Genomic DNA, 57,671 nt, shown 5'->3' with positions numbered 1-57,671 from the left:
CAGCAGGGTCGTGGAGATGTTCGCCGCCGGCCCGGCACCGAAACCGAAGATCCTGGCCGCCGTGAGCCCCGCCGCGACGTTCATCACCAGGGTCACCGCCGCGGCGATGAGTACGGGCCAGAGCACGGTCGGCAGATCGCCCGGGTTGATCGACAGGCCGAAGGCGAAGAAGAAGATCGCGCCGAACGCGTCCCGCAGCGGGTGGACGAGCTTGCGGATCCGGGGCCCCGAGGTGGTGCCGCCGAGCATCAGACCGACCATGAACGCGCCGATGGCGTCCGCGACCCCGAACCACTCGGAGACACCGGCCACGAGGACCGCCGCGCCGAGGAAGGAGATGACGAGCAGCTCGTCGTCCCTGGTGTTCATGAGCCGTCCGACGACCTTCGTGCCGAACCGGGCCGCGAGCGCCAGCAGCAGCAGGAAGCCGAACGCCTTCGCACCGTCCATCACGGCGGCCGAGGCGCTGTCCGCACCGGACAGGATGGGCTGGAGCGCGGCGAGATAGAGGGCCAGGAAGATGTCCTCGACCACGATGATGCCGAGGATCGGTTTGGTCTCCGGGTTACCGATCCGGCCCATGTCGACCAGGACCTTGGTGACGATCGCGGACGAGGAGATACCGAGCACACCGGCGAGCACCAGCGCCTCCGACGTCCCCCAGCCGAGCGCGAAGCCGAAGCCGAGACCGGCGCCCACGTTCAGCGCGAGATACGCGCCGCCGGCGAGGGCCATCTTCCGGCCGCCCGCCTTGAGGTCGTCCAGATGGAATTCCAGACCGAGATAGAAGAGCAGCAGCACCAGCCCGAGGGCGGAGAGCATCTCCAGCTCGTGCGGGTCTTTGACCAGCACGATGCCGGGGGTGTGCGGGCCGAGCAGGATCCCGGCGAGGATGAACAGGGGAATGGTGGGCAGCTCGATACGGCTGCCCAGACGGGCGAGTACGGCGGCGGCGAGGAAGGCGCCGCCCATGGCTATGAGGGTCTCTGCGTGTCCGATGGGATCGTTCCTCCGTCAAGTCAAAGAAGCGTCAAGGAATCGTCAGTAATTAGTTTACCAAACGGTTTACTGAGCAACTTTGACCTGGGACGGGGGAGGCATGGAGCGGGAGGGAGCGCGACGGGCCGGCGCGGCCGGTTACCGAGAAGACCGCGCCTCGCGCCTGAACGCCCACCGCATCTCGGGCTCGGTGACACCGCGCAGGAGTCGTCGTACCGGAGGTGTGCACAGCAGCGTCACCGCGGCGGCGGCCGTGACGGTCAGCGCGACCTTCCCGGCGGGACCGGCCAGCCAGGGGTACGCGTCGAAGAGGCCGCCGTACACCGCTCCCTTGACCAGGAACCCGTGCAGCAGATACCCGCAGATCGTGCCCGCGCCCAGGGCCGTGAACCAGGTCCTCCGGCGGGGCACCCACGCCAGGAAACCGGCCGTCAGCAGCAGTGAGCAGCCGAAGAGCGCGAACGTCATCACGGGCCCGGCCCACCACGGGGCGTCCAGCTGCTGGGCGCTGGTATTGTGGTAGAGCCAGCCGGGCGGCATCCGGGTGGCCGCCCAGTACGAGAAGACCAGCGCGCCCGCGAACAGCGGCACCGCCAGCAGCCGGACCTCGCGCCGCCGCACCAGCTGGAAGTGTTCGGGCTTGAGCAGCAGTCCCAGGACGAAGTAGGGCGCGAACTGGAGTACGCGCTGGAGGCCGAGGTCCTCGCCGATGCCCGGGGTGAGCGAGGCCAGCGAGGCGACGCCGAGCGCCACCGTCATCGGGTGCCGCAGCGCGCGCCAGAGCGGGGTGGTCAGCCGCCAGACGAACAACGCGGCCAGGAACCAGGTGAGATACCAGGGGTCGAGCAGGCTGATGGGCAGGTCCGGGCTGTCGTCCGTGTACCGCTTGAAGAGCGAGTACGCCACCTCGAAGACCACGTAGGGCACCGCGACCCCGGTCACCAGGCGCCTGATCTGCTGCGGGCTCGCTGTGAAACCCCGGGAGAAGTAGCCGGAGACGAGGATGAAGGCCGGCATGTGGAAGGCGTAGACGAGCAGATAGAGCGCGCGCGTCGCCCGGCTGCCGTCCATGACCGGTTCCCAGAAGTGCGCCACCGCCACGAGCACGATCGCCAGGTACTTGGCGTTGTCGAAGAACGGGTCCCGCCTGGGGGACGTCGCGTGCGGATCCGCGGCCGGACCGGCGGCCCGCTGCCCGGTCGGCACCGGCGTGTCGGCCACCGCGGACGATCTGCTTCCGGCGGCGGGATCCACCTCCGCGGCCGGGAAGGAGCGGGCGAGCGGGGACGTCTCATAACTATGCGGCGCCTGGAACATTTGAGGCACCCTAGCGGCGCTCAAACCCCTTCGTAAAACCTCCTCGTCAGGTGACCCATTCGAATCTGAAACCGACGACAACCGGGCGATATGCCCTGGTTAAACAGCATTAATTCGGGCATATCGTCGGGATTTATCGCGCAGGGTCGACCCCGTCCGACGCGTCCGTCGGCCGCTCATTCGAAAGGAAGGGAATGGGTTGTGAATGACGTGTGCGCATGGGGAGGTGATTGATGCGAATTCACGTCCACGCGCTGTTCACGCGCGGACGGCCCGCGCGCGCCGCGGTCGCGCGTAACCCGGCGCGCCGGGAGCGCGATTGGCGAGATCGTGATGTCGCTGATTCGTCACCGGCCAACATCCGTGCGGAGGTTGATGGCACGATGGTCGGAGCGGGGGTGTGGCGTGCGCGCTTCCCGGGGCTGGGCCAGGCGACCGACCGAGGGTGTGATCAGTGTGGCCATTTCGCTGTCTGTGGTGGTTCTGTTGGCGGTCATCCTTGTGGTGCTCTTCCGCAGCGGCTCGCTCAAGGGAGGCCCCGCGATAGTCGCGATCCTGTTCGGCTTCTTCCTCGCCTCCACCAACATCGCTCCGTCGGTGAACAGGTTCCTCAACTCGATAGCCGAGACGGTCAACCAGATCCGCTTCTAGCGTTCCGTCGCCGCCGGGAGCGGCCGGCCGTCGGCAGCGGTCGGCGCGGGCGCGGAAACGAACGGAAACGAGCAGAGCCGGTCTCCGTGTCCTACGGAAACCGGCTCCGACCCGTATGTTCCTGCTCAAGAGCGGGCGACGGGAATCGAACCCGCGTAGCTAGTTTGGAAGACTAGGGCTCTACCATTGAGCTACGCCCGCACATGTCGTGCCGCAGGTCATGCGGCCTCGGCACGGACCACATCGTAGCGGGTCCGGGGCGCTCGCCGCACACCGGTAAAGCGGCGGTCAAAGCACCAGTCAAAGCGGTCGGCCGCATGCTCACGGGCATGTACCCTACGTGTCGCACCGACGGGGTGTGGCGCAGCTTGGTAGCGCGTCCGCTTTGGGAGCGGAAGGTCGTCGGTTCGAATCCGGCCACCCCGACCATTTCCACGATCGCCTCGCAAGATCACATTGGGGGCTCTACCCGCTTGCGGTTACTATGCAAGCTGCGTGCCCGTGTGTCTGAAGAGTCTCTGAGGAACCGGGCCGATCCGCTGGATCGCGCCGCACCGCGGCGGACCGGCAGAACCCAAGAATCAGCCACCAAGGAGACCGAACCGTGAAGAGCGCCGTGGAGACCCTGAACCCGACTCGGGTTCGGCTCACTGTCGAGGTGCCCTTCGAGGAGCTCAAGGACAGCCTCGACGCGGCGTACAAGAAGATCAACCAGCAGGTCACGGTGAAGGGCTTCCGCAAGGGCAAGATCCCGGCCCGGGTCATCGACCAGCGGTTCGGGCGTGGTGCTGTGCTGGAGGAGGCCGTCAACGACGCCCTCCCGAAGTTCTACACCGACGCGGTCAACGAGGGTGAGCTCAACGTCCTCGGCCAGCCCGAGGTCGACATCACCGAGCTCAAGGACGGCGAGCTGCTGGCCTTCACCGCCGAGGTGGACATCCGCCCGGTCATCGAGATCCCGGACTACTCCGGTATCGAGGTCACCGTCGACTCCATCGAAGTCAGCGACGAGGACGTCGAGAAGTCGCTGGAGCAGCTGCGCGACCGCTTCGCGTCCACCAACCCGGTCGAGCGCGCCGCCGCCGAGGGCGACGTCGTGACGATCGACCTGGAGGCCAAGGTCGACGGCGAGGTCCTGCCCGACGGTGTGGCCACCGGCGTGCAGTACACCATCGGCTCCGGCGAGCTGCTCGACGGCATCGACGAGGCCGTCACCGGCCTGGAGGCCGGCGGCGAGGCCACCTTCACCTCCGAGCTGAAGGGCGGCGCCGCCGAGGGCAAGACCGCCGAGGTCGCCGTCAAGGTCACCCAGGTCGCCGCCCGTGAGGTGCCCGAGCTGGACGACGAGTTCGCGCAGATGGCGAGCGAGTTCGACACGCTCGACGAGCTGAAGGCGGACAGCCGCAAGCGCCTGGAGAGCAGCAAGCAGTACGACCAGGCCACCCAGGCCCAGGAGCGCGTCCTCGACGAGCTGCTGAAGCTGGCCGAGGTGCCGATCCCCGAGAAGCTGCTCGCGGAGGAGATCAACACCCGCAAGCACAACCTGGAGCACCACCAGCTCGGTCAGATGGGCCTCGACCTCGCGAAGTACCTGGAGATCCAGGGCAAGACCGAGGAAGAGTTCGACGCCGAGACCAAGGAGCAGGCGGAGAAGGGCATCAAGACCCAGTTCATCCTCGATGAGCTGGTCAACAAGGAGAAGCTGAACGTCAACCAGGAGGAGCTCACCGAGCACCTCATGCGGCGCGCGCAGTCCTCCGGCATGTCCCCCGACCAGTTCGCCCAGGCGGTCGTCGAGGGTGGCCAGGTGCCGATGCTGGTCGGCGAGGTCGCCCGCGGCAAGGCGCTCGCGGTGGTCGTCGAGGCCGCCAAGGTGATCGACACGAACGGTGAGATCGTCGACCTGGACGACGAGGACGACGACGAGGCCGCCGAGGCGGTCGAGGCCGCCGACTCCACCGAGGCCGCCGCGGCGGACACCAAGGCCGAGGACAAGGCTGAGGAGAAGGCCGAGGAGAAGGCCGACAAGAACGAGGCCTGACCGTCTCGCTCCGAACGTCAGGACGGGCCCCGGACGCATCACGCGACCGGGGCCCGTCCCGTCCGCCCCGGAGCCCTGCGGGACCCGCTGGGCGCCGACGGTGCCGGGGGTGGCACGGGGGGCCGGGAGAGGACCGACAGGCCCGCTCAGGGCCGTACGGAGCCTCAACTGCCTTGCGCTCCCAGCGAACAGCCACGGAAGCAGGATGGCCCGCGCCGACCAGCGCGTTAGGGTCCATGAATACGAGGGCAGGAGAGTCTCCCGTCCCCGGTACGAAGACGCTGAGACGGCCGCAGCCGTCAGAGACGAGCAGGTGTATACGTGACGAATCTGATGCCTTACGCCGCCGGTGAGCCGTCCCTCGGTGGTGGCCTCGGCGACCAGGTCTACAGCCGGCTGCTCGGAGAGCGGATCATCTTCCTCGGCCAGCAGGTCGACGACGACATCGCCAACAAGATCACGGCGCAGCTCCTCCTCCTCGCGGCCGAGCCCGAGAAGGACATCTTCCTCTACATCAACAGCCCCGGTGGCTCGGTGACAGCCGGTATGGCCGTCTACGACACCATGCAGTACATCCCGAACGACGTGGTCACCATCGGTATGGGCCTCGCCGCTTCGATGGGTCAGTTCCTGCTGACCGGCGGTACCGCGGGCAAGCGCTTCGCGCTGCCGCACACCGACATCCTCATGCACCAGGGCTCCGCGGGCCTCGGCGGCACCGCCTCCGACATCAAGATCCAGGCCGAGCAGCTGCTCCGCACGAAGAAGCGCATGGCCGAGATCACCGCGCGCCACACCGGCCAGACGGAAGAGGCGATCATCCGCGACGGTGACCGCGACCGCTGGTTCACCGCCGAGGAGGCCAAGGCCTACGGCATCATCGACGAGATCATCTCCGCTGCTTCGGGTGTTCCGGGCGGCGGCGGTACCGGGGCCTGAGATCACCAGCCCCGACCAGCCGGCCCAGCCCACCGAACGCCACAGGATGGTGAACACCCATATGAACAACTACTCCGCGAGCGGCCTCTACACCGGCCCGCAGGTGGACAACCGTTACGTCGTCCCGCGCTTCGTGGAGCGCACCTCGCAGGGCGTGCGCGAGTACGACCCGTACGCGAAGCTCTTCGAGGAGCGCGTGATCTTCCTCGGGGTGCAGATCGACGACGCCTCCGCCAACGACGTCATGGCGCAGCTGCTCTGCCTGGAGTCGATGGACCCGGACCGCGACATCTCGATCTACATCAACAGCCCCGGCGGCTCGATGACGGCGCTCACCGCCATCTACGACACGATGCAGTTCGTGAAGCCGGACATCCAGACCGTGTGCATGGGCCAGGCCGCCTCCGCCGCCGCCGTGCTGCTCGCCGCCGGCACCGCCGGCAAGCGACTGGCGCTGCCGAACGCGCGCGTGCTCATCCACCAGCCGTCCAGCCAGACCGGCCGGGAGCAGCTCTCCGACCTGGAGATCGCGGCCAACGAGATCCTGCGGATGCGCGCCCAGCTCGAAGAGATGCTGGCGAAGCACTCGACGACGCCGATCGAGAAGGTCCGCGACGACATCGAGCGCGACAAGATCCTGACCGCCGAGGACGCGCTCGCGTACGGCCTGGTCGACCAGATCGTGTCGACCCGCAAGACCACGGCCGCTGCGGCCGCCTGACACACCCGGCGCCCTTGGCGCGGTCCCACGACCACGTGAACCGCGCCAAGGGGGGCCCGAACGGGGGCCCGGGCAAGGTACCGTCGGATATGAGGCACAGGAGCCGCTGAACCAGGCTGCTCCCAGGCGAAGGGGAAGCACCTCGTGGCACGCATCGGTGATGGCGGCGACCTGCTCAAGTGCTCGTTCTGCGGGAAGAGCCAGAAGCAGGTGAAGAAGCTCATCGCAGGTCCCGGTGTGTACATCTGCGACGAGTGCATCGACCTCTGCAACGAGATCATCGAGGAGGAGCTCGCGGAGACCTCCGAGGTGCGGTGGGAGGAACTGCCGAAGCCTCGCGAGATCTACGAGTTCCTGGAGGGGTACGTCGTCGGGCAGGAGCCCGCGAAGAAGGCCCTCTCCGTGGCGGTCTACAACCACTACAAGCGTGTTCAGGCCGGCGAGAACGGCGGGGTGTCCGGGCGCGAGGACGCGATCGAACTCGCCAAGTCCAACATCCTCCTGCTGGGCCCGACCGGCTCCGGCAAGACCCTCCTCGCCCAGACGCTGGCGCGCATGCTGAACGTGCCGTTCGCGATCGCCGACGCCACCGCGCTCACCGAGGCCGGGTATGTGGGCGAGGACGTCGAGAACATCCTGCTGAAGCTGATCCAGGCGGCCGACTACGACGTCAAGAAGGCCGAGACAGGGATCATCTACATCGACGAGATCGACAAGGTCGCCCGCAAGAGCGAGAACCCGTCGATCACCCGCGATGTCTCCGGCGAGGGCGTCCAGCAGGCCCTGCTGAAGATCCTGGAGGGCACCACCGCCTCCGTACCGCCCCAGGGCGGCCGGAAGCACCCGCACCAGGAGTTCATCCAGATCGACACGACGAACGTGCTCTTCATCGTGGGCGGCGCCTTCGCCGGCCTGGAGAAGATCATCGAGTCGCGCGCGGGAGCGAAGGGCATCGGCTTCGGCGCGACGATCCGCTCGAAGCGCGAGATCGAGGCGAGCGACCAGTTCCAGGAGGTCATGCCGGAGGACCTGGTGAAGTTCGGGATGATCCCGGAGTTCATCGGCCGCCTGCCGGTCCTCACCTCCGTCCACAACCTGGACCGCGAGGCGCTCCTCCAGATCCTCGTCGAGCCGCGCAACGCGCTGGTGAAGCAGTACCAGCGGCTCTTCGAACTCGACGGTGTGGAGCTGGACTTCGACCGTCCGTCCCTGGAGGCCATCGCCGACCAGGCGATCCTGCGCGGCACGGGCGCGCGCGGTCTGCGCGCCATCCTCGAAGAGGTGCTCCAGTCGGTGATGTACGAGGTGCCGTCCCGCAAGGACGTCGCCCGGGTCGTCATCACGGCGGAGGTCGTCCGCGACAACGTGAACCCGACGCTGGTCCCGCGCGAGCCGCGCATCGTGAAGAACGACGGCCGTCACGAGAAGTCCGCGTAGCGGTCACGCCGAGACGTACGCGACAGACAGGGGCGCCCGGCCGGTCCAGCCGGCCGGGCGCCCCTGTGCCGTACGCGCGGGAGCCCGTTACTTGATCTCGACGCGGACCTCGTCGCGCAGCTTCGCGGCCTGCGCGGCGGCCTCGTCCAGGGACAGGCTGCTCTTGCCGGTGACACCGGCCGCGGCGTCGGTCGATATGACATAGCCCATGGTGCTGTGGTCGCCCCAGACGCACATCGGCATCGTGTAGCTGCCGGGACCGGAGCCGGCACCGGCGGCCTGTCCCAAGGTGAACTTGGCTTCCTGGCACTTCATGACGCCGTTGTCGAAGCCGTCCGGCGTGAACTCCCGCGCCTCGCCGATGAATTCGAGGCTCGGGCCGCCGCTCTCCGCCTTGTCGGCGTTCTTCCGCGACTCGGTGAACATCGCGTCGACCACCTTCTCGGGGTCTTCGATCTCGCCGTAGACGCCGCTGAAGTCGATCACCTTCTGTGTGGGGCCCGCGCCCGTGGAGTAGCTGCCGGCCACTTCCCGGGGGTTGCTGATCCCCCACTTCTCGGCTTCCTTGACGTCGCTCTTGGTCAAGCTGCCGCCGCTGGAACCGGTGTCCCCGGCCTTCTTGTACTCGCCGCCGAGCACCGACGCCGGCATCGCCAGCTTGTACTTCTTGCCGTCGTCCGGGACCGAGCCGCCGCCCACCAGGAAGTACGCGCCGCCCGCGATCACCGCGAGCGCCAGCACGGACGCGCCGACTATGAGGCCCGTCTTCTTCTGGGGGGCCTGGCCCGGCGGAGGCGGGTACTGGCCGCCGCCATAGGGAGGCTGCTGTCCGTACGGGGACTGCTGACCGTAAGGGGGCTGCTGGGGCGGCTGGCCGTACGGTCCTGGCTGCTGCGGGTAGCCGTATCCCTGCGGCGGCTGAGGGGGGACACCCTGCGGGGGCTGCTGCGGGTAACCGTAACCGGGCCCCGGCGGCCCCTGCGGCGGCTGCTGGCCGTAAGGGCCTGGCTGGCCGTACGGTCCGGGCTGCTGAGGCTGCCCGCCGTACGGTCCCGGCTGGTGGTAACTCATGCGCTGTCCCCTGTTAGTCGCTTATGCGTTCCGAACATCCTGGCGGACGGGACAGTGACCGAGGCCACCCGGGGCCGCACCGTTACCGAACTATCCCGTTTCAGTACGGGGCGGTGACACCTCTAAACTGTGCCCGTGACCGAGAACACTCAGCAGCAGCCAGCCAGCAACCCCGAACTGCCGACCCAGTACGTTCCGGCCGAGGTGGAGGGGAAGCTGTACGAGCGCTGGGTAGAGCGCGGTTACTTCGAGGCCGACGAGAAGAGCGAGAAGCCCCCGTTCACCGTCGTCATCCCGCCGCCGAACGTCACCGGCAGCCTCCACCTCGGGCACGCCTTCGAACACACGCTCATCGACGCCGTCACCCGCCGCAAGCGCATGCAGGGTTACGAGACGCTGTGGCAGCCCGGCATGGACCACGCGGGCATCGCCACCCAGAACGTCGTCGAGCGCGAGCTCGCCAAGGAGGGCAAGTCCCGGCACGACCTGGGGCGCGAGGCGTTCGTCGAGCGCGTCTGGAAGTGGAAGGGCGAGTCCGGCGGGCAGATCTCCGGACAGATGCGCCGGCTCGGCGACGGCGTCGCCTGGTCGCGCGAGCGGTTCACCATGGACGAGGGGCTGTCCAAGGCCGTCCAGACGATCTTCAAGAAGCTCTACGACGACGAGCTGATCTACCGCGCCGAGCGCATCATCAACTGGTGTCCGCGCTGTCTCACGGCGATCTCCGACATCGAGGTGGAGTACCAGGACGACGACGGCGAGCTGGTCTCGCTGAAGTACGGCGAGGGCGAGGACTCCGTCGTCGTCGCGACCACCCGCGCCGAGACGATGCTCGGCGACACGGCCGTCGCCGTCCACCCCGACGACGAGCGGTACGCGCATCTCGTCGGCAAGCGCATCAAGCTGCCGCTCACCGACCGTACGATCCCGGTCGTCGCGGACACCCATGTCGACCCGGAGTTCGGTACGGGCGCCGTCAAGGTGACGCCCGCGCACGACCCGAACGACTTCGAGATCGGCCGGCGGCACGATCTGCCGAACATCACGGTCATGGACGAGCGCGCCGTGATCACCGTCCCCGGCCCCTTCGAGGGACTCGACCGGATGGAGGCGCGCAGCGCCATCGTCGCCGCGCTGCGCGCCGAGGGCCGTATCGTCGCCGAGAAGCGCCCGTACACGCACTCCGTCGGACACTGCTCGCGCTGCAAGACGACCATCGAGCCGCGCCTCTCGCTCCAGTGGTGGGTCAAGGTCGGACCGCTGGCCAAGGCCGCCGGTGACGCCGTCCGCGACGACCGCGTCACGATCCACCCGAAGGAGATGGAGTCCCGCTACTTCGGCTGGGTCGACAACCTCCACGACTGGTGCATCTCCCGGCAGCTGTGGTGGGGCCACCGCATCCCCGTCTGGTACGGGCCCAACGGCGAGACCGTCTGCGTCGGTCCCGACGACGAGGCGCCGACCGGCGAGGGCTGGACGCAGGACACGGACGTCCTGGACACGTGGTTCTCGTCCGGGCTGTGGCCGTTCTCCACGCTGGGCTGGCCCGAACAGACCCCGAGCGTCGAGAAGTTCTATCCGAACTCGATCATGATCACCGGCTACGACATCCTCTTCTTCTGGGTCGCCCGGATGATGATGTTCGGTCTCTACGCGATGGACGGCACACCGCCGTTCAGCACGATCGTGCTGCACGGCATGGTCCGTGACCAGTTCGGCAAGAAGATGTCGAAGTCCTTCGGCAACGCGGTCAACCCGCTGGACTGGATGGACAGGTACGGCTCCGACGCGGTCCGGTTCACCCTCGCCCGCGGCGCCAACCCGGGCATCGACGTGCCGATCGGCGAGGACTGGGTCCAGGGCTCCCGGAACTTCGCCAACAAGGTCTGGAACGCCACGCGCTTCGCGATGATGAACGGCGCGACCGTCGAGGGCCCGCTGCCCGACGCGGCCGACATGTCCGCCACCGACCGGTGGATCCTGTCGCGGCTGAACGCCGTGGTCGCGGAGGTCGACGCGTACTACGAGGACTACCAGTTCGCGAAGTTGTCGGACTCCCTCTTCCACTTCGCCTGGGACGAGGTCTTCGACTGGTACGTGGAGCTGTCCAAGACCACGTTCATCGACGGCGGCGCGGCGGCGAAGGTCTCCGGCCGGGTCCTCGGCGAGGTCCTCGACGTCACCCTGCGCCTGCTGCACCCGATCGTCCCGTTCGTCACCGAGACGCTCTGGACCACGCTCACCGGCAAGGAGTCGGTCGTCGTCGCCGACTGGCCGGCCGACAGCGGGTTCCGCGACGTGGCGGCCGAGCGGGAGATCGAGCACCTCCAGCAGGTGATCACCGAGGTCCGCCGGTTCCGCTCCGACCAGGGGCTCCAGCCCGGCCAGAAGGTCCCGGCGCGGCTGGATCTCACGGGTACGCCGCTGGCCGCGCACGAGGCGGCCATCCGGCAGCTGCTGCGCCTCCAGCCGGAGGGCGAGGGCTTCCACGCCACCGCGACGCTGCCGGTCGAGGGGGCGACGGTCGCGCTCGACCTGTCGGGCACGATCGACATCGAGGCGGAGCGCAAGCGTCTGACGAAGGACCTCGGCGCGGCGGAGAAGGAGAAGGCGCAGGCGACGGCGAAGCTCGGCAACGAGGCGTTCCTCGCCAAGGCCCCCGACAACGTGGTCGACAAGATCCGCGGCCGGCTCACCAAGGCGGAGACGGACATCGAGCGGCTGACCGCACAGCTGGCGGGCCTGCCCCAGGGCTGACCCGGGCACCCGCCACCCGCTCAGCGAGGCCCCCGGCCACCCGGCCGGGGGCCTCGCCGTCGTTCCGGGCCGGGGCGCGGGGCGACCGGTGTCGGTGGCGCTCCGTAGACTGGTCGCGTGAGCGAGCACCGTCCTTCCGACCAGCCCGGCGAGTACGACGAATTCGATGAGATCGTCGACGCCGCGACCGACCGAGACCCCGACCTCGCGGTGATCGAGGCCGGGAGCCGCACACTGCGCGCCCAGGCAGGGCCCGCGCAGGGTGACGGCGTTCCGGCACGCCCCGAGGACCCGGAGGTGGACAAGGCGCTGCGCGCCGTCGAGCAGGAGCTGGCGGGCCGCTGGGGCGAGACGAAACTCGACCCGTCGGTCGCCAGGATCAAGGGTCTGATGGATGTGCTGGGCGATCCCCAGAGCGCCTATCCGTCGGTCCACATCACCGGCACCAACGGCAAGACCTCCACGGCCCGCATGATCGAGGCGCTGCTCGGCGCGTTCGATCTGCGTACCGGCCGGTATACGAGCCCGCACGTCCAGTCCGTCACCGAGCGGATCAGTCTGGACGGCGCCCCGATCTCCGCCGAGCGGTTCATCGAGACGTACGAGGACATCAAGCCGTACGTCGAGATGGTCGACGGCGCGCAGGAGCACCGGCTCTCCTTCTTCGAGGTGCTGACCGGCATGGCCTACGCCGCCTTCGCGGACGCGCCGGTGGACGTCGCCGTGGTCGAGGTCGGCATGGGCGGCACCTGGGACGCGACGAACGTCATCGACGCCTCCGTCGCCGTCGTCATGCCGATCGATCTGGACCACACGGACCGGCTCGGCTCCACCCCCGGCGAGATCGCCGTGGAGAAGTCCGGGATCATCAAGCCGGGCGCGACGGTCATCCTGGCGCAGCAGCCGGTGGACGCCGCGCAGGTGATGCTGAAGAAGGCCGTCGACGCGGACGCGACGGTCGCCCGCGCGGGCATGGAGTTCGGCGTGGTCGCCCGCGAGATCGCGGTCGGCGGCCAGCTGTTGACCCTGCGCGGGCTCGGCGGTGAGTACGAGCAGATCTTCCTCCCGCTGTACGGCGCGCATCAGGCGCAGAACGCGTCGGTGGCGCTCGCCGCCGTCGAGGCGTTCTTCGGGATCGGCGCGCAGCACGCCCGCCGCCTCGACATGGACACGGTCCGCAAGGCGTTCGCCGCGGTCTCCTCGCCCGGCCGGCTGGAGGTCGTACGGCGCTCGCCGACGGTCGTGCTGGACGCGGCGCACAACCCGGCCGGGGCCCGCGCCGCGGCCGAGGCCCTCACCGAGTCGTTCGGCTTCAGCAGGCTGATCGGTGTGGTGGGTTCCAGCGACGACAAGGATGTCCGCGGCGTGCTGGAGGCCCTGGAGCCGATCTGCACGGAGATCGTCGTCACGCAGAACTCCAGCTTCCGGGCGATGGGCGTGGACGAGCTGGCGGCCGTCGCCGTCGAGGTCTTCGGGGAGGACCGGGTCCAGGTCGAGCCGCGGCTCGACGACGCGCTGGAGGCGGCGATCACGCTCGCCGAGGAGGAGTCCGAGTTCGCGGGCGCCGGGGTCCTGGTCACCGGTTCGGTGATCACGGTCGGCGAGGCCCGGCTGCTGCTGAGGAGGCGCTGAATCCCATGCGTACGCTCTGTGCGTCCACACTGATCGGTGAGTTCTTCGTGATCGGCTTCGCCGGTCTCGTCGCCATGAAGTCCGACGATCTGACGGTGGGGACGGTCTGGACGGTCTGCGGCATCGCGATGCTGCTGTCCGTGCTGCTCTGCGGGATGATCACCCGCCCCGGCGGCGTCCAGCTCGGCTGGGCGCTCCAGGTCGCGCTGGTCGCCAGCGGTTTCGTGGTGCCCGCGATGTTCGTCCTCGGCGTGATCTTCGCGGCCCTCTGGGGGGCCTCGGTCCACTTCGGGCGGGAGATCGACGCGGCGAAGGCACGCTGGGCCGAGCAGGCATCGGCAGAGGCTGACGCTGTGTGATCGATGGTGTGGTATGCCCTGTAGCCTCTGAGGGCCCGCATCCCGTAGTAGAAGGAGCCCGCACAGTGAGCCAGCGCACGCTTGTCCTGCTCAAGCCCGATGCCGTACGCCGCGGCCTGGTCGGCGAGATCGTCGGCCGTATCGAGCGCAAGGCCGGCTGGACCATCAGCGCCATGGAGCTGCGCACGCTCGACCAGGACACGCTGGAGCAGCACTACGGCGAGCACAAGGGGAAGCCCTTCTACGAGCCGCTGGTCGAGTTCATGGCCTCAGGACCGGTCGTCGCTCTGGTCGTCGACGGCGAGCGGGTCATCGAGGGCGTCCGCGCGCTCGCCGGTCCGACTGACCCGATCGCCGCAGCGCCGGGGTCCATCCGGGGGGACTTCGGAACCATCGTCCGGGAGAACCTGATCCACGCTTCGGACTCCGAGGAGTCCGCCATTCGGGAACTTAAAATCTTCTTCCCTGGTCTTTCCTGACCACGTGTCAGCCAAACGGCGCTGATGCCCTGGGGCGACCGAAGGAATTCGGTCGCCTTTGGGCATATCTAAGCCACTTTCGGGAACGCATCGGACCGACACTTCGTCACCCTTACTGAGGTGGGCCACCGCGCCGTCGTCCTTGCGTCGGCACTACGATGGAAACCTCCAAGCCACAGCACCCACCTCGCCATCCTGAAAAGCCATCAACGCTTGGGAAGGCCAGACGCATCCTCATGGGGAACAACATGTCGTTCATCGGCCGTGACATGGCTGTCGACCTCGGGACCGCCAACACGCTGGTGTACGTCAGAGGCCGGGGGATCGTACTCAACGAGCCGTCCGTCGTCGCCATCAACACCAACACCGGCGGTATTCTCGCGGTCGGCGCCGAGGCTAAGAAGATGATCGGCCGGACACCGGGCAACATCGTTGCCGTCCGGCCACTGAAGGACGGTGTTATCGCCGACTTCGAAATCACCGAGCGCATGCTGCGCTACTTCATCCTGAAGATCCACAAACGCCGCTATCTGGCGCGTCCGCGGGTCGTCGTCTGTGTGCCCTCCGGTATCACGGGCGTTGAGCGCCGCGCCGTCATCGAGGCGTCCACCCAGGCGGGTGCGCGCCAGGTCCACATCATCGAGGAGCCGATGGCCGCGGCCATCGGCTCGGGGCTCCCCGTCCACGAGGCCACCGGCAACATGGTCGTGGACATCGGCGGCGGTACGACCGAGGTCGCCGTGATCTCGCTCGGCGGAATCGTCACAGCACAGTCCATCCGCGTCGCCGGTGACGAGCTGGACAACGCGATCATCCAGCACATCAAGAAGGAGTACTCACTTCTCCTGGGCGAGCGGACCGCCGAGAGCATCAAGATCACCATCGGTTCCGCGTACGACCTCGACAAGGACGAGCACACCGAGATCCGCGGGCGCGACCTGGTCTCCGGACTGCCGAAGACCGTGGTCATCTCCGCCGCCGAGGTGCGCAAGGCCATCGAGGAGCCGGTCAACGCGATCGTCGACGCGGTCAAGACCACGCTCGACAAGTGCCCGCCCGAGCTGTCCGGCGATGTGATGGACCGGGGGATCGTGCTCACCGGCGGCGGCGCCCTGCTGCGCGGTCTCGACGAGAGGCTGCGTCGCGAGACGGGGATGCCGATCCACATCGCCGAGGATCCGCTGGATTCCGTGGCACTCGGATCCGGCAAGTGTGTCGAGGAGTTCGAGGCGCTCCAGCAGGTGCTGGACGCCCAGCCCCGCCGGTGACGGAAGAGTCCCCGTCCCCCTGGCCCCCGGGTCCAGGGGGACCCCCGGCAGGGGTCCCGGCCTCCCGCGCGGCGGATCGTTGATATACCCGCAGAATCATTCCTACGAGGAAGGCACGGCCGCCGCACGTGAGGGACACACGAGAGAGCCGTTTGCTCCTGGTGCTGCTGATCGCCATCGCGTTCGCACTGATCACGGTGGATATCCGCGGTGGCGAGGATTCCCCGGTCGACGGCGCGCGGCACGCCGCCGCGACGGTCTTCGGCCCGGTGGAGAACGGTGTCGCGTCCGCGGTCAATCCGGTGGGCAATGCCATAGGAGCGGTACGGGATTCCGGTGCGCGGCACAATCGCATCGCCGTGCTCCAGAAACAGAACACCGAGCTGAAACAGCGGCTCGGCAGTGACGACCGCAATCGCAGCCGGGTACGCGAACTGGACAAGATGCTCGCGAAGGCCGGCGCCGGTCAGTACGGAATCAAGGGCGCCGAGGTCATCGCCATAGGAGCGGCCCAGGGATTCTCCTGGACGGTCACCATCGATATCGGTGCCAAAGACGGCATCAGGCGCGATATGACCGTGCTCAATGGTGACGGACTCGTCGGGCGGGTCACGACCGTCGGCCCGGACACCGCGACCGTACTGCTCGCCAATGACCCGGACTTCACCGTCGGTACCCGGATGGAGGGCAACGACGAACTGGGCTTCGCCACCGGCCAGGGCGACCGCCCGCTCTCCGTCCAACTGCTCAACGGCAAGGCCAAGATCAAGAAGGGCGACCGGCTGGTCACCTTCGGGTCCAGCAAGGACCGGCCGTTCGTGCCCGGCGTCCCGGTCGGCGAGGTGGTCCGGGTCGACCCGTCCGGCGGCGATCTGACCCGGACCCTGTACGTACGCCCCTTCGTCGGGTTCACGAAGCTCGACCTCGTCGGTGTCGTCGTCGTGGCTCCCCGGCAGGATCCGCGCGACACGGTGCTGCCGCCCAAGTCGCGGCCCACCCCGACGCCCACCGTCACCGTCACGGTCACCCCGTCGCCCAACGGCGAGACGGAGGCGAACGGCGAGGCGGACACCGGCAATCCGGATCCCAACGCCAGCAGCAACGCCGATCCGGTTCCCAATGCCGACGCCCAAGCAGACGACCAGGAGTAGGGCTGATCCCCATGCGCTTCAACCGGATTCTGCTCTCGGCCACGCTGGTCGTGGTCGCCCTCGTCATCCAGGTGTCCGTACTCGCCAGACTCCAGCTCCCCGGCGCCGTCCCCGATCTGATCCTCCTCGTCGTCCTCGCCCTGGCCTTCGTGTACGGCCATGTGGGCGGCGCGCTCATCGGCTTCGGCGCCGGACTGCTGTCCGACCTGGCGCCGCCCGCCGACCACGCGGCCGGCCGCTACGCCCTGGTGCTCTGCGTGATCGGCTATCTGGCCGGACTCGCCCGCCCCGAGAAGGGCCAGATGCGATCGGCGTTCGCGCCGATGGCCGTGGTCGTCGCCGCGGCGCTCGGCTCGACCCTGCTGTACGCCGGGGTCGGCGCGCTCGTCGGGGACACCGCGGCCCGCCATGTCGGTCTGGCCGGCCTGCTGTTCACCGCCGCGGTCTACGATCTGCTGCTGGCGCCGTTCACCGTTCCGCTGATCATGTTCCTGGCCAGACGCGCCGAGAACGATCCGCTCGCCGAGACCCAGAGCAGCGGCGGCGCCGATGTCGCGGCCGGCTGGTCCTCCACCGGCACCGGTCTGCGGATCGGCAGCCAGCGTGGCGTCCTGCGGCTCAGGGCCGCCCGTAACCGCGCCGCGCGGGCCGGACGTATCAAGGGGGTCAAGCGACTGTGACACCGCATCACCCGGTGGCCGTCGCGCGGACGCCCGCGCGTACGGCCGGCCGCGCACCGTCCGCCCGTACCGTCCGTGGGGGATCGCAGTGAGCAATATTCCGGAGACCGGGCGGACACCGCGGGTCCAGATCCGGCTCGTCATCATTCAAGTCCTCGTCTTCTCGCTTCTCCTCACCCTCGGCGGCCGGCTCTGGTACCTCCAGGTCCGCAACGGCCAGGAGTACACGGACGAGGCCAAGAACAACCACGTACAGCAGGTCGTCCAGCCGGCCGTCCGCGGCTCGATCCTCGACTCCCGCGGAATTCCGCTCGCCGACAACGAGACCCGGCTCGTCGTCTCCACCAGCCGTACCGAGCTGATGAAGATGCCGGACAAGGGCGTGGCCGTCCTGACCCGGCTCGCCGACGTCCTCGACATGAAGCCCAAGGACGTCATGGACAAGGTCAGGCTCTGCGACTCGAAGACCCCCAAGCCCTGCTGGAACGGTTCGCCCTATCAGCCGATCCCGGTCACCGACGAGGCCACCACCCAGCAGGCCCTCCAGATCCGTGAGCGCGCCGAGGACTTCCCCGGCGTCACCGCCGAGCCCACCGCCGTACGCCGCTACGCCGCGCCGGGGCTCGCCAACACCGCTCAGGTACTCGGTTATCTCTCGCCCGTCACCGACGAGGAGATCACCAAGGCCCAGAACAGCGAGTCGCCGTACCTCCGCTCCGACCAGGTCGGCAGGTCCGGCCTGGAGCGCACCTACGACAAGCAGCTGCGCGGCAAGGCGGGAGTCACCCGGTACGAGGTCGACAACCTCGGCCGTGTCATCGGGCAGGCGCGCAACGACGAGGCCGAGCCCGGCGCTCATGTCGTCACCTCGATAGACGCGCGTGTGCAGGCCGTCACCGAGTACGAGCTGAACGAGGCGATGAAGGCCGCGCGCAAGGAGATGGACCGCAACACCGGCGTGCACTACAAGGCGGACTCCGGCGCCGCGGTGGTCATGGAGGCGAAGACCGGCCGGGTCGTCGCGATGGCCTCCCTGCCGACGTACGACCCCAACTCCTGGGTCGGCGGCATCTCCGCCAAGGAGTACGCCAGGCTCACCGGAAAGAAGTCCAACTTCCCGCTGCTGAACCGGGCCATCCAGGGCCAGGCCGCCCCCGGCTCCATCTTCAAGGTCATCTCATCGACCGCCGCGGTCAACGCCGGATACAAGTTCAACGGCAACTACCCCTGCCCCAGTTCGTACAGCGTCGGCGGCCAGGTCTTCCAGAACTTCGAGTCCAGGGGCTACGGCAGCATCACCCTCGGCAAGGCCCTCGAAGTCTCCTGCGACACCGTCTTCTACGGCATCGCGCACAAGGAGTGGCAGAAAGACGGCGGCATGAAGCCGAAGCACCCCAACGACTGGTTCTACAAGACGGCCCACCAGTTCGGCCTCGGCAAGGAGACCGGTATCGATCTCCCCAACGAGGTCACCGGACGCGTCCCGGACCGTCAGTGGAAGCAGAGCTTCTGGGAGGCCAACAAGGTCAGTTGGTGCAAGCAGGGCAAAAAGGACGGAACATACGTCGAGAAGATCGCCTACGAGGGCTGCCTCGAAGGAAACCGGATGCGCGCCGGTGACTCCGTCAACTACTCGATCGGCCAGGGCGACACGCTCGTCACCCCGATCCAGATGGCCACCATCTACTCGGCCATCGCCAACGGCGGCACCCTCTACAACCCCGCGGTCGGCAAGGCGATCGTCAGCGCCGACGGCAAGCAGATCGAGGAGATCGCGCCCACGTCGCACGGCAAGCTGCCGACGCGGGGGAAGACACTGGAGCAGATCAACGAAGCTCTCGCGGCGGTCACGACCACCGGCTCCGCCGCCTGGCGATTCGGCGGCTGGCCGCAGGACAAGATCCCGATGCACGCCAAGACGGGTACGGCCGAGGTCTACGGCAAGCAGACGACCTCGTGGTTCGCCTCGTACACCGAGGACTACACGATCGTCATGACGATCTCCCAGGGTGGTACCGGCTCCGGGGCCTCGGGGCCCGCCGTACGAAAGATCTACGAGGCGATGTACGGGCTGAACGCCAAGGGCGACCAGGACCTCGGCAAGGCGCTGATGCCCGAGCCGCGCAAGGCACTGCCGGCGATCCAGCCGGACGGTTCGATCGACGCGCCGAAGATCAGGCCGTACGAGCCGGAGAAGGCGGACCCGGACGAGCAGACGCTGGCGGGCCCGCCCGACGACCCCGACGACTCCGACACGCCGATCGGGAGGGACTGAGCGATGGCCGGCACAAGTGGCTTCTCGGTCTCCGGATACGGTCCGGAGCGCGGGACCTGGGCCAGACTCGTGGCCCGTGACTCGATGGCGCGCCGGCTCGACTGGCCGCTGATGTTCTCGGCGCTGGCCCTGTCGCTGATCGGCTCGCTGCTGGTGTGGTCGGCGACCCGTAACCGCACCCAGCTGAACCAGGGCGATCCGTACTACTTCCTCGTGCGCCATCTGCTCAACACCGGCATCGGGTTCGCCCTGATGGTCGGCACGATCTGGCTCGGACACCGCACCCTGCGCGGGGCGGTGCCGGCGCTCTACGGGCTCTCGGTCGTCCTGGTCCTGCTGGTCCTCACCCCGCTCGGCGCGACCATCAACGGCGCCCACGCCTGGATCGTGATCGGCGGCGGCTTCACCCTCCAGCCCTCCGAGTTCGTGAAGGTCACGATCATCCTGGGCATGGCCGTGATGCTGGCGGCCCGGGTGGACGCCGGGGATCAGATCCATCCGGACCATCGCACGGTCGCGAAGTCCCTCGTCCTCGCGGTCGTCCCGATGGCCATCGTCATGCTGATGCCGGACCTCGGCTCGGTGATGGTCATGGCCGTCATCGTGCTCGGCGTACTGCTCGCCTCCGGCGCCTCCAACCGCTGGATCATCGGCCTGGTGGGCGCGGGAGTGGCGGGCGCCATCACGGTCGCGGCGCTCGGCGTGCTCGACGAGTACCAGATCAACCGCTTCGCGGCCTTCGCCAACCCGGAGCTGGACCCGGCGGGCGTCGGCTACAACACCAACCAGGCGCGGATCGCCATCGGTTCCGGCGGCCTCACCGGCACCGGGCTCTTCCACGGCTCCCAGACCACCGGCCAGTTCGTGCCCGAGCAGCAGACCGACTTCGTCTTCACGGTCGCGGGCGAGGAACTGGGCTTCGTCGGCGCGGGGCTGATACTGCTGCTGCTCGGCGTGGTCCTGTGGCGCGCCTGCCGGATCGCCCGGGAGACGACCGAGCTGTACGGCACGATCGTCGCCGCGGGGATCATCGCCTGGTTCGCGTTCCAGTCCTTCGAGAACATCGGGATGACGCTCGGGATCATGCCGGTGGCGGGTCTGCCGCTGCCGTTCGTGTCCTACGGCGGTACCGCCATGTTCGCGGCGTGGATCGCCGTCGGACTGCTCCAGTCGATCCGGGCGCAGCGGCCGATAACGGCGTGAGCCATGTCCTCGAAAGGTCCCAGGGGCTGCCCAAGGGCGACCCCTGGGACTAAATTCGGTACATGGCGGACACAAAGCGAGAGATCGAGCGCAAATACGAGCTTCCCGCGCCCTCCGACGGCGATGAGTCCTCCGGACTGCCGGATCTCACCGGGGTCAAGGGAGTCGCGACCGTCCGCGCCAGAGGCGTGGTGGAACTGGACGCCGTCTACTACGACACCGCGGATCTGCGCCTCACCGGGGACCACGTCACACTGCGGCGCCGCACGGGCGGCGGTGACGAGGGCTGGCATCTGAAGTTCCCGGTCTCCGCCGGTGTCCGCGACGAGATCAGGGCACCGCTCGCCGACACCCTTCCGGACGAACTCGCCGCGCTGGTCCGCTCGCGCGTGCGCGGCGCCGGGCTCAGCCCCCTCGTACGGCTCACGACCTCGCGCGACATCCTCCAGCTGCTCGACGCCGAGGGCACGCTGCTCGCCGAGGCGAGCGTGGACGCCGTACGCGCGCGACGCCTCGCCGGGGGCGCCGGCGGAAAGGACGGCGGGACCGCCTCCTGGACCGAGGTCGAGGTGGAACTGGGCGACGACGCCGATCCCGCGATCCTCGACGCGGTGGAGAAGAAGCTCCGCAAGGCCGGACTGCGCCCGGCGTCCGCCGCGTCGAAGCTCGGCAGGGCACTGGCCGAGACGGCAACCGACGGTGGGACGGCGCCCGACGAGCCGGGCAGGGCCGGCACACGGGCGGCGAAGGGCGGGCAGCGCAGCGCAGGGGACCACATCCTGGCCTATCTGCGCGACCAGGCCGACGCGATCATCGCCCAGGACCCGGCCGTACGCCGCGACCTGCCGGACTCCGTGCACCAGCTGCGCGTCGCCACCCGCCGGATGCGCTCCGCCTTCCGTACGTACCGGAAGATCCTCGACCGGACCGTCACCGACCCGGTGGCCGAGGAGCTCAAGTGGGTCGCGGCGGAGCTGGGCGTCGACCGCGACCACGAGGTCCTCGACGAGCGGCTGAGCGCCCGGATCGACGCGCTGCCCGTGACACTGCTCCTCGGGCCGGTGCGCGCCCGGCTCCGGACCTGGGACGCCGCCCAGCGGGCCGGGTCCCGGAGCAGGACCGTCGCCGTACTCGACAGCGAGCGGTATCTGACCCTGCTGGAGACGCTCGACGGACTGTTCACCTCGCCGCCGCTGCGGCCGGACGCCGCGCAGCCCGCCGGCAAGGCGCTGCCCCGGGCGATCCTCAAGAACTACGAGCGGCTGGCCGGCCGGGTCGGGCACGCGCTGGCGCTCGCCCCCGGCGAGGAGCGCGACCTGGCGATGCACGACGCCCGCAAGGCCGCCAAGCGCGCCCGCTACGCCGCCGAGGCGGCCCACCCCGCCCTGGGCAAGCCGGCCAAGCGCTTCGCCAAGCGCATGAAGGCCCTCCAGACCGCGCTCGGCGACCACCAGGACAGCGTGGTGGCCCGTGAGGCCCTCCGCGATCTCGCGGTCAGGGCCCACGCGGCGGGCGAGTCCGCGTTCACCTGGGGCCTGCTGTACGGCCAGGAGGAGGCCCGGGGCGAGCGCCGTGAGCAGGAGGTGCCGGGCCTGTGGGAGGAGGCGTCGGACCCCCGGCTGCGGGCGGATCTGACGGGCTGACCACCGGGGTAGGCTGAATGGTCACCCCTGTCAGTCCACGAAAGATCGCCGTGATGTCTGCAGAATCGGTCTTCCCGCAGCTCGAAGCCCTGCTCCCGCATGTGCAGAAGCCGATCCAATACGTCGGTGGTGAACTCAACTCCACGGTCAAGCCGTGGGACTCCACCGACGTCCGCTGGGCGCTGATGTACCCGGACGCCTACGAGGTCGGGCTGCCCAACCAGGGCGTCATGATCCTTTACGAGGTACTGAACGAGCGCGAGGGCGTGCTCGCCGAGCGTACGTACAGCGTCTGGCCGGATCTCGAAGAGCTGATGCGCGAGCACAACGTCCCGCAGTTCACGGTGGACAGCCACCGGCCGGTCGGTGCCTTCGACGTCTTCGGCCTGAGCTTCTCCACCGAGCTGGGCTACACGAACATGCTCACCGCCCTGGACCTCGCGGGCATCCCGCTGGCGGCGAGGGACCGTACCGTCGACCACCCCATCGTGCTCGCCGGCGGCCACGCCGCCTTCAACCCCGAGCCGATCGCGGAGTTCATCGACTGCGCGGTCATCGGCGACGGCGAGCAGGCCGTACTGGAGATCACCGAGATCATCCGGGCCTGGAAGGCGGAGGGCCGCCCCGGCGGGCGCGAGGAGGTCCTCTTCCGGCTCGCGAAGACCGGCGGGGTGTACGTCCCCGGCTTCTACGACGTCGAGTACCTCCCGGACGGCCGCATCGCGCGCGTCGTACCGAACAAGTCCGGTGTGCCGTGGCGGGTGTCCAAGCACACCGTGATGGACCTCGACGAGTGGCCGTACCCGAAGCAGCCGCTCGTCCCGCTCGCCGAGACCGTTCACGAGCGGATGTCCGTGGAGATCTTCCGCGGCTGCACGCGCGGCTGCCGGTTCTGCCAGGCGGGCATGATCACCCGCCCGGTGCGCGAGCGCAGCATCACCGGGGTCGGCGAGATGGTCGAGAAGGGGCTGAAGGCGACCGGCTTCGAGGAGGTCGGTCTGCTCTCGCTCTCCTCCGCCGACCACAGCGAGATCGGCGACATCGCCAAGGGGCTCGCGGACCGCTACGAGGAGGACAAGATCGGCCTGTCCCTCCCGTCCACCCGCGTCGACGCGTTCAACGTCGACCTGGCCAACGAGCTGACCAGGAACGGCCGCAGGTCCGGTCTGACCTTCGCCCCCGAGGGCGGCTCCGAGCGGCTGCGCAAGGTCATCAACAAGATGGTCTCGGAGGAGGACCTGATCCGTACGGTCTCCACCGCGTACGGCAACGGCTGGCGGCAGGTGAAGCTGTACTTCATGTGCGGTCTGCCCACCGAGACCGACGAGGACGTCCTCCAGATCGGCGACATGGCGGTCAACGTCATCGCCGAGGGCCGCAAGGTGTCCGGCCAGAACGACATCCGCTGCACGGTCTCGATCGGCGGGTTCGTACCCAAGCCGCACACCCCGTTCCAGTGGGCGCCCCAGCTCAGCGCCGAGGAGACCGACGCCCGGCTGGAGAAGCTCCGCGACAAGATCCGGGGCGACAAGAAGTACGGCCGCTCCATCGGCTTCCGCTACCACGACGGCAAGCCCGGCATCGTCGAGGGCCTGCTCTCGCGCGGCGACCGGCGCATCGGCGCGGTCATCCGCGCGGTGTACGAGGACGGCGGCCGGTTCGACGGCTGGCGTGAGCACTTCTCGTACGACCGCTGGATGGCCGGCGCGGAGAAGACGCTGCCGGAGTTCGGCGTGGACGTCGCCTGGTACACGACGCGCGAGCGTACGTACGAGGAGGTCCTGCCCTGGGACCACCTGGACTCCGGTCTCGACAAGGACTGGCTCTGGGAGGACTGGCAGGACGCGCTCGACGAGACCGAGGTCGAGGACTGCCGCTGGACGCCGTGCTTCGACTGCGGGGTCTGCCCGCAGATGGACACCGAGATCCAGATCGGCCCCACGGGCAAGAAGCTGCTGCCGCTCACCGTCGTCAAGTAGCGGCGGGCGAGACGGAGTGCCGGGGCGCGCCCGGCCACGGGCAGAGCCTGTCCGTGGCCGGGTTCCGCCCCGCTCGCCCGCACAATGGGCTGATGCCGCGGTTCATCGCCCCTGACGTCAAGGTCCATTCCTCCTTCCTGGACGCCATGAAGGAGTTCGTCGAAGAGGGCGCGGACGAGCGCTCGTTGCTCCTGCACGAGATGGAGGAGTTCGGCGGGACCTGGCACCGGCCCGAGGTCTTCGCCGCGTATGTGGAGCGGCTCAACGCCGAGCCGCTGGAGGAGACCCCGCGGATCGAGGGGTGGGTGCCCAACACCACCCTCTGGTACGTCGAGGGCGAGACGTTCCTGGGACGTCTCGCCATCCGCCACCGGCTCAACCCGTTCCTGCGTGAGCTGGGCGGCCATATCGGCTACGCCGTACGCCCCACCGCGCGGCGGCAGGGCCACGCGACCGCCATGCTCGTCGCGTCCCTGCCCGTCGCCCGTGCCATCGGCCTCGCATCGGTGCTGGTCACCTGCGACACCACGAACGTTCCGTCGCGGAAGGTGATCGAGGCGGCCGGCGGGGTGCTGGAGGACCAGCGCGGCGGGAAGCTCCGCTACTGGGTCCGGACGGACGGCTGAGGCACCCGGGCCCCGCGGGCAGCGGTGCGCGGCCCCGTCCGCCCGAGGGCGGGGAACCGCGGGAGGGCCGTACGCGTACTCTGGGTAGTACAACGATCGTCCCCGGCGCGGACCCCGCACCCGAGATCTCCCCGCGAAAGCGGGACGGAACCGGGACCCGGGGCCACCCCCACGTCCGAGGGCGGCGCGTCACCGCGTACCGCCCGCACCGAGGAGAAGAACCACTGGGCAAGCGACAGCCCGAAGGCCCGCCGCCCGCACCGGCGGTGCAGCGCATGCGACTGCGCTACACCAAGCGCGGCCGCCTCCGGTTCACCAGCCACCGTGACTTCCAGCGCGCCTTCGAGCGGGCGCTGCGCCGCGCCGAGGTGCCCATGGCGTACTCGGCGGGCTTCACCCCGCATCCGAAGGTGTCGTACGCCAATGCCGCACCCACCGGCACGGGCAGCGAGGCCGAGTTCCTGGAGATCGCCCTGGTGGAGGTGTGCGACCCGGACAAGCTGCGTGAGCTGCTCGACGAGTCGCTGCCGGCCGGCCTGGACATCATCGACGCTGTCGAGGTCCGTACGACGGGGTTCGCCGACCGGCTGACCGCTTCCGTATGGGAGCTGCGGCTGGACGGCGTCGAGCCACGCGCGGCGGAAGAGGCCGTGGCCGCCTTTCTTGCGGCCGAGTCGGTCGAGGTCGAACGCCGTACGAAGAACGGTCTGCGGACCTTCGACGCACGGGCGGCCGTGGCCGGTCTTGAAGCGGTCCCCGAGGCGGGTGCGGAGGGGGCTCGGTCCCGGCCTGATAGGCCGGGGGACGGGCCCTGTGCGATACTGCGGCTGGTTGTTCGGCACGTGACACCTGCCGTGCGACCCGACGACGTCCTGTCCGGTCTCCGAGCTGTGGCCGACCTGGCGCCGCCGGTCCCCGCAGCGGTGACCAGGCTGGCGCAGGGGCTCTTCGACGAGGAGTCCGGAACGGTGACCGATCCGCTCGCGCCCGACCGCGAGGCAGTCCGGCCCGCCCCACCCAAGGCCGCCGGACCCGCCGCCGCGAAGGCGCCGGAAGGTGCGGGTACCGCGTAGGGCGGTCGTTGTAGCGCAGCCCTGGGACTCGGGAGCCACCTGGGTCGGGCGGCGCACTGACCAGAAGACTTTCGCCAGGCCGTACGTACATCGCGTAGGGAACCGGCGAGCCAGACATAACAGCTCCCGTGCGGCGCCCGCGCCCCGGACGGCGGCAATCGCGCAGCGCGCGAGCCGCGGCCGGACCGGAATCAGGCGTGGCGCCCGGGAGCGTGACGGGAGAACCGCCCGCATGCTTGAGCCCACTGAACCCGGCACCCCCGGGGACACCAACGAAGACAACAACTCGCCCAGCGACACGCTGCCGCCGCGCCGCAGGCGCCGCGCCGCGTCCCGCCCGGCGGGACCGCCCGCCGCTGCCGCGGGAACCGAGGACGCCACGAGCGTCACGGAGACCGTCGCGCAGGCGCAGGCCGCGCCGGCCGCCGAGGCCGCGGGGGCGGTCGCGAACGACGGTACGGGTGTGACGGAGGAGCCGGTGGCCGCGCCGCGTGCGCGTCGCCGGGCGACCCGTAAGACCGCCGCTCCCGCTCCTGAGGTGACCGTCGAGCCGGTGGAGACCGCCGCGACGCCCGAGGCCGTGGAGCCCGCCGTGTCGGAGCCGGAGCCGGAGCCGGTCGCCGCTCCGCGTGCGCGCCGTCGTGCGACTCGTAAGACCGCTGCCCCTGCTCCTGAGGTGACCGTCGAGGCGGCTGAGACGCCCGAGTCCGCTGTGCCGGAGCCGGAGCCGGAGCCGGTGGCCGCTCCGCGTGCGCGCCGTCGTGCCACCCGTAAGACCGCCGCTCCCGCGCCCGTCGCCGCCGAGACTCCTGAGGTCACGGTTCCCGAGGTCGCTGAGGTCACTGACGTCACGGCTCCCGAGGTCGTGGCGCGTGAGGAGAGCCCCGCCGAGGAGACCGCCCCGGCGGCCGGCCGTACGCGCCGCCGCGCCACCCGCAGGGCCACCGCCCCCGCCGGTGCGCCCGAGGCGACCGCGACCGCGAGCGCGGCGAACGACAACGGCAACGGAGCCGCGGCGGGCGAGAGCCTGCCGCAGGGCGCCGTCACGCAGATCACCGCGGACGAGACCGAGGTCGTGGCCGCCGAGAAGGCCGCCACGCGTGGCCGTACGCGCCGCCGCGCCGCCGCTCCGGAGACCACGGCGGAGGAGAAGCCCGCGCCGAAGGCCGCGCAGAGCGAGACCGAGGCGCCCGAGCGCTCGCGTCGCCGCGCCACCCGGCCCGCCGTGGCCGTCTTCCGCGCGCCCGTCTTCACCGAGCCGATGTTCCAGACCCCGGAGACGGCCGCCGCCATGGCCGCCGCCGTCCCGCCGGTGGACGACGCCGAGGACCTCGACGAGACCGAGGAAGAGACACAGACCGCGGCGGTGCCCGAGCCCGCCACCGCTCCTGAGCCCTCGGGCCGCCGCAGGCGCCGCCGTCGCGGCGAGCCCGCCGAGCCCGTGGAGGCACCCGCCCCCCGGGCCGCCGCGGAGTCGGCACAGGAGCACGCCGAGGAGCCGGCGGCCGAGCCCGACACGGAGCAGTCCGCCGAGGGCGACGACTCCGACGAGTACGAGGACCGTCCTTCGCGGCGCCGCCGCCGGGGCGGCCGTCGCCGTCGTCGCGGCGAGTCCGCGGACGCCGAGGACACCACCGACGAGCAGGACGACTCCGGGGCCCACGCCGAGGACGAGGACACGGCCGAGCACGAAGAGGCGGACGAGGACCACGACGAGTCCGAGGCCTCCTCGGGCGGCGGCTCCTCCAGCAGCCGGCGCCGCCGTCGCAGGCGCCGTCGCAGTGGTGACGGCGGTTCCGAGGCGGAGTCCGGCGGGGACGACCCGGAGCGTACGGTCGTCAAGGTCCGCGAGCCGCGCAAGAAGGAAGAGCGCGAGCCGAGCACCAGCTCCGACGAGGTGCAGTCCATCAAGGGCTCGACCCGTCTGGAGGCCAAGAAGCAGCGCCGCCGCGAGGGCCGCGAGCAGGGCCGCCGCAGGGTGCCGATCATCACCGAGGCGGAGTTCCTGGCGCGCCGTGAGGCCGTCGAGCGCGTGATGGTCGTCCGCCAGAACGGCGAGCGCACGCAGATCGGCGTTCTCGAGGACAACGTGCTCGTCGAGCACTACGTCAACAAGGAGCAGGCCACCAGCTACGTCGGCAACGTGTATCTGGGCAAGGTCCAGAACGTACTGCCGTCGATGGAGGCCGCCTTCGTCGACATCGGCAAGGGACGCAACGCCGTCCTCTACGCCGGTGAGGTCAACTTCGAGGCGCTGGGCATGGCCAACGGCCCGCGCCGGATCGAGACCGCCCTCAAGTCCGGCCAGTCGGTGCTCGTGCAGGTCACGAAGGACCCGATCGGCCACAAGGGCGCGCGTCTGACCAGCCAGGTGTCGCTGCCCGGCCGCTACCTGGTCTATGTGCCCGAGGGCTCGATGACCGGCATCAGCCGCAAGCTGCCCGACACCGAGCGGTCCCGGCTGAAGACCATCCTCAAGAAGATCGTCCCCGAGGACGCGGGCGTCATCGTCCGTACGGCCGCGGAGGGCGCCAGCGAGGACGAGCTGCGCCGCGACGTCGAGCGGCTCCAGTCGCAGTGGGAGGACATCAAGAAGAAGTCGAAGAGCGGCAACGCCCCGACGCTTCTCTACGGTGAGCCCGACATGACCGTCCGGGTCGTCCGCGACATCTTCAACGAGGACTTCTCGAAGGTCATCGTCAGCGGTGACGAGGCGTGGCAGACCATCCACGGCTATGTCGAGCATGTCGCGCCCGACCTCTCCGACCGGCTGTCGCGCTGGACGAGCGAGGTCGACGTCTTCGCGACGTACCGCATCGACGAGCAGCTGATGAAGGCGCTCGACCGCAAGGTCTGGCTGCCCAGCGGTGGCTCGCTGGTGATCGACAAGACCGAGGCCATGATCGTGGTCGACGTCAACACCGGGAAGTTCACGGGCCAGGGCGGCAACCTCGAAGAGACCGTCACCAGGAACAACCTGGAGGCGGCCGAGGAGATCGTGCGCCAGTTGCGGCTGCGCGACCTGGGCGGCATCGTCGTCATCGACTTCATCGACATGGTGCTCGAATCCAACCGGGACCTGGTGCTGCGGCGCCTGCTGGAGTGCCTGGGCCGGGACCGTACGAAGCACCAGGTCGCCGAGGTCACCTCGCTGGGTCTGGTGCAGATGACCCGTAAGCGGGTCGGCCAGGGGCTGCTGGAGTCCTTCTCCGAGACCTGTGTCCACTGCAACGGGCGCGGTGTGATCGTGCACATGGAGCAGCCCACGGCGGCCGGTGGCGGTGGCAACGGCAAGCGCTCCAAGAAGCGCGGTCGCGGCGGCGCCGCCGGTACGGAGCACGAGCACGAGCATGAGCACGTCGAGAGCGCCGAGACCGAGACAGAGGCCGAGGTAGCGGCGGAGGTGGCGGCTCCGGTCGCGCTGGCCGAGCCGCTGTCCGACACGTTCGCGCCGGACGAGGAGCTGTTCAGCAGCGTGGCGGAGGCGGAGGCGTCCGTACGCGGCCGTTCGCGCCGCCGGGCGTCCCGCAAGGCGTCCGCCCCGGCGGGTTCGCCGAGGACCGCCGAGTCGGTGCCGGAGCCGGAGGCGGCGCCTGCACAGGCGCCCGGGACCGAGGCCCCGGCCGCCGGGACGCGCGTCGAGACGCCGGCTCCGGCCGCGGCGGCGGACGTGGCTCCGGCCGCCGGGCCCGAGGCGCCCGCCGAGGAGGCGGCCCCCAAGGGGCGTACGCGCCGCCGGGCCACGCGCAAGGCGACGGCCCCGGCCGGTTCGCCGAAGGCCGCCGACGCGGAGGCCGCCGCCGAGGTGGTCCTCCCCGTGTCCGCCGAGCCCGAGACCGTGCCCGAGCCGGTCGTACCGGTGGTGGCGGAGGCGTCCGTCGCCGAAGAGGCGCCGGTCGCGGCACCGCCCAGGGCGCGCCGCAGGGCGACCCGCAAGGTCACCGCTCCGGCCGGTTCGCCCTCGGGTGCCGAGGACGCGGCGATCGTCGTGGTGGAGTCCGCCAGGGCCGAGGAGCCGGTCGCGGCCGAGGAGCCCGCCACGGCGGGGGAACCGGCCGCCGAGGAGCCCGCGGCCCCGGCCAAGAAGGCGGTCCGCAAGAAGGCCACGACGGCCAAGAAGACAACGACGGCCAAGAAGACGGCCGCGAAGAAGACGACGACGGCGAAGAAGACCGCGGCGAAGAAGACGACGGCCAAGAAGACGGCCAAGTCGACGACGAAGAAGACCGCGGCGGCCGAGCGTACGACGCCCTCCGGCGTCACCGCCTCCACGGAGGACTGACGCCGTCGTCCCCGGTCGCCGTACGGGCCGAGCGTGAGCCCATACGGCGACCGGGGACGGGGGGAGCTGGTTTGACCCCCTGTACAGGGGCCCCGTACTCTAAACCTTCGGTGTGTTCCTATGCGCGCCCACCTCTGAGCACCCACCTCCCGGATTTCCGGGGGAGGCCGCTCGTCCTGTCAGGAATCGTCACGGGCCCCGGCCCGTGCGTGCGGCTGGCATCAGAGGTTCCGTTCCGAGCGAGAGTGAGATCCGCGTGTACGCCATCGTGCGCAGCGGTGGTCGCCAGCACAAGGTTGCTGTCGGCGACATCGTTGAGGTTGACAAGATTCCCACGGCCAAGGTTGGCGACACGGTCGAGCTCTCGACCCTGCTCGTGGTCGACGGCGAGGCCGTCACCAGCGACCCGTGGGTGCTGGACGGCATCAAGGTCACGGCGGAGATCGTGGACCACCACAAGGGTGCGAAGATCGACATCCTTCGCTACAAGAACAAGACGGGCTACCGCCGTCGCCAGGGTCACCGCCAGCAGTACACGGCGATCAAGGTCACCGGTATCCCCGCGGCTGCGAAGTAAGGGACTGAGGAGACATGGCACACAAGAAGGGCGCATCGTCCACTCGGAACGGGCGCGATTCCAATGCTCAGCGGCTCGGCGTGAAGCGCTTCGGCGGTCAGGTCGTCAACGCCGGTGAGATCCTGGTCCGCCAGCGCGGCACGCACTTCCACCCGGGCTCCGGCGTCGGCCGTGGCGGCGACGACACGCTGTTCGCGCTGAACGCGGGCGCGGTGGAGTTCGGCACCAGCCGCGGCCGCAAGGTCGTGAACATCGTTCCGGTCGCCTGAGCACTGAGCATCAGGCGCCTGTAGCACGGTTCTTCGCGAGGGCGGACCTCACTTCCCGGTGACGGGAAGCGGGTCCGCCCTTCGCGTGTTGCATGTATGACATTTCCGTATGTACTGGAGGCAATCCCCATGACCACCTTCGTGGACCGCGTCGAGCTGCATGTCGCCGCGGGTAACGGAGGCCACGGCTGCGCCTCCGTACACCGTGAGAAGTTCAAGCCGCTGGGCGGACCCGACGGCGGCAACGGCGGCCGTGGCGGCGATGTCGTCCTCGTCGTCGACCAGTCGGTGACGACGCTGCTCGACTACCACCACTCCCCGCACCGCAAGGCCACCAACGGCAAGCCCGGCGAGGGCGGCAACCGCTCCGGCAAGGACGGCCAGGACCTGGTCCTGCCGGTGCCCGACGGCACGGTCGTCCTCGACCGCAGGGGCAACGTCCTGGCCGACCTGGTCGGCGAGGGCACCACGTTCGTCGCCGCCGACGGCGGCCGTGGCGGTCTCGGCAACGCGGCGCTGGCCTCGGCCCGCCGCAAGGCCCCCGGCTTCGCGCTGCTCGGTGAGCCGGGCCGCAGCGGCGATGTCGTGCTGGAGCTGAAGACGGTCGCCGATGTGGCGCTCGTCGGCTACCCGAGCGCCGGCAAGTCCTCGCTGATCTCCGTGCTCTCCGCGGCCAAGCCGAAGATCGCGGACTACCCGTTCACCACGCTCGTCCCCAACCTGGGTGTGGTGACGGCGGGTTCCACCGTCTACACCATCGCGGACGTCCCCGGTCTGATCCCGGGCGCCAGCCAGGGCCGCGGTCTGGGCCTGGAGTTCCTGCGCCATGTCGAGCGCTGCTCCGTCCTCGTGCATGTGCTGGACACGGCCACGCTGGAGTCCGACCGCGACCCGGTGACCGACCTCGATGTGATCGAGGAGGAGCTGTCCCAGTACGGCGGCCTGGACAACCGGCCGCGGATCGTCGTCCTCAACAAGATCGACATCCCGGACGGCAAGGATCTCGCCGAGATGATCCGTCCCGACCTGGAGAAGCGCGGCTACCGCGTCTTCGAGGCCTCGGCCGTGGCCCACCTGGGCCTCAAGGAACTGTCCTTCGCGCTCGCCGGGATCATCGCCAAGGCCCGCGCGGACAAGCCCAAGGAGGAGGCGACCCGGATCGTCATCCGCCCGAAGGCCGTCGACGACGCGGGCTTCACCGTCTCCCTGGAGGAGGACGGGCTCTACCGGGTGCGCGGCGACAAGCCCGAACGCTGGGTGCGCCAGACCGACTTCAGCAACGACGAGGCCGTCGGCTATCTCGCGGACCGGCTGAGCCGCCTCGGGGTCGAGGAGCAGCTGATGAAGGCCGGCGCGCGGTCGGGCGACGGGGTGGCCATCGGACCCGAGGACGACGCGGTCGTCTTCGACTGGGAGCCGACGATGATGGCGGGCGCGGAGATGCTCGGCCGCCGTGGTGAGGACCACCGTCTCGAAGCGCCCCGTCCGGCGGCGCAGCGGCGCAGGGACCGGGACGCCGAACGCGACGAGGCACAGCGCGCGTACGACGAGTTCGACCCCTTCTAGGGAGCCCTGGGCCCTGTCCGGCCGATCTTCGCCGGCCCGGGTGATCACGGCTGTTCTCCGTGGTCACCCGGGCCGTTGTCGCGCTGGGTGACCGCGGGGGTGCGTCGCGTAGGCTCTCATATGGGAGTCGCCGTGCTCCGACGTGAAACTTGTGTGGTGTCCTTCACGTACGACTCCCGGCGCCGAACCACTGGCGCATCGGTCTTCGCAGGTGAATCAGGGGTTGCGTACCGGTGTCGCGGGGTTGTGGTCCACCTTGCACGAGGATTGCCGCGGGTGGGACCATCGCTACATCCTCTGAGCCCGCAAGGTAGGTCAGTCCTGTGTCTGCAACATCCGCGTCGCCCACGAAGTCCCGCACCACCGCTGTCGTCCTGGCGGGCGGAACCGGCCAGCGTGTGGGCCTGTCGATCCCGAAGCAGCTGCTGAAGATCGCGGGGAAGGCGGTCATCGAGCACACGCTGTCGATCTTCGAGCGGAGTGACTCGATCGACGATGTGATCGTGCTGATGGCACCGGGCTATGTGCCCGACGTGGAGAAGATCGTCGCGAAGGCCGGGCTGGCCAAGGTCACCCGGATCATCGAGGGCGGCACGACCCGGAACGAGACCACCGAGCGCGCCATCGCCGCCCTGGGCGAGGGCCTCGCGACGGGCGAGGACCGCAACGTCCTGTTCCACGACGCCGTGCGCCCGCTGCTGTCGCACCGCGTGATCAAGGACTGTGTGGACGCGCTGGAGCGCTACCAGGCCGTGGACGTCGCCATCCCGTCCGCGGACACGATCATCGTGACCCGTACGCACGGCGGCGACGGCGAGTTCATCACGGACGTCCCCGACCGGTCGCGGCTGCGGCGCGGCCAGACCCCGCAGGCGTTCAAGCTCTCCACCATCCGCAGGGCGTACGAGATCGCCGCCGGCGACCCCAACTTCCAGGCCACCGACGACTGTTCCGTGGTGCTGAGGTACCTGCCGGACGTGCCGATCTACGTCGTCGCGGGCGACGAGTACAACATGAAGGTCACGCAGCCGGTCGATGTGTTCATCGCCGACAAGCTCTTCCAGCTGGCGTCCGCCGCCGCTCCGCAGCAGTCCTCCGACGACTCCTACCGTGAGCTGCTGGCCGGCAGGACCCTGGTCGTCTTCGGCGGCTCGTACGGCATCGGCGCGGACATCGCGCAGCTCGCCGAGTCCTTCGGCGCCACGGTGTACGCGCTGGGCCGCTCCACCACCGGTACGCATGTCGAGAACCCCGAGCACGTCGACGACGCGCTGTCGCGCGCCTACGCCGAGACCGGCCGTATCGACTACGTGATCAACACCGCGGGCGTACTGCGCATCGGCAAGCTGGCCGAGACGGACAACACCACCATCCAGGAAGCGCTGAACGTCAACTACCTGGCGCCGGTGCAGATCGCGCGCGCCTCGTACAAGTACCTGGTGGAGACCAAGGGCCAGCTGCTGCTCTACACCTCCAGCAGTTACACCCGGGGCCGCGCGGAGTACAGCCTCTACTCGTCCACGAAGGCGGCCATGGTGAATCTCACCCAGGCGCTCTCCGACGAATGGGCCGGCGAGGGAATCCGAGTGAATTGCGTGAATCCGGAGCGCACCGCGACCCCGATGCGCACCAAGGCGTTCGGCCAGGAGCCCGAGGGCTCGCTGCTTTCCTCCGAGGCGGTCGCCAGGACGTCCCTCGATGTGCTGCTCTCCGAGCTGACCGGCCACGTCATCGACGTACGGCAGCAGGACCCGACCCGCGGTGCCTCCGAGGCCTCGGACTTCGAGCAGGCTCTGGCCGCTGTCCTGGACCGTCAGGAAGATGTGTAATAATTCTTGACAATCTTTGACACGGGCCTCTGTGGTCGCCGACGCGCGAATCACGGAGGCCCGAGTTCGTGAAGTTCTCTCTTCACATTTTCGTCGCAAGGTCCTATCAGCCGGCACGGTCTGGAGCAGGTATTCCGTGATTTCGACAGCTATTCGCCTGGCCCGGGTGGGCAGCGGATCAGAGCTGGCAGCCGCACTTCTTCTGGTTCTGAGTTTCCCGTGCGTCATGCTCGCCGCGATAATTCCCAATATCTGGTTCTTCGCCGCGGCCGCGGCGGTGACCTATCTCGCGGACACGTTTCTGCACCAGCGCGGCAGCTATCTGGTGAACCGGCTCGCCAAAGTGCGGGCCGGTCTGTCGATCCGCTTCCTGATCCGGCAGATGCTGCTGGTGCTCCTGGTCGCGCGCTCGGGCCTCGGTGAGGACCGGATCTTCTATGTGACCGTCGTCGCCGTGCTCGTGTTCTACGGGCTCCAGGCGCCGCACGGCGCGATCGTCACCCTGCTCAGGCTGCGCCGCAGGCTGCCCGTGGTCACCCGCAATATCGACCTCGGCGCCATCCGGATCCCGGACGCCCCGCCGCGCTGGCTGCTCAGCCGCTCCGCGGAGAAGATGCTCCACCTGGACCTCTTCGCCATGGTCGGCGTGATCATCACGCTCCAGACCCGCGACAACCTCTACGGCTTCGCCGGGCTCGGCCTGAGCGTGCTCCTCGCCGTCGGCTACATCCTCGCGCTGCTGCCGTATCTGCGGCCGAGCCGGCTCGTGCCCAACGCCGAGAAGGTGCTCAAGGCGGTGGACGGCTGGCTGGCCGACTACCGGCCGACCGTGATGCTGTACTTCTCCGGCTCCAAGGAGTCCGCGTACCAGGTCAACATGTGGCTGGAGACCATGGGGCAGCTCAACGGGCGGCCGCTGATCGTCCTGCGCGAGCGCGTCATCGCGCAGCAGCTGGGCCCGACGGCCGTGCCGGTGCTGTGCGTCCCCGGCGGTGTGCATCTGATGAATCTGGATCTCTCGACGGTCCGGGTCGCGCTCTACGCGGCCAACGTCGGCAAGAACATCCATATGCTGCGCGTCCCGACCATGAAGCATGTCTTCATCGGGCACGGCGACAGCGACAAGCTGGCCTCCGTCAACCCGTACAGCAAGGCGTACGACGAGGTGTGGACCGCGGGCCGGGCCGGACGCGACCGTTACGCGCTGGCCGATGTCGGGGTCCGGGACGAGGACATCGTCGAGGTGGGCCGCCCGCAGCTGGCCCCGATCGAGCCGGCGAGCGGCTCGACCAGGAACCCCGTCCCCACGGTGCTGTACGCGCCCACCTGGGAGGGCTGGGACGACAGCCCCGGCAACACCTCGCTCCTGCTGGCCGGCGAGAACATCGTCAAGCGGCTGCTGAAGGCCGAGCGCCCTGTCCGGGTCCTGTACAAGCCGCACCCCTTCACCGGTACGCGCAGCGCCAAGGCGAAGGCCGTGCACGAGCGGATCATCGCGCTGGTCGGGAAGGCCGCCGCAGAGCGCGCCACCGACGCCCGCTGGGCCGAGGACGCGGCCGGACTCCGCGAGGAGCAGAACGCGGCGCGGACCGAGCTGGCCCGGCTCGGCGCCCGGCTGACCGAGCTGTCCGGCGGGGCCGACGCGAGCAGGGACGAGGCGGAGGAGTCGCGCGACTCCAAGGCCGACCCGGCCAGGCAGGCGGAGCTGACGCGGCTGCGGCGCGAGTGGAACGGCGCGTACTGGCGTTCCTTCGGCTGGTGGGAGCACCGGGTCATCAGTGGCTCGGAGCCCGCCCTGTACGACTGCTTCAACGAGTCGGACGCCATGGTCTCCGACATCTCCAGCGTCGTGTCGGACTTCATCGCGAGCGGCAAGCCGTACGCGGTCACCGACTCGGCGGAGCTGGGCGCGGAGGAGTTCAAGCGGCAGAACACCGCGGTACGGGCCGCCGTGATCCTCTCCAACAGCGCGAAGGAGCTTGACCAGTTGCTCGCGGCGGTCACGGACCCGTCCGCCGACCCGCTGGCCGAGGCCCGTCGTGAGCTGAAGCGCTATCTGCTGGGTCCGGACGAGCCGACCTCGATCGAGCAGTTCGACGCGGCGACGCGGGCACTGGCGGCGAAGTCGCTGGCCCGCAACGTGGGGGTCGAGCAGCGGCTCGCGGAGCCGGAGGCGGCCCCCGCGCCGGACGACTCCGCGCCGTCCGAGCCCCGGGCCGAGGATTCGCCCGTAGGGGGCTGAGGACAGGCCATAGAGGCTATCGGGCCCGGCACGGACACGCCTTAGGGGCGTACTGCCGGGCCTTTGCCATGGCCCAGCCCGGAACACCGGTCGTGACGGGCATCACATATGCCGGTCATCGCGACGAGACAACCAACATTCGACGTCTCTTGTCTTGAATTGCGATGAACATTATGTCTGTTCCTGACGTCAGTGTGATCGTCGGCGCATATGAGGCGATGCCCTATCTGGTCCGCTGCCTGGAGTCGGTCGAGGCCCAGACACTGGGCTCCGACCGCATCGAGATCGTCGCCATCGACGACGGCTCGACCGACGGCACGGGTGAGTACCTGGAGGAGTTCGCCGCGCGGACGGCGATCCCGACCAGAGTGGTGCGCCAGGCCAACTCGGGCGGCCCCAGCGGGCCGCGCAACGTCGGCATCGGCATGGCGCGCGGACGCTACGTCTTCTTCCTCGACGCCGATGACTACTTCGGCGCCGAGTCGCTGGAGCGCCTGGTCGCCATGGCCGACCGCGCCGGCACCGACGTGGTGCTCGGCAAAGTCGAGGGGGTGAACCGGGGCGCTCCCGGCTCGATGTGGAGCCGTACGGCCGAGCGCGTCGACGTCTACGGCTCCCAGGTCGTCTACACGCTGAGCGCGCAGAAGCTCTTCCGCCGCGAACTGATCGAGCGGCTGGGGCTGCGCTTCGACGAGAGCCTGAGGACCGGTGAGGACGCCCTGTTCACGATGGAGGCGTACATCCGGGGCAACGGCGTCTCGGTGATCGCCGACTACACCTGCTACTACCTGGTCGGCCGCGACGACGGCAAGCACGCGACCAAGACCGGTGACTACACGCTCCGCTTCGAGGCCACGGGCGCCCTCATGGCGCTCATCACCGCGCTGGTGCCGGCCGGCCCGAAGCGCGACCGGCTCATGGTCAGACCCTTCACGGTCGGACTGATCCAGCAGTTCGGCCACGGGATGCTCAAGCAGCCGGAGCGGATCCGACAGCACAAGCTGGAGCTGGCGGCGCCGCTGATGGAGCGGTACTGGACGCCCGGCGTGGCCGCGCGCATCAAGGTCAACGAACGACTCCGGCTGGAGTGCGTCGCGCTCGGCCGGCTCGATCTGCTGGCGGACATGCTGGCCTTCATCAGGGCGGAGACCGTGCCCGAGGTGGTCCACCGGGGCCGGGGCCGTACGCCCTACCTCGTCTTCCCGCACTTCGGCGACAAAGGGAGCGGCCTCCGGGACGCCTCGTACGAGGTGACCGTGCCCGACTGGCTCGGCAAGCCGGGGCTGCGGCGCATAGAGGCGCCCAAGGCCGTACGCCGGCGCAAGTCGCTGGCGCGCAGAGTGGCGCGCCGGGTGCGGACGCAGGTACGGGCCCTGGCCGTGCAGCGGTCGCACGGTTCGCTGCCAACCAGGCTCGGATCATGAGGAGTTGGAAGGCCCGGAGGCGGTGCGGGGGAGTCGTGCCCGGGTGGTACGGCGGCACGATCCCGCGCGCCCGCCCGCGCGGGGCCCACGAGCGCGCATCCGCGCACGCCTGAGCGCCCTTCCGCGCACCCCGTATGCACCGGTTCACTCTCCTGAGGTGACCGGCGGCGGGCCGCACAGGAAATCGTAGGTAAAATCGGACTGTCGGGCGACGCCCGGACAGCATCGGAATCTCAGCAGGGATAGGGATAGTGAAGGCTCTCGTACTGTCCGGCGGGGCGGGTACCCGTCTGCGCCCCATCACACATACCTCCGCGAAACAGCTGGTCCCCGTGGCGAACAAGCCCGTGCTCTTCTACGGGCTCGAGGCCATCGCCGAAGCGGGGATCACCGAGGTCGGCGTGATCGTCGGCGACACCGCGGCGGAGATCCGCGAGGCGGTCGGCGACGGCTCGCAATTCGGCATAAAGGTCACCTACCTCCAGCAGGACGCCCCTCTCGGGCTGGCGCACGCGGTCCTGATCGCCCGTGAGTTCCTGGGCGAGGAGGATTTCGTGATGTACCTCGGTGACAACTTCATCGTCGGTGGCATCACGGGCCTGGTCGACGGCTTCCGCGAGGACCGCCCCGAGGCGCAGATCCTGCTCACGAAGGTCCCCAATCCCACCTCCTTCGGCGTGGCCGAACTCGACGGCGCGGGCAGGGTGGTGGCCCTGGAGGAGAAGCCCAAGGAGCCGAAGAGCGATCTCGCGCTCGTCGGCGTCTATCTCTTCACCCCGGCCATCCATGAGGCCGTGCGCTCGATCGAGCCCTCCTGGCGCGGTGAGCTGGAGATCACACACGCCATCCAGTGGCTGATCGACCAGAAGCGCGACGTCCGCTCCACGACCATCTCCGGTTACTGGAAGGACACCGGCAATGTCGCCGACATGCTGGAGGTCAACCGCTCGGTGCTGGAGACCGTCGAGCCGTGCCGCGACGGCAGCGTCGACGAGGCGACGGAGATCATAGGGCGGGTCAGGATCGAGAAGGGCGCGCGGGTCACCGGCAGCCGGATCGTCGGCCCCGCGATCATCGGCGCGGACACGGTGGTCAGCGACGCCTACATCGGTCCCTTCACCTCGGTCTCCGAAGGATGCAGGATCGAGGACAGCGAGATCGAGTACTCCATCGTTCTGCGGGGTTCCTCGCTCACCGGCGTGCGCCGGGTGGAGGCGTCGCTGATCGGCCGCGATGTCGAGATCACCCCCGCGCCCCGAAACCCGTCCGCCCACCGACTCGTCCTCGGTGACCACAGCAAGGTGCAGATCTCTTCATGACCGACAGGATTCTCGTGACCGGCGGTGCCGGTTTCATCGGCTCGCACTACGTCCGTACGGTCCTGGGCCCCCAGGGTCCCGGCGATGTCGAGCTGACCGTGCTCGACAAGCTCACCTACGCGGGCAACCCGGCCAACCTCGACGAGGTCCGCGACCACCCCGGGTTCTCCTTCGTCCAGGGCGACATCTGCGACCCCGAGCTGGTCGCCAAGCTGATGGCCGAGCACGACCAGGTGGTGCACTTCGCCGCGGAGTCGCACGTGGACCGCTCGATCGACGGCGGTGCGGAGTTCGTCCGTACGAACGTCGTGGGCACGCACACGCTGATCGACGCCGCGCACCGCGCCGGTGTGAAGACCTTCGTGCACATCTCCACCGACGAGGTCTACGGCTCGATCGACGAGGGCTCCTGGCCGGAGACCCACCCGCTGGAGCCCAACTCGCCCTACTCCTCGGCGAAGGCGTCCAGCGACCTGATCGCGCTCTCGTACCACCGCACGCACGGCCTCGATGTGCGGGTGACCCGCTGCTCCAACAACTACGGGCACCACCACTTCCCCGAGAAGGTCATCCCGCTGTTCATCACGAACCTGCTGGACGGCAAGAAGGTCCCGCTGTACGGCGACGGCGGCAACATCCGCGACTGGCTGCACATCAACGACCACGTGCAGGGCATCGAGCTGGTCCGCACGAAGGGCCGCGCCGGTGAGGTCTACAACATCGGCGGCGGCACGGAGCTGTCCAACAAGGAGCTGACCGGGCTTCTGCTGGAGGCGTGCGGAGCGGACTGGGACACCAGCGTCGAGTACGTCACCGACCGCAAGGGCCATGACCGCCGCTACTCCGTGGACTGCTCCAAGATCCGTACGGAGCTGGGGTACGAGCCCCGCAAGGACTTCGCCACGGGCCTCGCGGAGACCGTGGCGTGGTACCGCGAGAACCGCGCCTGGTGGGAGCCGCTGAAGGGGCGGGCCGCGCTGTGAGCCGCTGGCTCGTCACCGGCGCCGGCGGCATGCTCGGCCAGGACCTGCTGGCCCGGCTCGCCGGGGCCGGGGAGAGCGCGGCGGGCCTGGACCGTACCGCGCTGGACATCACGGACCCCGGTGCGGTGCGCGCCGCCCTGGCGGCCCACACGCCGGACGTCGTGGTCAACTGCGCAGCCTGGACGGCCGTGGACGACGCCGAGACCAAGGAGGCCGAGGCGCTCGCCGTCAACGGCACAGGACCCCGCGTCCTCGCCGAGGCGTGCGCGGCGTCCGGCGCCGTCCTGGTCCAGGTCTCCACGGACTACGTCTTCGCCGGGGACGCCAGCACCCCGTACGGCGAGGACGATCCCACCGCCCCGCGCAGCGCCTACGGCCGCACCAAGCTGGCCGGGGAGCGCGCGGTCCTGGACACCCTGCCGGAGACCGGTTTCGTGGTCCGTACGGCCTGGCTGTACGGCGCGGGCGGCGGCAACTTCGTCCGGACGATGATCAAGCTGGAGGGGATCAAGGACACCCTCGACGTGGTCGACGACCAGCTCGGCCAGCCCACCTGGACCGGCGACCTCGCGGACCGGCTGGTCCTGCTGGGCCTGGCGGCGCTCGCGGGGACGGCTCCGGCCGGGGTCTACCACGGCACCAGCGGCGGCGAGACGACCTGGTTCGGGTTCACCAGGGAGATCTTCCGGCTGCTCGGCGCCGACCCGGAGCGGGTCCGTCCGACCACCAGCGAGGCGTTCGTGCGCCCCGCGCCCCGGCCCGCGTACAGCGTGCTGGGACACGAACGGTGGAAGGCCGCGGGGATCGACCCGATCCGTGACTGGCGTGCGGCGCTCGACGAGGCCTTCCCCGCACTGGTGCGTGCCGAGCGGGGCTGAGCGCCAAATGGGTGTTACTGGCCAGTAGATGTTTACGTACAACCAGGAGGCACACTAAGTTCACTGAGAATCAATCCCTGGTTGTTGATTCTCAGTGAAGGGCCCCTTACGTGGATCGCCACGGCTTCCTGCGCCAACTGCACCGTGTGTACAAACCCCGCACCTACTTGGAAATCGGGGTCAATGACGGCCGCAGCCTGGCTCTGTCCCGCGTTCCGTCGGTCGCGGTCGACCCGGCGTTCCGGGTCGTCACGGACATCAGCTGCGATGTCCATCTGGTCAAGGCCACCAGCGACGATTTCTTCGCCCGCAAGGATCCGCTGATCCATCTGCGCAACGGCCGCAATCCGTTCCGCGCGCTCGCCCGGCGTGACCCGGTCAACCTCTTCGGCGGTGATCCGAAGCTGGAGCTGTCGTTCATCGACGGCATGCATCTCTTCGAGTTCGCGCTGCGCGACTTCATGAACGTCGAGAAGCACTCCCGCTGGTCCAGCGTGATCGTCCTGGACGACATGCTGCCGCGCGATGTCGACGAGGCGGCGCGCGACCGGCACACCAAGTTCTGGGCCGGAGACGTCTACAAGGTGGCCACGGTCCTGCGGCGGTACCGCCCCGACCTGCTGGTCGTCGATGTCGACACCGAGCCGACCGGGGTGGTGGCCATCTTCGGCGCGAACCCCGAGAGCACGGTGCTGAAGGACGCGTACGACAAGATCATCGAGGAGTACGTCGTACCGGACCCGCAGGACGTGCCCGAAGAGGTGCTGGTCCGTAAGAACGCGGTACGGCCCGAAGCGCTGCTCGGGGCCGGGTTCTGGCCCGGTCTGGCCCGCGCCCGGAATCTGCGCCGCTCGCGGTCGGCCTTCGCGCCGCTGCGCCGGCAGATCGAGGCGGTCACCGGCTGATCCGGCGGACCGTACGGAAGGGGCCCGAGCGATGCGATCGCTCGGGCCCCTTCCGTATGCGCCTGTCGCGCCGGTGCTGCTCAGCCGCGGGCGGCCAGCTCGGCGTAGTACGCCGCGCAGTCCTCGTACGACGGGAGCAGGCCCTGGGCCTCGGCCTCCGCGAGGGTCGGCGCCGCCGCGTCCTTGTCGGAGAGCAGCGGGGTGATGCCCTCGGGCCACTCGATACCGAGCTCCGGGTCCAGCGGGGTGATGCCGTGCTCGCGCCCGGGGGCGTACCCCTCGGAGCACAGATAGACCACCGTCGCGTCGTCCGTCAGCGCCATGAACGCGTGGCCGAGCCCCTCGGCGAGATAGACGGCGTGGTGATCCACATCGTCCAGCCGTACCGCCTCCCACTGCCGGTACGTGGGGGAGCCGACCCGGATGTCCACGATGACGTCGAGGACCGCGCCGCGCACACACTTCACGTACTTGGCCTGGCTGGGCGGCACATCGGCGAAGTGGATCCCGCGCAGCGTGCCGCGGCTGGACACGGAGCAGTTCGCCTGGGCGAGACGCAGCGGGTGGCCGGCCGCCTCGGTGAAGTCCGGGGCCTTGAACCACTCGTGGAAGCTGCCACGGCTGTCCGGGAAGATCTTCGGCTCATGTACCCAGGCGCCTTCGACCGAGAGCTGCCGCATGTGATCACGTCCTTGTTCTGTTACTTGCCGTACTTGTCGCTCATTGCTCGGGAGATGAGGGCGCGGCCGGTCAGAGACGGGCGGCGAGACGGCGCACCTTCTTGCGCGCCGAGGAGGGGAGCCGGCGCACGATCGGACCGCCGGCCGAGCGGAGCACCCGGCGCAGCGTCGCCCGGCGGCGCTTCACCGTCACCTCACGGACGAGAAGCGGATCGACCGTGTCCAGACCGCTCTGGTCCAGCCGGATCCGGCCGCCCTGGCCCACGGGCACCTCGCAGAGCGGCAGCACGGGGCCCTTCGGCCCGTCCAGCCGCACCGAGAGCTGCGCCGGTCCCGCCGGCAGGTCCGGCACCCGGGCGGGGACGCCGAGATGGGCCCGGCCCTGGTCGGGACGGAGCGTGGACGGCGCGGTCAGCGCGTTGCCGTCCGCCGGGGTCAGCACCAACTCGACCGCCTGCGAACCGGACTTGGTGCCGGTGAACACATCGAGACGCAGCTCGGGACGGTTGCCGGGCATCCGCCGCGCGGGCCGGTCCGCGAGATACGTGGCCATCTTCTTGGCGCGGCCCGCGACATCGAGGGTGAGGTTGCCGTGCGGGTCGGTGAAGTACGGGATCACCGGGCGCGCGGGCGAACCGAGCAGCGCGGGAAGGCACTTGGCGTCGACCGACGCGGCGCGGTCCGCGCCGAGCCTGGCCTTCCGCACCAGCCCGAGCCCGCGCAGCGGCACCCAGACGTCCCAGAAGCCGCGGGAGACCCGGCCGCGGCCCTTGACCGCCTCGCTCGTGACCTCGCCGGTGCCGCGCAGGACGACCTCGTACGTGTCCTCGCCCAGCGCCTCGATCGTGGCGGTGAACTCCGCGACGCACGGCCACTCGACGGCGGTCTCGCGGTTGCGCAGCGACATCTCGCCCTTGAAGCTGTCCATGTCGTCGGTGACGTCGAAGAGTTCACCGTCCGGCAGCAGGCCCTCGGTGATGTCCGGGTGCAGGAAGTAGCGCTTGTCACGGCGGACCAGCCGCAGCGGCTCCTTGTCCTCCCCGTGCACCAGACGGCCGGTCACGCTCACCGCGGCCTTGCCGTCCGGCTGCCAGTCGAAGTCCTCCAGCCGGGCCGCGCCCTTCACCGACTTGGCGAAGCGGGCGATCTTCAGCAGCCCCTGGCGGTCGTCGGCACGCAGCAGGGTGGAGCGGAGTCTGACCAGCGAGCCGAGGCCGTCGTGCACGCCGTCGTGCATGAACTCGTCGGCGAGCGGACGGATCGCGTCGCACATCTCGTCGAGGTACTCGGGCGTGTAGTTGAGCACGGACGGCTCGCTCAGCCGGCCGAGCATCTCGACCCGGTAGAAGCGCCGCAGCAGCCGGTCCCGGAATTCACCCGGTTCGGTGTTCTTCACGACGACCTTGAGGACCTCGCGCAGGTTGCCGTAGTAGCCGGCCGGCACGATCTTGGCGGAGCCGGCGTTCTGGCCGTCGTCCCGCTTCGAGTAGTAGTAGCAGGTGTAATTCCCCAGGATCGATACGACCTTGGCGGGGAAATACGCCTCCATCATGTAGAGCTGGTCCTCCAGGCGCCGCTTGCCCTCGGGGTACGCGATGCCGTTCTCGCGCAGGAACTCCGTACGGAACATCTTGTGCGGGGTGAGGCTGTCGTACAGCGGCGCATTGCTCAGGTCGCACTTCTCGCGGTTCTTCTTGAACACACCGTGCGGGACGCCGCGGAAATTGGACGCGACCTTGCCGATCACGATGTCGGACCCGTTGCGGTGACCCATCTCATACAGCCGTCGCAGCGCGTCGGACGCCATGTGGTCGTCCTGGTCCACGAACTGGACGTACTCGCCCTTCGCCTCGGCGACGCCGATGTTCCTCGGCTTGCCGGGCCAGCCCGAGTTGGGGATGTGGATCACCCGGAAATGAGGATGCTCGGCCGCCAGCTTGTCGAGGCGGGCCGGGCTGTCGTCGGTCGACCCGTCGTCCACGAAGAGCACTTCGAAGTCCGCGGCCGGCAGTGTCTGGGCCAGCAGTGAATCGATGCAGGGGTCGATGTACTTTCCCGGGTTGTACACCGGAATGACGACGCTCACTTTTACTGCCATTACTGATTGGCCCATCTCGTGTGTGGTTGCGCGGGGGGTACAAGTGGGGGGAGTCGCCGCCATCGGCGAGCGTGCGGGCGCCGTGGAGGCCAGCTTATCGCTGCGCGGGCGGGGATGTTTCCCGACTGTTGTTACACCTGACAGACTGTCTTCACCGGCTTCCGGTTGTGCCGGAGGCGCGGATTTGACGTGAGGATGGGCCCACCGGGCGCCGGTGACGGGCCCATCGGCCGCCGGTGACGGGCCCACCAGCACCGTCCCACCCACTGAAATGCCTCGTCGGCCGGGAAGCCGCCCGCGTACGCTGAGCGACCGGCGGACGACCAGCCGGCGCGAGGTCGGCCGGTGAGGTGTGGCCGACAGTGAGAGCAGAGGCACAGCACGTGGCAGCGGCACGGCAGAGCGCGACGGTACGGCAGGACGCGGTGGCACAGGCCCGCAGGATCGTCGTCAAGGTCGGCTCCTCCTCGCTCACCACCGCGTCCGGCGGGCTCGACGCCGACCGGGTGGACGCCCTCGTCGATGTACTCGCCCAGGTCAGACGTGGTGCCGGGAGCGGCGACGAGAAGGAGGTCCTGCTCGTCTCCAGCGGCGCCATCGCCGCCGGGCTCGCCCCCCTCGGACTGGAGCGCCGCCCCCGGGACCTGGCCCGCCAGCAGGCCGCCGCCAGCGTCGGACAGGGGCTGCTGGTCGCCCGCTACACCGCCTCCTTCGCCCGCTACGGCGTACGTGTCGGACAGGTGCTCCTCACCACCGACGACACCAGCCGCCGCGCCCACTACCGCAACGCCTACCGCACCCTGGACCAGCTGCTCGGCATGGGCGCCGTCCCCGTCGTCAACGAGAACGACACCGTCGCCACGGACGAGATCCGCTTCGGCGACAACGACCGGCTCGCCGCGCTCGTCGCCCATCTCGTACGGGCCGATCTGCTCGTCCTGCTCTCCGACGTCGACGGGCTGTACGACGGCGACCCCCGCACCCCGGGCACCTCCCGGATCGCGGAGGTGCGCGGCCCCGGCGATCTGGCGGGCGTCTCCCTCGGCAGCGCGGGCAGGGCGGGGGTGGGCACCGGCGGCATGGTCACCAAGGTCGAGGCCGCCAGGATCGCCGCGGCGGCCGGCGTCCCGGTGGTGCTGACCTCCGCGAGCCACGCCGCCGACGGACTCGCGGGCAGGGACACCGGTACGTACTTCCACCGCACCGGACGGCGCTCCGCCGGCCGGCTGCTGTGGCTCGCCCACGCCTCCACCCCGCAGGGCGCGCTCACCCTGGACGACGGGGCGGTGCGGGCCGTCGTCGAGCGGCGCACCTCACTGCTGCCGGCCGGGATCGCCGCCGTCGAGGGCGAGTTCAGCGCCGGTGACCCGGTGGAACTGCGGGACGCGGCGGGCCGTCCCGTCGCCCGCGGACTCGTCAACTTCGACGCCAAGGAGATCCCCCAGCTCCTGGGCCGCTCCACCCGTGAACTGGCCCGCGAACTGGGCCCCGCCTACGAGCGTGAGGTCGTACACAGAGACGATTTGGTCATCCTCAATCCCTGACCCACCCCTGAATCGGCTGAAACTCAGGTCTTTGAACAGGGACCTTTACCAAAACCGCCCCATGCCCTCCCCGGGACTGGTCAACTTTGTCCCAGGGGTACAGACGGGGTACAGCACGACAACGCATCAACAGGAGGCCGCTGGTGAGACGAGCGCGCCCGGGGGCGGTGCCCCGAGGGACCGGGAGGAGCGCCCACGCCCGGAGGGCCGCGGGCGAGGAACGAGCCCTGACCAGCGTCGAAGCGGGGGACGACTTCGACGACGAGCAACAGCGGGAGGCCGTATCGGGAACGGACGCACGCGCGGAGGGCCGTGCGCTGTCGAAGCTCTGGCACATCACGCTCAGCGTCTCGGGCGCCGAGGCTCCGCTGCCGGAGGTCCGGCGCGGCCTTGAGCAGCTGGCCCATGACCACCCCTTCCTCCTGACCAGCAGATACGCCGGCGATCACGCGGAGATCCGGTACTGGGAGGAGGCCCAGGACCTGCACGACGCCGCCGCCGTCGCGCTGCGTCTCTGGGGCGAGCACCGGTCGAGCGCCAAGCTGCCGCCGTGGAAGATCGTCGGGCTCGAGGTCATCGACCGTGAGACGTATCACCAGCGGATCGCCGAGGGCTACGGCCCGCCGCCGGCGGCCCCGGTGGGCGTTCATCCGTTCTGATCTCCCTCCGGAAGTGTCTCGGAGTCCGGAATACGTGCGGAATGCCCGCAGGACGCGCACTACCCTGCGGGCATGACCTCGCTCTCGCCGTACGACAACCTCTCCCCGGTCGCCAGGGCCGCCTACCGGTCCCGCGCCGCGGCCGCCGATATCGCGCCGCTGCCGCGCGCGGCCAAGGACGACGCGCTGCTGGCGATCGCGGACGCGCTGGAAGTCCGTACCCACGAGATCGTCACGGCCAACGCCGAGGACATCGCGCGGGCCCGGGAGGCCGGGACCGGCGAGGCGATCATCGACCGCCTGACGCTGACACCGGAACGGGTGCGGGCCATCGCCGCGGACGTACGGGACGTGGCGGCGCTGCCCGATCCGGTCGGTGAGGTCGTCCGCGGTTCGACGCTGCCCAACGGCATCGACCTGCGCCAGGTGCGGGTGCCGCTCGGCGTGGTCGGGATCATCTACGAGGCCCGCCCCAATGTCACCGTGGACGCCGCCGCGCTCTGTCTGAAGTCGGGCAACGCCGTGCTGCTGCGAGGCTCCTCCTCGGCGATCTCCTCGAACACCGCCCTCGTACGGGTGCTGCGCGACGCCGTCGGCGGGGCCGGGCTGCCCGCCGACGCCGTACAGCTCGTGCCCGGCGAGGGCCGGGACGCCGTACAGGAGCTGATGCGCGCCCGCGGCCTGGTCGACGTGCTGATCCCGCGCGGCGGCGCCTCCCTGATCCGTACCGTCATCGAGGGATCCACCGTCCCCGTCATCGAGACCGGCACCGGCAACTGCCATGTCTATGTGGACGCCGAGACCGATCTCGACATGGCCGTCGAGATCCTGATCAACTCCAAGGCGCAGCGGCCCAGCGTCTGCAACGCCGCCGAGACGCTCCTCGTCCACCAGGACATCGCGGGCGTGTTCCTGCCGCGCGCGCTGGACGCGCTGGCCGACGCCGGGGTCACGGTCCACGCCGACGAGCGGGTGCTCGCGTACGGCGCCGGTTCGAAGGCGGAGATCGTGCCGGCGACCGCGGAGGACTGGGAGACCGAGTACCTCTCGTACGACATCGCCGCCGCGGTCGTCGACTCGCTGGACGCCGCCGTGGCCCATATCCGGCTCTGGTCGTCCGGTCACACGGAGGCGATCGTCACCACCTCGCAGGCCGCCGCCCGCCGATTCACCCAGTTGGTCGATTCCACGACAGTCGCCGTGAACGCGTCCACCCGCTTCACCGACGGGGGCCAGTTCGGCTTCGGCGCGGAGATCGGAATCTCCACGCAGAAGCTGCACGCGCGGGGGCCGATGGGGCTGCCGGAGCTGACCTCGACGAAGTACATCGTGATCGGCGACGGCCACACGCGATAGCGGTGGGGCCACTGATACGGCAGGGGCGCCCGTCGCGACGCACGGGCGCCGGAACCGCGATGTGACGAAGACGGAGTCGGGAGAGTTCGGACTCCGCCTGCCCAAAACGACCCGCCAGGTCTACCCTGAAGGGGTGCCGGACGACGTGGGGGGCAGGCCGTTCCCGGACGGCTGGGAGCCCGACGACGACCGCGGTGGCGCGGACAAGGACTTCGCCCCCGTGGTCTTCGACGAGGACTTCGTCAGTGCCGCCACCATCCATGAACCCTCCGCCGTGGAACGGCTGCTGGCCGCCGCCCAGGCGCGCGCCGAGGCCGAGGCGGCCCGCGCGCGGTCCGGCGGGGGACGGCCCGAGGACGAGCTGTACGAAGAGGTGTACGGCCGGGACGGCGCGTACGGGCCGGAACCCGGCTACAACGGCGAGTACGACCCCGATGACCCCGACGCGCTCTCCGGGCCGTACGGACGCCACGGCGGCTCGCTGCGGCCGTACCGCGGCGCCGCCCGCTGGCACCGGCCCGTCGCCTGGCTGCTCGCCCTGCTGATGGGGATCGGGATGGTCGCGCTGGCGTTCTCGGCCGTCTACCGCGGCGCCTCCAACAGCCGCGACGGCAAGGTGCCGCAGCCCGCCACGACCGGGATCGACAAGCCGGCGCCGGGCATTCCCTCGGCGTCCGCGAACCAGTCGGCGCCGGCGGTCTCCGCCGTTCCGCGCACACCCTGAGCGCGCTCCGGACGCCGCCTGAACACCTCACGAACGGGCCGGTACGACCTGAACGGCCGATCGCGTGCCTCCCGGAACTTCCCGGCTTGCCCAGCGTTTATGTTCGGCCCCGCCGACCTACCCTGAAGGTATGGCAGGGCGTGGAGACCCACCCGAGGGGGAACCCGACGGGCTGCCCGGCGGCGATGACGACGAGTACCGCTCCGTCGTCTTCGACGAATCCTTCATCCGGGAGGCCCGCCTCAAGGAGTTCTCGGCGCGGGAGCGGATGACCGATCACGCCGACGCCGTACGGAGGGTTCCTCCGGCACAGCCTCCGCCACCCGCCAAGGGACGGAGCCGCCGCGGATTCTTCCGGCGGGGATCGAGACAGCTTCTGCTGCTGGTCCTCGTAGTGGTCCTGGCGTTCGGCACGGCGATCTATCTGGGCCTGCGCAATCCCTACCGGCCGGCCACCGGCCGTTCCGTGGACCAGCTGCGGATGTCGGTGATCCCGCTGGCTCCCGAGGGGCCCGTGCCGGGCGGCACCCCCGCGGACCTCTTCGCGCACAGCCCGGCCGCGCATTTCCGGGTGGGGGCGGCCGGCATCACGATGCCCGCCGTCCGGGAGACCGGAGGCTTCTCGGAGAGCCAGGTGATGGCCGCGCTGACCACCGTCAAGGACTATCTGGTGGCGTCCTCGCTCGACCCGGACGTCATCGAGGGCCGCTCGGAACGGCCGGTGCGGGTGCTGCTCGACCCCGACCAGCTCGACCAGTTCGACGCCGGGTTCGCCGCACCCTCCGACGACGGCCGGCACGCCCCGACCGGCTGGCTGGTCCGCTTCGACCCGGCGAAGGTGGCCCAGGCCGACGACGGAGTGCGGGTGCACGGCACGCTGCGCTACCAGGAGACCTCGCCCGGGACGCTGGAGGTGGTCTCGGACCATGTCTTCGTCTACGCGCTGCGCCCGGCCGGCTCCGACGCGCAGCCCGTACGGGACGCCTCGCTCTTCACCGTCCGGCGCGAACTGCGCTTCCGCTTCGACCTGGACGCGCTGCCACGCCATACGGCGCGACTGCTGACCAGTGAGGTGCAGGCCGGGCCGCAGGCGTGCTCGGCGGAGCCGCCGAGGACGCTGCGGCCCCTGCTGGCGGGCCAGCGGGCGAAGGTCCGCGAACCGGCCCCCACGGACCCGTACGCGACGGGCCCGGCCAACACGGCGCTCTGCGGGACGCTGTCCCGCGCGGCGGAACCGAGCCCGGCCGCCTGAGGTGGCCTGCCGGGCCCGGACCGCTCCCCGTACGGATCAGCTCTTGCCGGGGCCCTGGTCCCCGCCGTCGCCGCCGGAGCCCCCGTCCGTGGCGCGGCCACCGTTCCCGCCGTTGCCGCCACCGCCGCCCGTGAACCTGTCGCGCAGCTTGCCGCCCAGGTCGCCCGCGCCGCCCGCGATGTCGCCGACCAGCTTCATCAGCGGGTCCTTGCTGCCGCGGACCGTGTCCGCGTAGTGCGCGGCGGAGTCGCGGAACGAGTCCGTGACCGAGGTGTCCTTGTCGTCCTGGCGGCGCGGGTAGTGGCCGTCCATGATCCGCTGGTAGTCGCGGCTCTCCGCCCACTTCTTCAGCTCGGCCGCGCGCACCGTCGTGAAGGGATGCGTACGCGGCAGCACATTGAGGATCTTGAGCACGGAGTCGCGCAGATCGCCGCCCGCCTCGTACTCGGCGGCCTGCTCCAGGAACGCGTCCACGTTCATCTCGTGCAGGTGATTGCCACCGGCGATCTTCATCAGACCGCGCATCGAGGCCTGGAGATCCTGGCCGACCAGCAGTCCCGCCCGGTCCGCCGACAGCTCCGACTTGCGGAACCACTCCCGCAGCGCCGTCACGATCGCCATGATCGCGACATTGCCCAGCGGGATCCAGGCGACCTTGAGCGCCAGGTTGGTGAGGAAGAGAAGTATCGTCCGGTAGACGGAGTGACCGGAGAGCGCGTGGCCCACCTCATGGCCGACGACCGCCCGCATCTCCTCCTCGTCGAGCAGCTCCACCAGCCCGGTGGTGACCACGATGATCGGCTCGTCCAGGCCGATGCACATGGCGTTCGGCTTCGGGTCCTGCGCCACGTACATCGCGGGAACCTTCTCCAGGTCCAGGATGTAGCAGGCGTCCCGCAGCATGGCGTGGAGATGGGCGAACTGCGCGTCGCCGACCCGCACGGAGTCGGAGAGGAAGAGGAGCCGCAGGCTGCGCTCGGGCAGCAGTCCGCTCATCGCCTTGAACACCGTGTCGAAGCCGGTGAGCTTGCGCAGGGCCACCAGCGCCGAGCGGTCGGCGGGGTGTTCGTACGCTCGCGAGGAGATGCCCGGGAAGCGCTTGCGCTGCCTGCTCGGCACGTTCTCGTGAGCGGCTGCCTCGTGACTGTCTTCGGTCATATGGATATCCCCTGTTCATATTCATACGAGTCCCAAGCCCGTCCCCCTGACGGCCCCCACCCTAGGGGGTGGGTCTACCGTGTGACGGGGGCCTGTGGCCGTGTTACCGGGAGCCGTCACCCCGGGCGCCGGCCGGAAGAGACCGAGGAGCACACCCGAGATGCCGGATACCTTCACACTGCTCGCCGCCGCATCGGCCCAGCAGGGACCGGGCGATACGTTGCGGATCGTGCTGGTCGTCTCGATGGTCGGAGTCGTCCTGCTCGCCTGGTTCCTGTTGCGCGGATACCGCGACAACGACCACAACGACTGAGTCGGCGTGAGCGTGCCCGAGGCCCCCGCATACGATGTGCGCGAAGTCTCCGCTCCCACCCGCGAAGAAAAGGGCCCGTAGAAGATGAGCCTCACCGGTACCGCCGCCCACCTGGTCACGCTCGCCGAGGGCGCCGAGCGCGGCGGCAACCACGAAAGCCTCAACCCCTACCTCGTCGGTGGCGGCGCCCTGTTCGCGCTGCTCCTGCTGCTGTGGATCACCACCCGCTTCAACCGCGACCGCTGACACCGGGGCGTCATCTTGTGCCAGTAGGCTCTGGACGCATGGGAGAGCAGCAGGCGGCCGGTGGTCGTGAACCCGGATCCGGTCGTGGCAAGCGCCGACTCGGCGTGATGGGCGGGACATTCGACCCGATCCACCATGGACACCTGGTGGCGGCCAGTGAAGTGGCCGCCCTGTTCCACCTCGACGAGGTGGTGTTCGTGCCGACGGGCCAGCCGTGGCAGAAGAGCCAGCGCGCGGTCTCCCCGGCCGAGGACCGCTATCTGATGACGGTCATCGCCACCGCGTCCAATCCGCAGTTCTCGGTCAGCCGCAGTGACATCGACCGCGGCGGTCCGACCTATACGATCGACACGCTGCGGGATCTGCGGGCCGTCCACGGCGACGCGGACCTCTTCTTCATCACCGGAGCCGACGCGCTCTCCCAGATCCTGAGCTGGCGGGACCACGAAGAGCTGTTCTCGCTCGCCCACTTCATCGGAGTGACCCGGCCGGGCCATGATCTGACGGACGACGGACTGCCCAAGGGCGGGGTCTCCCTGGTGGAGGTGCCCGCGCTGGCGATCTCGTCGACCGACTGCCGGGGGAGGGTCGCCAAGGGCGATCCGGTCTGGTACCTGGTGCCGGACGGTGTGGTGCGCTACATCGACAAACGGCAGTTGTACCGCGGCGCATGAGCCACGGAGAGGGGCACCGGTGAACGACCAGCAGCAGCCGTACGATCCGTACGACCCGTATGACACGCGGCCCAGGGTCGTCGGTTACGACGAGTACGGGCAGCCGGTGTACCAACAGCCCCAGCCGCCACAGCAGCAGCAGTACGACGCCTACGGGCAGCCGTCGCAGCACCAGCCGCCCCAGCAGCAACAGGGGTACGGATACGACCCGTACGCCCAGCCCCAGTCCCAGCCCCAGCAGTCCGCGCAGCCCCAGCAGCAGTACGACCCGTACGCGCAGCCGTCACCGCAGCAGCAGCAACAGCCGTCGCAGCAGCAGGGGTACGGATACGACGGCTACGGCTACGGCTACGACACCGGGCAGCAGCAGCCCGTCGGCGTCGACACCACCCAGCAGTGGAACATCCCGCAGCAGCAGGGGCAGACCGAGGACCGGACGCCCGAGCAGACCGCCGCGCCCGCCCAGGCGCCCGCACCCGCCCCGGCGCCCGCGTCCGTGCCCGTACCGGAGCAGCGGCGCCCCGACGGGCAGGACCGTGACTACCGGACCGAGCAGTTCTCGTTCATAGAGGAGCCGGACGAGGACTCCGAAGACGTCATCGACTGGCTGAAGTTCACCGAGAGCCGCTCCGAGCGGCGCGAAGAGGCCAAGCGGCGCGGCCGCAGCCGGATCGTGGCCCTCGTCGTCGTTCTCGCCCTCGCGGTCACCGGCGGCGTCGGCTATCTCTGGTACGCGGGCAAGCTGCCCGGTCTCGGCGGCGCGGACGAGAAGAAGACCACCGCCACGGGACCGCAGAAGCGCGATGTGATCGTGGTGCATCTGCACAACACCAAGGAGAAGGGCACCTCCACGGCGCTGCTGGTCAACAACGCCACGACAGGCCGGGGCACCACCGTCCTGCTGCCCAACACCCTCTCCGTCGCCGATGACGACGGCGTCTCCACCACGCTCGGCAAGTCCGTCGACGACGACGGCTCGGACGGAACGCGCGAGGCCATCGGCACGCTCCTCGGCACCAAGATCACCGGTACCTGGCGGCTCGACACCCCGTATCTGGAGAACCTCGTCGAACTCGTCGGCACGATCGACCTGACCACCGACGTCGAGGTGCCCGGGGCGAAGAAGGGCGACGACCCGGTCGTCAAGAAGGGCGAGAACCAGACGCTCAACGGGAAGATGGCCGTCGCCTACGCCACGTACAGCGCGCCCGGAGAGCTGGAGGCCAAGCAGCTCCAGCGGTTCGGCCAGGTCCTCCAGGGGGTGCTGCGGAAGATGTCGGACGACCCGCAGGCCGCCACCGTCACCGTCGAGACCCTGGCGCAGATCCTCGATCCCTCACTGCCCGAGAAGGACCTGGGTGCCTCCCTCGCCAAGCTGGCCGAGCACGCCAAGGTCGGCGACTACAAGACCGTGCTGCTGCCCGCCCAGCAGAACGGCCTGCTCAGCGAGCAGGCCGCGGAGAGTGTGGTGAAGGACATCCTGGGCGGTTCGGTCAGCGCTCCGGAGCAGGGTTCCGCCGTGCGCGTCGGGGTGAGGAACGCGTCCGGCGACCAGGACGCGGCGGAGTCCTCCCGGATCGCGCTGGTCAACGGCGGCTATGCCTTCGTGGACGCCGGCACGGCGGAGGCGGTGGCATCCTCGCAGGTCACCTACGGCGACGAGGCCAAGAAGCCGGAGGCGGAAGAGGTCGCCAAGACCCTCGGACTGCCGGCCGGCGCGGTGAAGAAGGGCAAGGCCGCCACGAACGCGGATGTGTCCGTCGTCCTCGGCCAGGACTACAAGGTCGACTGAGTCCGGCGGGGACAGGACCCACGGGGCCGGGCGCGATACCCGGCCCTGCTCCCGTGCCGCACCGGCTGTCGGTGGTCCGTGAGATCCTTGGTATCTCCATGACCACCGACGGAAGCCTGCTTGTGACCGCTACTGACCGTTCCATCGAGCTCGTCAACGCCGCCGCCCAGGCGGCCGCCGACCGGCTCGCGCACGACATCATCGCGTACGACGTCAGCGATGTGCTGTCGATCACCGATGCCTTCCTGCTCGCCTCGGCGCCCAACGACCGCCAGGTCAAGTCGATCGTCGACGAGATCGAGGAGAGGCTCCAGAAGGAACTGGGCGCCAAGCCGGTGCGCCGTGAGGGCGACCGCGACGCGCGCTGGATCCTCCTCGACTACGTCGACATCGTCGTGCATGTGCAGCACAGCGAGGAGCGGGTCTTCTACGCCCTGGAGCGGCTGTGGAAGGACTGCCCCGAGCTGCCGCTTCCCGAGGACGCCGTCAAGACCCGGGGCAAGGCCGCGGAGCACGCCGAGTCGGTGGGCGACGGCGGCGAGCGCGCCGGGATCTCCGGTGACACGGACGGTGAGCTGAGCTGAACGGCGCCAAGGGCGGCAGGGGCCGCCGCATCATCCTGTGGCGGCACGGCCAGACGGCGTGGAATCTGGAGCGGCGCTTCCAGGGCACCACGGATATCGAGCTGACCGAAGCCGGTGTCGCCCAGGCACACCGGGCCGCCCGGCTGCTGGCCTCCCTGAAGCCGGACGCGATCATCGCCTCCGACCTCCGGCGGGCCGCGGCCACGGCCCGTGAGCTGGCCGCGATCACCGGGCACGACATCGCGTACGACGCCGGGCTCCGTGAGACCTTCGCGGGCGCCTGGCAGGGCCTGACCCATGAGGAGATCATCACGCAGTTCGGCGAGCAGTACGCGGTCTGGAAGCGCGGCGAGCCGGTGCGGCGCGGCGGCGGTGAGCTGGAGACCGAGGTGGCGGAGCGCGCCGCGCCCGTGGTGCTCCACCACGCCGACAAGCTGCCCGACGACGGCACGCTCGTCGTGGTCAGCCACGGCGGCACGATCCGCACCACGATCGGCCATCTGCTGGGCCTGGAATCCCATCACTGGGAAGGGCTCGGCGGGCTCTCCAACTGCTGCTGGTCGGTCCTCGGCGAGGGCGCGCGCGGCTGGCGGCTCCTGGAGCACAACGCCGGAACCCTCCCGGAACCGGTCCTCGGTGACGACGACTGAGCGGGCCTCGGAGGCGACCGGGCCGGATTTCACTTTCCGGCTGGTCGCAGGCTAAAGTTCTTCTTGTTCGCGGCGCTGAGCGCGGGGAACACGCGGGGCTATAGCTCAGTTGGTAGAGCGCCTGCATGGCATGCAGGAGGTCAGGAGTTCAATTCTCCTTAGCTCCACAATCGGTTTCATCCTCCGGATCCCGTCCCTGGCAAGGGGCGGGATTTCTGGTTTCGGGACGTTCGTCCCCGCCCGTGCCCTCTTCCTCACCCCCGGGCTCGCCGGTCGGCGGCGCCGCACCGGGTATAAGCCCTAACAGGCAGGCCTTTTCAGGCTGCTCACCAGTCCTCGGCGTGGCAGAATCGGACCGCCGGAGGGGGGCGACGGACCGCATGGGGAGGGAGCGCGCACATGTCCGCCAGCAGCGTCGAGGAACCCGATGAGCTGCTCGCCGCGGCGGAGGCGCGTACCGGCCTCAGCTGTCCTTCGTGCGGTTCGTCCCATGTGGCTCAAGTACTTGGTGACAATGGCGGAGTTTCCTACGTGTGCACGGCCTGCGGCCACAGCTGGAGCTGAGTGATGGGTGCACACAGGCGTAAATGCGACTGGTGCGGCAGTGGTACGCCGATCGTCCGGGACATGGATCCGCTCAACCCCGAGTACCAGTACTGGTGCGAGGAGTGCGCGCGGGCGCTGATCATAAAGGGCGACCCCATCGAGACGTACCGGGAGCTGGAGGGCGAGCCGATCTACGGTCGGCTCCTCGACGACCACTGCGCGCTCAAGCGGTTCTACTCGTTCGCCACGGCCTGACCGGGGACACGGCCACGTACCCGATCACGGCGGCGGCCGTCAGCGGATAGAGGGCGGAGAGCGCCATCTCGGCGGCGCCCTGGGACAGTTCGGGGCGGCCGGTGCCGTGCGGGACCCACCACAGGGCGTACGAGCAGAAGACCAGCGCCGCGGCGAGCGCCCACCGGACCCCGGCGCGCGCCCCGAGATACAGCGCGATCGGTACGCACCACACCCAGTGGTGCGACCACGAGACCGGGCTGACCAGCAGCGCCGTCGCCGCACAGGCGGCCACGGCGGCGGCGCGCTCCCCGCGCAGCGCCGCGGCGGCCGCCGCCGCGAGGCCGAGCGCCGCCACCACGGCGGCCGTGGCGGTCCACCACAGCGCCGGCTCGCCGGTGTGCAGCAGCCGGGCGAGGACCCCGCGCAGCGACTGGTTGGCGGTGTTCTCCGCGCTGCCCACCCGGTGCGTCTCGAAGAGGGTCACGGACCAGAAGCGGAGCGAGTCGCGGGGGAGAACGGCGGCGGCGGCCAGCGTCGCCGCGCAGAAGGCCAGCGCGGCTGTCGCGGCCCGGCGCAGCCACGG

Annotated in this window: 48 protein-coding genes and 3 tRNA genes (2 of these 51 cut by a window edge); 43 read left to right on the top strand and 8 right to left on the bottom strand. The window is 69.7% G+C overall.

Annotated elements, in window-relative coordinates; all coding sequences use genetic code 11:
* Together CU044_RS25725 and CU044_RS25720 are read right to left on the bottom strand one after the other, a co-directional pair.
* Positions 1-972 carry the 5' portion of a cation:proton antiporter gene (locus tag CU044_RS25725; protein ID WP_240045838.1) on the bottom strand. It extends 264 nt beyond the left edge of the window, so only the first 972 of its 1,236 coding nucleotides appear in the window; the start codon lies at positions 970-972; the stop codon falls past the left edge of the window.
* A gap of 165 nt (positions 973-1,137) precedes the next feature.
* The gene (locus CU044_RS25720) at positions 1,138-2,316 is read right to left on the bottom strand and encodes an acyltransferase family protein (protein ID WP_129771122.1); all 1,179 of its coding nucleotides are present in this window, start codon (positions 2,314-2,316) and stop codon (positions 1,138-1,140) included.
* A 456-nt stretch (positions 2,317-2,772) separates the two neighbouring features.
* Between CU044_RS25720 and CU044_RS25715 the strand changes: the two genes are divergently transcribed.
* Entirely contained in the window at positions 2,773-2,967 is a 195-nt protein-coding gene (locus CU044_RS25715) for a hypothetical protein (protein WP_129771121.1), read from the top strand.
* 130 nt (positions 2,968-3,097) lie between these two features.
* Here the strand turns inward: CU044_RS25715 and CU044_RS25710 are convergent.
* Positions 3,098-3,168: transfer RNA gene (locus CU044_RS25710), tRNA-Gly, on the bottom strand.
* Positions 3,169-3,319: 151 nt separating this feature from the next.
* On the opposite strand from CU044_RS25710, the gene CU044_RS25705 reads away from it, so the two are divergent.
* The 5 genes from CU044_RS25705 to clpX all read left to right on the top strand — a co-directional run bounded on the left by CU044_RS25705 (position 3,320) and on the right by clpX (position 8,105).
* Positions 3,320-3,396 (top strand) — tRNA-Pro (locus CU044_RS25705).
* Between the two features lie 175 nt (positions 3,397-3,571).
* Positions 3,572-5,008, top strand: a complete 1,437-nt coding sequence (gene tig, locus CU044_RS25700; protein WP_129771120.1) for a trigger factor — start codon at positions 3,572-3,574, stop codon at positions 5,006-5,008.
* Positions 5,009-5,341: 333 nt separating this feature from the next.
* Positions 5,342-5,947: an ATP-dependent Clp protease proteolytic subunit gene (locus tag CU044_RS25695; protein ID WP_165371970.1), complete on the top strand. Its 606-nt coding sequence runs from the start codon at positions 5,342-5,344 to the stop codon at positions 5,945-5,947.
* A gap of 46 nt (positions 5,948-5,993) precedes the next feature.
* Positions 5,994-6,668: an ATP-dependent Clp protease proteolytic subunit gene (locus CU044_RS25690; protein WP_030352382.1), complete on the top strand. Its 675-nt coding sequence runs from the start codon at positions 5,994-5,996 to the stop codon at positions 6,666-6,668.
* A 144-nt stretch (positions 6,669-6,812) separates the two neighbouring features.
* Positions 6,813-8,105 carry an ATP-dependent Clp protease ATP-binding subunit ClpX gene (gene clpX, locus CU044_RS25685; RefSeq protein ID WP_129771118.1) on the top strand — a complete coding sequence of 431 codons (1,293 nt, stop codon included), beginning with the start codon at positions 6,813-6,815 and terminating at the stop codon, positions 8,103-8,105.
* A gap of 87 nt (positions 8,106-8,192) precedes the next feature.
* On the opposite strand, the gene CU044_RS25680 is transcribed toward clpX, so the two are convergent.
* The gene (locus CU044_RS25680; protein ID WP_129771117.1) at positions 8,193-9,176 is read right to left on the bottom strand and encodes a hypothetical protein; all 984 of its coding nucleotides are present in this window, start codon (positions 9,174-9,176) and stop codon (positions 8,193-8,195) included.
* A gap of 135 nt (positions 9,177-9,311) precedes the next feature.
* Here CU044_RS25680 and CU044_RS25675 point away from each other — a divergent pair, with 135 nt between their 5' ends.
* The 24 genes from CU044_RS25675 to CU044_RS25560 all read left to right on the top strand — a co-directional run bounded on the left by CU044_RS25675 (position 9,312) and on the right by CU044_RS25560 (position 42,575).
* On the top strand, positions 9,312-11,933 hold the full coding sequence (locus CU044_RS25675; protein WP_129771116.1) for a valine--tRNA ligase: 2,622 nt from the start codon (positions 9,312-9,314) through the stop codon (positions 11,931-11,933).
* 117 nt (positions 11,934-12,050) lie between these two features.
* Positions 12,051-13,565, top strand: a complete 1,515-nt coding sequence (locus tag CU044_RS25670) for a folylpolyglutamate synthase/dihydrofolate synthase family protein (protein ID WP_129771115.1) — start codon at positions 12,051-12,053, stop codon at positions 13,563-13,565.
* A 5-nt stretch (positions 13,566-13,570) separates the two neighbouring features.
* A complete protein-coding gene (locus tag CU044_RS25665) occupies positions 13,571-13,924 on the top strand; it encodes a DUF4233 domain-containing protein (RefSeq protein ID WP_129771114.1) in 354 nt (117 codons plus the stop codon).
* 65 nt (positions 13,925-13,989) lie between these two features.
* The gene (gene ndk, locus CU044_RS25660) at positions 13,990-14,403 is read left to right on the top strand and encodes a nucleoside-diphosphate kinase (protein WP_030352376.1); all 414 of its coding nucleotides are present in this window, start codon (positions 13,990-13,992) and stop codon (positions 14,401-14,403) included.
* A gap of 248 nt (positions 14,404-14,651) precedes the next feature.
* Complete coding sequence (locus tag CU044_RS25655) at positions 14,652-15,671, top strand: rod shape-determining protein (RefSeq protein WP_030352375.1); 1,020 nt, start codon at positions 14,652-14,654, stop codon at positions 15,669-15,671.
* A 128-nt stretch (positions 15,672-15,799) separates the two neighbouring features.
* Positions 15,800-16,822 (top strand): rod shape-determining protein MreC, encoded by a 1,023-nt coding sequence (gene mreC / locus CU044_RS25650; RefSeq protein ID WP_129771113.1) that lies wholly within the window; start codon positions 15,800-15,802, stop codon positions 16,820-16,822.
* A gap of 11 nt (positions 16,823-16,833) precedes the next feature.
* Positions 16,834-17,502: a rod shape-determining protein MreD gene (mreD, locus tag CU044_RS25645; RefSeq protein ID WP_129771112.1), complete on the top strand. Its 669-nt coding sequence runs from the start codon at positions 16,834-16,836 to the stop codon at positions 17,500-17,502.
* An 88-nt stretch (positions 17,503-17,590) separates the two neighbouring features.
* Entirely contained in the window at positions 17,591-19,777 is a 2,187-nt protein-coding gene (mrdA, locus tag CU044_RS25640) for a penicillin-binding protein 2 (RefSeq protein WP_129771111.1), read from the top strand.
* Positions 19,778-19,780: 3 nt separating this feature from the next.
* Positions 19,781-20,980, top strand: coding sequence for a rod shape-determining protein RodA (rodA, locus tag CU044_RS25635; protein ID WP_129771110.1), 1,200 nt, complete (start codon positions 19,781-19,783; stop codon positions 20,978-20,980).
* A gap of 62 nt (positions 20,981-21,042) precedes the next feature.
* Positions 21,043-22,623: a CYTH and CHAD domain-containing protein gene (locus CU044_RS25630; RefSeq protein ID WP_129771109.1), complete on the top strand. Its 1,581-nt coding sequence runs from the start codon at positions 21,043-21,045 to the stop codon at positions 22,621-22,623.
* A gap of 53 nt (positions 22,624-22,676) precedes the next feature.
* Positions 22,677-24,602 carry a TIGR03960 family B12-binding radical SAM protein gene (locus CU044_RS25625; RefSeq protein ID WP_129771108.1) on the top strand — a complete coding sequence of 642 codons (1,926 nt, stop codon included), beginning with the start codon at positions 22,677-22,679 and terminating at the stop codon, positions 24,600-24,602.
* A 92-nt stretch (positions 24,603-24,694) separates the two neighbouring features.
* Positions 24,695-25,228, top strand: coding sequence for a GNAT family N-acetyltransferase (locus CU044_RS25620; RefSeq protein WP_129771107.1), 534 nt, complete (start codon positions 24,695-24,697; stop codon positions 25,226-25,228).
* A gap of 266 nt (positions 25,229-25,494) precedes the next feature.
* Entirely contained in the window at positions 25,495-26,301 is an 807-nt protein-coding gene (locus CU044_RS25615) for a TIGR03936 family radical SAM-associated protein (protein WP_129771106.1), read from the top strand.
* Positions 26,302-26,533: 232 nt separating this feature from the next.
* Entirely contained in the window at positions 26,534-30,583 is a 4,050-nt protein-coding gene (locus tag CU044_RS25610; protein WP_129771105.1) for an Rne/Rng family ribonuclease, read from the top strand.
* Between the two features lie 256 nt (positions 30,584-30,839).
* Entirely contained in the window at positions 30,840-31,160 is a 321-nt protein-coding gene (gene rplU / locus CU044_RS25605) for a 50S ribosomal protein L21 (RefSeq protein ID WP_030352366.1), read from the top strand.
* A 14-nt stretch (positions 31,161-31,174) separates the two neighbouring features.
* Positions 31,175-31,429: a 50S ribosomal protein L27 gene (rpmA, locus tag CU044_RS25600; protein ID WP_030352365.1), complete on the top strand. Its 255-nt coding sequence runs from the start codon at positions 31,175-31,177 to the stop codon at positions 31,427-31,429.
* Between the two features lie 129 nt (positions 31,430-31,558).
* The gene (gene obgE, locus CU044_RS25595) at positions 31,559-32,995 is read left to right on the top strand and encodes a GTPase ObgE (RefSeq protein ID WP_129771104.1); all 1,437 of its coding nucleotides are present in this window, start codon (positions 31,559-31,561) and stop codon (positions 32,993-32,995) included.
* Between the two features lie 323 nt (positions 32,996-33,318).
* Positions 33,319-34,824: a bifunctional cytidylyltransferase/SDR family oxidoreductase gene (locus CU044_RS25590; RefSeq protein WP_129771103.1), complete on the top strand. Its 1,506-nt coding sequence runs from the start codon at positions 33,319-33,321 to the stop codon at positions 34,822-34,824.
* 136 nt (positions 34,825-34,960) lie between these two features.
* On the top strand, positions 34,961-37,066 hold the full coding sequence (locus CU044_RS25585; protein WP_129771102.1) for a hypothetical protein: 2,106 nt from the start codon (positions 34,961-34,963) through the stop codon (positions 37,064-37,066).
* Between the two features lie 164 nt (positions 37,067-37,230).
* The gene (locus tag CU044_RS25580; RefSeq protein ID WP_129771101.1) at positions 37,231-38,490 is read left to right on the top strand and encodes a glycosyltransferase family A protein; all 1,260 of its coding nucleotides are present in this window, start codon (positions 37,231-37,233) and stop codon (positions 38,488-38,490) included.
* Between the two features lie 251 nt (positions 38,491-38,741).
* Complete coding sequence (locus tag CU044_RS25575) at positions 38,742-39,809, top strand: glucose-1-phosphate thymidylyltransferase (protein ID WP_129771100.1); 1,068 nt, start codon at positions 38,742-38,744, stop codon at positions 39,807-39,809.
* Positions 39,806-40,792: a dTDP-glucose 4,6-dehydratase gene (rfbB, locus tag CU044_RS25570; protein ID WP_129771099.1), complete on the top strand. Its 987-nt coding sequence runs from the start codon at positions 39,806-39,808 to the stop codon at positions 40,790-40,792. Before CU044_RS25575 ends, rfbB begins: the two co-directional genes overlap by 4 nt.
* Positions 40,789-41,670, top strand: coding sequence for a dTDP-4-dehydrorhamnose reductase (gene rfbD / locus CU044_RS25565; RefSeq protein ID WP_129771098.1), 882 nt, complete (start codon positions 40,789-40,791; stop codon positions 41,668-41,670). The genes rfbB and rfbD overlap by 4 nt, the downstream gene beginning before the upstream one ends.
* Positions 41,671-41,780: 110 nt before the next feature.
* Positions 41,781-42,575, top strand: coding sequence for a class I SAM-dependent methyltransferase (locus CU044_RS25560; RefSeq protein ID WP_129771097.1), 795 nt, complete (start codon positions 41,781-41,783; stop codon positions 42,573-42,575).
* Positions 42,576-42,655: 80 nt separating this feature from the next.
* Here the strand turns inward: CU044_RS25560 and rfbC are convergent, their stop codons facing one another.
* Together rfbC and CU044_RS25550 are read right to left on the bottom strand one after the other, a co-directional pair.
* Positions 42,656-43,255, bottom strand: coding sequence for a dTDP-4-dehydrorhamnose 3,5-epimerase (gene rfbC, locus CU044_RS25555; protein WP_129771096.1), 600 nt, complete (start codon positions 43,253-43,255; stop codon positions 42,656-42,658).
* Positions 43,256-43,325: 70 nt separating this feature from the next.
* The gene (locus tag CU044_RS25550) at positions 43,326-45,341 is read right to left on the bottom strand and encodes a glycosyltransferase family A protein (protein WP_240045837.1); all 2,016 of its coding nucleotides are present in this window, start codon (positions 45,339-45,341) and stop codon (positions 43,326-43,328) included.
* Between the two features lie 437 nt (positions 45,342-45,778).
* Here CU044_RS25550 and proB point away from each other — a divergent pair, with 437 nt between their 5' ends.
* The 5 genes from proB (at position 45,779) to CU044_RS25525 (ending at position 50,888) form a co-directional block, all read left to right on the top strand.
* Positions 45,779-46,897 carry a glutamate 5-kinase gene (gene proB / locus CU044_RS25545; RefSeq protein ID WP_129771175.1) on the top strand — a complete coding sequence of 373 codons (1,119 nt, stop codon included), beginning with the start codon at positions 45,779-45,781 and terminating at the stop codon, positions 46,895-46,897.
* A gap of 143 nt (positions 46,898-47,040) precedes the next feature.
* On the top strand, positions 47,041-47,556 hold the full coding sequence (locus CU044_RS25540) for a hypothetical protein (RefSeq protein ID WP_129771094.1): 516 nt from the start codon (positions 47,041-47,043) through the stop codon (positions 47,554-47,556).
* 72 nt (positions 47,557-47,628) lie between these two features.
* Entirely contained in the window at positions 47,629-48,912 is a 1,284-nt protein-coding gene (locus CU044_RS25535; RefSeq protein WP_129771093.1) for a glutamate-5-semialdehyde dehydrogenase, read from the top strand.
* Between the two features lie 133 nt (positions 48,913-49,045).
* On the top strand, positions 49,046-49,636 hold the full coding sequence (locus CU044_RS25530; RefSeq protein WP_129771092.1) for a hypothetical protein: 591 nt from the start codon (positions 49,046-49,048) through the stop codon (positions 49,634-49,636).
* Between the two features lie 130 nt (positions 49,637-49,766).
* Positions 49,767-50,888 (top strand): hypothetical protein, encoded by a 1,122-nt coding sequence (locus CU044_RS25525; protein WP_129771091.1) that lies wholly within the window; start codon positions 49,767-49,769, stop codon positions 50,886-50,888.
* Positions 50,889-50,924: 36 nt separating this feature from the next.
* Here the strand turns inward: CU044_RS25525 and CU044_RS25520 are convergent, their stop codons facing one another.
* Positions 50,925-52,046 (bottom strand): M48 family metallopeptidase, encoded by a 1,122-nt coding sequence (locus CU044_RS25520; RefSeq protein WP_129771090.1) that lies wholly within the window; start codon positions 52,044-52,046, stop codon positions 50,925-50,927.
* A gap of 160 nt (positions 52,047-52,206) precedes the next feature.
* On the opposite strand from CU044_RS25520, the gene CU044_RS38735 reads away from it, so the two are divergent.
* From CU044_RS38735 to CU044_RS25485, 8 genes are all read left to right on the top strand, one after another.
* Positions 52,207-52,359 carry a hypothetical protein gene (locus CU044_RS38735; protein ID WP_165371968.1) on the top strand — a complete coding sequence of 51 codons (153 nt, stop codon included), beginning with the start codon at positions 52,207-52,209 and terminating at the stop codon, positions 52,357-52,359.
* Between the two features lie 84 nt (positions 52,360-52,443).
* Positions 52,444-52,605: a hypothetical protein gene (locus CU044_RS38730; protein ID WP_165371967.1), complete on the top strand. Its 162-nt coding sequence runs from the start codon at positions 52,444-52,446 to the stop codon at positions 52,603-52,605.
* 38 nt (positions 52,606-52,643) lie between these two features.
* Complete coding sequence (nadD, locus tag CU044_RS25515) at positions 52,644-53,279, top strand: nicotinate-nucleotide adenylyltransferase (protein WP_129771089.1); 636 nt, start codon at positions 52,644-52,646, stop codon at positions 53,277-53,279.
* Between the two features lie 19 nt (positions 53,280-53,298).
* Complete coding sequence (locus CU044_RS25510) at positions 53,299-55,071, top strand: LCP family protein (protein ID WP_129771088.1); 1,773 nt, start codon at positions 53,299-53,301, stop codon at positions 55,069-55,071.
* A 122-nt stretch (positions 55,072-55,193) separates the two neighbouring features.
* Positions 55,194-55,655, top strand: a complete 462-nt coding sequence (gene rsfS, locus CU044_RS25505) for a ribosome silencing factor (RefSeq protein ID WP_240045836.1) — start codon at positions 55,194-55,196, stop codon at positions 55,653-55,655.
* Positions 55,652-56,305 (top strand): histidine phosphatase family protein, encoded by a 654-nt coding sequence (locus tag CU044_RS25500; protein WP_129771086.1) that lies wholly within the window; start codon positions 55,652-55,654, stop codon positions 56,303-56,305. The genes rsfS and CU044_RS25500 overlap by 4 nt, the downstream gene beginning before the upstream one ends.
* Positions 56,306-56,399: 94 nt before the next feature.
* Positions 56,400-56,472 (top strand) — tRNA-Ala (locus CU044_RS25495).
* Between the two features lie 400 nt (positions 56,473-56,872).
* Positions 56,873-57,106 (top strand): hypothetical protein, encoded by a 234-nt coding sequence (locus CU044_RS25485; RefSeq protein WP_129771084.1) that lies wholly within the window; start codon positions 56,873-56,875, stop codon positions 57,104-57,106.
* Here the strand turns inward: CU044_RS25485 and CU044_RS25480 are convergent.
* Positions 57,075-57,671 carry the end of a glycosyltransferase 87 family protein gene (locus CU044_RS25480; RefSeq protein WP_240045835.1) on the bottom strand. It continues 633 nt past the right edge of the window, so the window shows 597 of its 1,230 coding nt (coding positions 634-1,230); its start codon lies off the right edge, out of view — the gene reads right to left on this strand; its stop codon occupies positions 57,075-57,077. The two genes, CU044_RS25485 and CU044_RS25480, sit on opposite strands and share 32 nt — an antisense overlap.

It is taken from the genome of Streptomyces sp. L-9-10 (assembly GCF_004151105.1).
Classification (GTDB): Bacteria; Actinomycetota; Actinomycetes; order Streptomycetales; family Streptomycetaceae; genus Streptomyces.
The sequence above is the reverse complement of the archived record's forward strand: the minus strand, read 5'-3'. Positions and strand labels throughout refer to the sequence as shown.

Excerpts from the sequence above, each read along its gene's own strand:
- CU044_RS25680 (WP_129771117.1), bottom strand. The coding sequence starts at position 9,176 with ATGAGTTACCACCAGCCGGGACCGTACGGCGGGCAGCCTCAGCAGCCC.
- CU044_RS38730 (WP_165371967.1), top strand. The coding sequence starts at position 52,444 with ATGAGCCTCACCGGTACCGCCGCCCACCTGGTCACGCTCGCCGAGGGC.
- CU044_RS25630 (WP_129771109.1), top strand. The coding sequence starts at position 21,043 with ATGGCGGACACAAAGCGAGAGATCGAGCGCAAATACGAGCTTCCCGCG.
- CU044_RS25695 (WP_165371970.1), top strand. The coding sequence starts at position 5,342 with ATGCCTTACGCCGCCGGTGAGCCGTCCCTCGGTGGTGGCCTCGGCGAC.
- nadD (WP_129771089.1), top strand. The coding sequence starts at position 52,644 with ATGGGAGAGCAGCAGGCGGCCGGTGGTCGTGAACCCGGATCCGGTCGT.
- CU044_RS38735 (WP_165371968.1), top strand. The coding sequence starts at position 52,207 with ATGCCGGATACCTTCACACTGCTCGCCGCCGCATCGGCCCAGCAGGGA.
- rpmA (WP_030352365.1), top strand. The coding sequence starts at position 31,175 with ATGGCACACAAGAAGGGCGCATCGTCCACTCGGAACGGGCGCGATTCC.
- CU044_RS25580 (WP_129771101.1), top strand. The coding sequence starts at position 37,231 with ATGAACATTATGTCTGTTCCTGACGTCAGTGTGATCGTCGGCGCATAT.
- CU044_RS25485 (WP_129771084.1), top strand. The coding sequence starts at position 56,873 with ATGGGTGCACACAGGCGTAAATGCGACTGGTGCGGCAGTGGTACGCCG.
- CU044_RS25520 (WP_129771090.1), bottom strand. The coding sequence starts at position 52,046 with ATGACCGAAGACAGTCACGAGGCAGCCGCTCACGAGAACGTGCCGAGC.
- CU044_RS25655 (WP_030352375.1), top strand. The coding sequence starts at position 14,652 with ATGTCGTTCATCGGCCGTGACATGGCTGTCGACCTCGGGACCGCCAAC.
- CU044_RS25720 (WP_129771122.1), bottom strand. The coding sequence starts at position 2,316 with ATGTTCCAGGCGCCGCATAGTTATGAGACGTCCCCGCTCGCCCGCTCC.
- CU044_RS25625 (WP_129771108.1), top strand. The coding sequence starts at position 22,677 with ATGTCTGCAGAATCGGTCTTCCCGCAGCTCGAAGCCCTGCTCCCGCAT.
- mreD (WP_129771112.1), top strand. The coding sequence starts at position 16,834 with ATGCGCTTCAACCGGATTCTGCTCTCGGCCACGCTGGTCGTGGTCGCC.
- CU044_RS25620 (WP_129771107.1), top strand. The coding sequence starts at position 24,695 with ATGCCGCGGTTCATCGCCCCTGACGTCAAGGTCCATTCCTCCTTCCTG.
- CU044_RS25690 (WP_030352382.1), top strand. The coding sequence starts at position 5,994 with ATGGTGAACACCCATATGAACAACTACTCCGCGAGCGGCCTCTACACC.
- rfbB (WP_129771099.1), top strand. The coding sequence starts at position 39,806 with ATGACCGACAGGATTCTCGTGACCGGCGGTGCCGGTTTCATCGGCTCG.
- CU044_RS25665 (WP_129771114.1), top strand. The coding sequence starts at position 13,571 with ATGCGTACGCTCTGTGCGTCCACACTGATCGGTGAGTTCTTCGTGATC.
- CU044_RS25525 (WP_129771091.1), top strand. The coding sequence starts at position 49,767 with ATGGCAGGGCGTGGAGACCCACCCGAGGGGGAACCCGACGGGCTGCCC.
- CU044_RS25610 (WP_129771105.1), top strand. The coding sequence starts at position 26,534 with ATGCTTGAGCCCACTGAACCCGGCACCCCCGGGGACACCAACGAAGAC.
- rodA (WP_129771110.1), top strand. The coding sequence starts at position 19,781 with ATGGCCGGCACAAGTGGCTTCTCGGTCTCCGGATACGGTCCGGAGCGC.
- CU044_RS25535 (WP_129771093.1), top strand. The coding sequence starts at position 47,629 with ATGACCTCGCTCTCGCCGTACGACAACCTCTCCCCGGTCGCCAGGGCC.
- obgE (WP_129771104.1), top strand. The coding sequence starts at position 31,559 with ATGACCACCTTCGTGGACCGCGTCGAGCTGCATGTCGCCGCGGGTAAC.
- rfbC (WP_129771096.1), bottom strand. The coding sequence starts at position 43,255 with ATGCGGCAGCTCTCGGTCGAAGGCGCCTGGGTACATGAGCCGAAGATC.